This window comes from Streptomyces griseochromogenes, from assembly GCF_001542625.1.
GTDB lineage: Bacteria > Actinomycetota > Actinomycetes > Streptomycetales > Streptomycetaceae > Streptomyces > Streptomyces griseochromogenes.
Map to the genome: position 1 here is coordinate 7,770,343 of NZ_CP016279.1, position 55,528 is coordinate 7,825,870.

At 72.0% G+C, this 55,528-nt stretch carries 53 protein-coding genes and 1 riboswitch (2 of these 54 running past the window's edge); of the genes, 19 read left to right on the forward strand and 34 right to left on the reverse strand.

Going from position 1 to position 55,528, the window contains the following annotated elements; translation table 11 throughout:
- Both AVL59_RS33485 and AVL59_RS33490 read left to right on the forward strand, forming a co-directional pair.
- Window positions 1–425, forward strand: the 3' portion of a protein-coding gene (locus tag AVL59_RS33485) for a 5-oxoprolinase subunit B family protein (RefSeq protein ID WP_067312216.1). It extends 193 nt beyond the left edge of the window; the window shows 425 of its 618 coding nt (coding positions 194–618); its start codon lies off the left edge, out of view; it ends in the stop codon at window positions 423–425.
- A complete protein-coding gene (locus AVL59_RS33490) occupies window positions 422–1,291 on the forward strand; it encodes a 5-oxoprolinase subunit C family protein (protein WP_067312219.1) in 870 nt (289 codons plus the stop codon). Before AVL59_RS33485 ends, AVL59_RS33490 begins: the two co-directional genes overlap by 4 nt.
- On the opposite strand, the gene AVL59_RS33495 is transcribed toward AVL59_RS33490, so the two are convergent.
- From AVL59_RS33495 to AVL59_RS33515, 5 genes are all read right to left on the reverse strand, one after another.
- Complete coding sequence (locus tag AVL59_RS33495; RefSeq protein WP_079147140.1) at window positions 1,192–2,160, reverse strand: SGNH/GDSL hydrolase family protein; 969 nt, start codon at window positions 2,158–2,160, stop codon at window positions 1,192–1,194. The two genes, AVL59_RS33490 and AVL59_RS33495, sit on opposite strands and share 100 nt — an antisense overlap.
- Window positions 2,157–3,338: a glycosyltransferase gene (locus tag AVL59_RS33500; protein WP_067312222.1), complete on the reverse strand. Its 1,182-nt coding sequence runs from the start codon at window positions 3,336–3,338 to the stop codon at window positions 2,157–2,159. Before AVL59_RS33500 ends, AVL59_RS33495 begins: the two co-directional genes overlap by 4 nt.
- On the reverse strand, window positions 3,335–4,465 hold the full coding sequence (locus AVL59_RS33505; protein ID WP_067312224.1) for a glycosyltransferase family 4 protein: 1,131 nt from the start codon (window positions 4,463–4,465) through the stop codon (window positions 3,335–3,337). The genes AVL59_RS33500 and AVL59_RS33505 overlap by 4 nt, the downstream gene beginning before the upstream one ends.
- Before the next feature lie 193 nt (window positions 4,466–4,658).
- On the reverse strand, window positions 4,659–6,077 hold the full coding sequence (locus tag AVL59_RS33510; RefSeq protein ID WP_067312227.1) for a HEAT repeat domain-containing protein: 1,419 nt from the start codon (window positions 6,075–6,077) through the stop codon (window positions 4,659–4,661).
- 300 nt (window positions 6,078–6,377) lie between these two features.
- Window positions 6,378–6,770: an ankyrin repeat domain-containing protein gene (locus AVL59_RS33515; RefSeq protein ID WP_067312230.1), complete on the reverse strand. Its 393-nt coding sequence runs from the start codon at window positions 6,768–6,770 to the stop codon at window positions 6,378–6,380.
- Between the two features lie 265 nt (window positions 6,771–7,035).
- Between AVL59_RS33515 and AVL59_RS33520 the strand changes: the two genes are divergently transcribed.
- Both AVL59_RS33520 and AVL59_RS33525 read left to right on the forward strand, forming a co-directional pair.
- Window positions 7,036–7,230, forward strand: a complete 195-nt coding sequence (locus tag AVL59_RS33520) for a hypothetical protein (protein WP_020938770.1) — start codon at window positions 7,036–7,038, stop codon at window positions 7,228–7,230.
- Between the two features lie 40 nt (window positions 7,231–7,270).
- Window positions 7,271–8,848 carry an ATP-binding cassette domain-containing protein gene (locus tag AVL59_RS33525; RefSeq protein ID WP_067312232.1) on the forward strand — a complete coding sequence of 526 codons (1,578 nt, stop codon included), beginning with the start codon at window positions 7,271–7,273 and terminating at the stop codon, window positions 8,846–8,848.
- Window positions 8,849–9,071: 223 nt separating this feature from the next.
- Here the strand turns inward: AVL59_RS33525 and AVL59_RS33530 are convergent, their stop codons facing one another.
- Window positions 9,072–10,580: an SCO1417 family PLP biosynthesis transcription factor gene (locus AVL59_RS33530; RefSeq protein ID WP_067312234.1), complete on the reverse strand. Its 1,509-nt coding sequence runs from the start codon at window positions 10,578–10,580 to the stop codon at window positions 9,072–9,074.
- 102 nt (window positions 10,581–10,682) lie between these two features.
- Between AVL59_RS33530 and yczE the strand changes: the two genes are divergently transcribed.
- From yczE to AVL59_RS33550, 4 genes are all read left to right on the forward strand, one after another.
- On the forward strand, window positions 10,683–11,378 hold the full coding sequence (yczE, locus tag AVL59_RS33535) for a membrane protein YczE (RefSeq protein ID WP_067312236.1): 696 nt from the start codon (window positions 10,683–10,685) through the stop codon (window positions 11,376–11,378).
- Entirely contained in the window at window positions 11,375–12,142 is a 768-nt protein-coding gene (locus tag AVL59_RS33540; protein WP_067312239.1) for a glycerophosphodiester phosphodiesterase family protein, read from the forward strand. The genes yczE and AVL59_RS33540 overlap by 4 nt, the downstream gene beginning before the upstream one ends.
- Window positions 12,143–12,201: 59 nt before the next feature.
- Window positions 12,202–13,548 (forward strand): MFS transporter, encoded by a 1,347-nt coding sequence (locus tag AVL59_RS33545; protein WP_067312242.1) that lies wholly within the window; start codon window positions 12,202–12,204, stop codon window positions 13,546–13,548.
- A gap of 278 nt (window positions 13,549–13,826) precedes the next feature.
- Entirely contained in the window at window positions 13,827–14,201 is a 375-nt protein-coding gene (locus AVL59_RS33550) for an RNA polymerase-binding protein RbpA (protein WP_003977404.1), read from the forward strand.
- 197 nt (window positions 14,202–14,398) lie between these two features.
- Here AVL59_RS33550 and fxsA read toward each other — a convergent pair whose 3' ends face one another.
- The 4 genes from fxsA to AVL59_RS33570 form a co-directional block, all read right to left on the reverse strand.
- Window positions 14,399–14,956: an FxsA family membrane protein gene (gene fxsA, locus AVL59_RS33555; protein ID WP_067312245.1), complete on the reverse strand. Its 558-nt coding sequence runs from the start codon at window positions 14,954–14,956 to the stop codon at window positions 14,399–14,401.
- A gap of 70 nt (window positions 14,957–15,026) precedes the next feature.
- Complete coding sequence (locus AVL59_RS33560; protein WP_067312248.1) at window positions 15,027–15,821, reverse strand: polyprenol monophosphomannose synthase; 795 nt, start codon at window positions 15,819–15,821, stop codon at window positions 15,027–15,029.
- A gap of 534 nt (window positions 15,822–16,355) precedes the next feature.
- A complete protein-coding gene (locus AVL59_RS33565; RefSeq protein ID WP_067318066.1) occupies window positions 16,356–17,957 on the reverse strand; it encodes an amidohydrolase in 1,602 nt (533 codons plus the stop codon).
- Window positions 17,958–18,009: 52 nt separating this feature from the next.
- Window positions 18,010–18,450: an Lrp/AsnC family transcriptional regulator gene (locus tag AVL59_RS33570; RefSeq protein WP_067046457.1), complete on the reverse strand. Its 441-nt coding sequence runs from the start codon at window positions 18,448–18,450 to the stop codon at window positions 18,010–18,012.
- A 234-nt stretch (window positions 18,451–18,684) separates the two neighbouring features.
- On the opposite strand from AVL59_RS33570, the gene AVL59_RS33575 reads away from it, so the two are divergent.
- A complete protein-coding gene (locus tag AVL59_RS33575; RefSeq protein ID WP_067312251.1) occupies window positions 18,685–19,119 on the forward strand; it encodes a hypothetical protein in 435 nt (144 codons plus the stop codon).
- A gap of 22 nt (window positions 19,120–19,141) precedes the next feature.
- Here AVL59_RS33575 and AVL59_RS33580 read toward each other — a convergent pair whose 3' ends face one another.
- The 3 genes from AVL59_RS33580 to AVL59_RS33590 form a co-directional block, all read right to left on the reverse strand.
- A complete protein-coding gene (locus tag AVL59_RS33580) occupies window positions 19,142–20,236 on the reverse strand; it encodes a phosphotransferase family protein (RefSeq protein WP_067312254.1) in 1,095 nt (364 codons plus the stop codon).
- A gap of 10 nt (window positions 20,237–20,246) precedes the next feature.
- Window positions 20,247–21,344, reverse strand: coding sequence for an Rv3169 family protein (locus AVL59_RS33585; RefSeq protein ID WP_067312257.1), 1,098 nt, complete (start codon window positions 21,342–21,344; stop codon window positions 20,247–20,249).
- A gap of 343 nt (window positions 21,345–21,687) precedes the next feature.
- Complete coding sequence (locus tag AVL59_RS33590) at window positions 21,688–22,860, reverse strand: acyl-CoA dehydrogenase family protein (protein WP_067312259.1); 1,173 nt, start codon at window positions 22,858–22,860, stop codon at window positions 21,688–21,690.
- Window positions 22,861–23,194: 334 nt separating this feature from the next.
- Between AVL59_RS33590 and AVL59_RS33595 the strand changes: the two genes are divergently transcribed.
- Window positions 23,195–24,433 (forward strand): glycoside hydrolase family 18 protein, encoded by a 1,239-nt coding sequence (locus AVL59_RS33595; protein ID WP_067312262.1) that lies wholly within the window; start codon window positions 23,195–23,197, stop codon window positions 24,431–24,433.
- Window positions 24,434–24,486: 53 nt separating this feature from the next.
- Here the strand turns inward: AVL59_RS33595 and AVL59_RS33600 are convergent, their stop codons facing one another.
- The 5 genes from AVL59_RS33600 to AVL59_RS33615 form a co-directional block, all read right to left on the reverse strand.
- Entirely contained in the window at window positions 24,487–25,140 is a 654-nt protein-coding gene (locus AVL59_RS33600; protein ID WP_067312264.1) for a TetR/AcrR family transcriptional regulator, read from the reverse strand.
- Window positions 25,141–25,248: 108 nt separating this feature from the next.
- On the reverse strand, window positions 25,249–25,389 hold the full coding sequence (locus tag AVL59_RS51820; RefSeq protein WP_107407397.1) for an SCO1431 family membrane protein: 141 nt from the start codon (window positions 25,387–25,389) through the stop codon (window positions 25,249–25,251).
- Window positions 25,390–25,496: 107 nt separating this feature from the next.
- The gene (locus AVL59_RS33605) at window positions 25,497–26,867 is read right to left on the reverse strand and encodes a peptidase C39 family protein (protein ID WP_067312267.1); all 1,371 of its coding nucleotides are present in this window, start codon (window positions 26,865–26,867) and stop codon (window positions 25,497–25,499) included.
- A gap of 211 nt (window positions 26,868–27,078) precedes the next feature.
- The gene (locus AVL59_RS33610; RefSeq protein ID WP_079147142.1) at window positions 27,079–28,623 is read right to left on the reverse strand and encodes an amino acid permease; all 1,545 of its coding nucleotides are present in this window, start codon (window positions 28,621–28,623) and stop codon (window positions 27,079–27,081) included.
- Window positions 28,624–28,667: 44 nt separating this feature from the next.
- The gene (locus tag AVL59_RS33615; RefSeq protein ID WP_067312273.1) at window positions 28,668–29,624 is read right to left on the reverse strand and encodes a hypothetical protein; all 957 of its coding nucleotides are present in this window, start codon (window positions 29,622–29,624) and stop codon (window positions 28,668–28,670) included.
- A gap of 252 nt (window positions 29,625–29,876) precedes the next feature.
- On the opposite strand from AVL59_RS33615, the gene AVL59_RS33620 reads away from it, so the two are divergent.
- The gene (locus AVL59_RS33620; protein WP_079147143.1) at window positions 29,877–30,497 is read left to right on the forward strand and encodes a uridine kinase family protein; all 621 of its coding nucleotides are present in this window, start codon (window positions 29,877–29,879) and stop codon (window positions 30,495–30,497) included.
- Between the two features lie 431 nt (window positions 30,498–30,928).
- Window positions 30,929–32,800 (forward strand): AAA family ATPase, encoded by a 1,872-nt coding sequence (locus tag AVL59_RS33625; RefSeq protein ID WP_067312278.1) that lies wholly within the window; start codon window positions 30,929–30,931, stop codon window positions 32,798–32,800.
- 140 nt (window positions 32,801–32,940) lie between these two features.
- On the opposite strand, the gene AVL59_RS33630 is transcribed toward AVL59_RS33625, so the two are convergent.
- The 9 genes from AVL59_RS33630 to AVL59_RS33670 form a co-directional block, all read right to left on the reverse strand.
- On the reverse strand, window positions 32,941–34,020 hold the full coding sequence (locus tag AVL59_RS33630; RefSeq protein ID WP_067312281.1) for a hemolysin family protein: 1,080 nt from the start codon (window positions 34,018–34,020) through the stop codon (window positions 32,941–32,943).
- The gene (locus tag AVL59_RS33635; protein ID WP_067312283.1) at window positions 34,017–35,351 is read right to left on the reverse strand and encodes a hemolysin family protein; all 1,335 of its coding nucleotides are present in this window, start codon (window positions 35,349–35,351) and stop codon (window positions 34,017–34,019) included. Before AVL59_RS33635 ends, AVL59_RS33630 begins: the two co-directional genes overlap by 4 nt.
- Before the next feature lie 228 nt (window positions 35,352–35,579).
- A complete protein-coding gene (locus tag AVL59_RS33640) occupies window positions 35,580–36,044 on the reverse strand; it encodes a PH domain-containing protein (protein ID WP_067312286.1) in 465 nt (154 codons plus the stop codon).
- Between the two features lie 14 nt (window positions 36,045–36,058).
- The gene (gene hisG, locus AVL59_RS33645; RefSeq protein ID WP_067312288.1) at window positions 36,059–36,916 is read right to left on the reverse strand and encodes an ATP phosphoribosyltransferase; all 858 of its coding nucleotides are present in this window, start codon (window positions 36,914–36,916) and stop codon (window positions 36,059–36,061) included.
- A gap of 51 nt (window positions 36,917–36,967) precedes the next feature.
- On the reverse strand, window positions 36,968–37,240 hold the full coding sequence (locus AVL59_RS33650; protein WP_059248197.1) for a phosphoribosyl-ATP diphosphatase: 273 nt from the start codon (window positions 37,238–37,240) through the stop codon (window positions 36,968–36,970).
- Window positions 37,241–37,274: 34 nt separating this feature from the next.
- Window positions 37,275–37,760 carry a 6,7-dimethyl-8-ribityllumazine synthase gene (gene ribH, locus AVL59_RS33655; RefSeq protein WP_067312291.1) on the reverse strand — a complete coding sequence of 162 codons (486 nt, stop codon included), beginning with the start codon at window positions 37,758–37,760 and terminating at the stop codon, window positions 37,275–37,277.
- Between the two features lie 26 nt (window positions 37,761–37,786).
- Window positions 37,787–39,088, reverse strand: coding sequence for a bifunctional 3,4-dihydroxy-2-butanone-4-phosphate synthase/GTP cyclohydrolase II (locus tag AVL59_RS33660; protein WP_067312294.1), 1,302 nt, complete (start codon window positions 39,086–39,088; stop codon window positions 37,787–37,789).
- A complete protein-coding gene (locus AVL59_RS33665) occupies window positions 39,085–39,726 on the reverse strand; it encodes a nicotinamide mononucleotide transporter family protein (protein WP_067312296.1) in 642 nt (213 codons plus the stop codon). The genes AVL59_RS33660 and AVL59_RS33665 overlap by 4 nt, the downstream gene beginning before the upstream one ends.
- The gene (locus AVL59_RS33670; protein ID WP_067312299.1) at window positions 39,723–40,328 is read right to left on the reverse strand and encodes a riboflavin synthase; all 606 of its coding nucleotides are present in this window, start codon (window positions 40,326–40,328) and stop codon (window positions 39,723–39,725) included. Before AVL59_RS33670 ends, AVL59_RS33665 begins: the two co-directional genes overlap by 4 nt.
- A gap of 163 nt (window positions 40,329–40,491) precedes the next feature.
- Window positions 40,492–40,622: riboswitch (FMN riboswitch) on the reverse strand.
- A 269-nt stretch (window positions 40,623–40,891) separates the two neighbouring features.
- Here AVL59_RS33670 and AVL59_RS33675 point away from each other — a divergent pair.
- Together AVL59_RS33675 and AVL59_RS33680 are read left to right on the forward strand one after the other, a co-directional pair.
- Window positions 40,892–41,779 carry an RNA polymerase sigma-70 factor gene (locus AVL59_RS33675; protein ID WP_067312301.1) on the forward strand — a complete coding sequence of 296 codons (888 nt, stop codon included), beginning with the start codon at window positions 40,892–40,894 and terminating at the stop codon, window positions 41,777–41,779.
- 97 nt (window positions 41,780–41,876) lie between these two features.
- Window positions 41,877–42,623 carry an SDR family oxidoreductase gene (locus AVL59_RS33680; RefSeq protein ID WP_067312304.1) on the forward strand — a complete coding sequence of 249 codons (747 nt, stop codon included), beginning with the start codon at window positions 41,877–41,879 and terminating at the stop codon, window positions 42,621–42,623.
- 87 nt (window positions 42,624–42,710) lie between these two features.
- On the opposite strand, the gene AVL59_RS33685 is transcribed toward AVL59_RS33680, so the two are convergent.
- The gene (locus tag AVL59_RS33685; RefSeq protein ID WP_067312307.1) at window positions 42,711–43,955 is read right to left on the reverse strand and encodes an ROK family transcriptional regulator; all 1,245 of its coding nucleotides are present in this window, start codon (window positions 43,953–43,955) and stop codon (window positions 42,711–42,713) included.
- Between the two features lie 121 nt (window positions 43,956–44,076).
- On the opposite strand from AVL59_RS33685, the gene AVL59_RS33690 reads away from it, so the two are divergent.
- Window positions 44,077–45,291 carry an MFS transporter gene (locus AVL59_RS33690; RefSeq protein WP_067312310.1) on the forward strand — a complete coding sequence of 405 codons (1,215 nt, stop codon included), beginning with the start codon at window positions 44,077–44,079 and terminating at the stop codon, window positions 45,289–45,291.
- Here the strand turns inward: AVL59_RS33690 and AVL59_RS33695 are convergent.
- Both AVL59_RS33695 and AVL59_RS33700 read right to left on the reverse strand, forming a co-directional pair.
- Complete coding sequence (locus AVL59_RS33695; protein ID WP_067312313.1) at window positions 45,251–45,709, reverse strand: acyl-CoA thioesterase; 459 nt, start codon at window positions 45,707–45,709, stop codon at window positions 45,251–45,253. The two genes, AVL59_RS33690 and AVL59_RS33695, sit on opposite strands and share 41 nt — an antisense overlap.
- Before the next feature lie 105 nt (window positions 45,710–45,814).
- On the reverse strand, window positions 45,815–47,071 hold the full coding sequence (locus AVL59_RS33700) for an alginate lyase family protein (protein ID WP_067312316.1): 1,257 nt from the start codon (window positions 47,069–47,071) through the stop codon (window positions 45,815–45,817).
- A 132-nt stretch (window positions 47,072–47,203) separates the two neighbouring features.
- Between AVL59_RS33700 and AVL59_RS33705 the strand changes: the two genes are divergently transcribed.
- Window positions 47,204–48,598, forward strand: coding sequence for a uracil-xanthine permease family protein (locus tag AVL59_RS33705; RefSeq protein WP_067312319.1), 1,395 nt, complete (start codon window positions 47,204–47,206; stop codon window positions 48,596–48,598).
- Here the strand turns inward: AVL59_RS33705 and AVL59_RS33710 are convergent.
- Complete coding sequence (locus AVL59_RS33710; protein WP_067312322.1) at window positions 48,580–49,692, reverse strand: glycoside hydrolase family 6 protein; 1,113 nt, start codon at window positions 49,690–49,692, stop codon at window positions 48,580–48,582. The genes AVL59_RS33705 and AVL59_RS33710 overlap by 19 nt on opposite strands.
- A 342-nt stretch (window positions 49,693–50,034) precedes the next feature.
- On the opposite strand from AVL59_RS33710, the gene AVL59_RS33715 reads away from it, so the two are divergent.
- Window positions 50,035–50,721 (forward strand): DUF5995 family protein, encoded by a 687-nt coding sequence (locus tag AVL59_RS33715; RefSeq protein WP_067312325.1) that lies wholly within the window; start codon window positions 50,035–50,037, stop codon window positions 50,719–50,721.
- A gap of 98 nt (window positions 50,722–50,819) precedes the next feature.
- The gene (locus AVL59_RS33720; protein ID WP_067312328.1) at window positions 50,820–51,749 is read left to right on the forward strand and encodes an LLM class F420-dependent oxidoreductase; all 930 of its coding nucleotides are present in this window, start codon (window positions 50,820–50,822) and stop codon (window positions 51,747–51,749) included.
- A gap of 32 nt (window positions 51,750–51,781) precedes the next feature.
- Here the strand turns inward: AVL59_RS33720 and AVL59_RS33725 are convergent, their stop codons facing one another.
- Both AVL59_RS33725 and AVL59_RS33730 read right to left on the reverse strand, forming a co-directional pair.
- The gene (locus AVL59_RS33725) at window positions 51,782–53,479 is read right to left on the reverse strand and encodes a flavin monoamine oxidase family protein (protein ID WP_067312330.1); all 1,698 of its coding nucleotides are present in this window, start codon (window positions 53,477–53,479) and stop codon (window positions 51,782–51,784) included.
- Between the two features lie 49 nt (window positions 53,480–53,528).
- Entirely contained in the window at window positions 53,529–54,317 is a 789-nt protein-coding gene (locus tag AVL59_RS33730) for a carbon-nitrogen hydrolase family protein (protein ID WP_067312333.1), read from the reverse strand.
- 306 nt (window positions 54,318–54,623) lie between these two features.
- Between AVL59_RS33730 and AVL59_RS33735 the strand changes: the two genes are divergently transcribed.
- The gene (locus AVL59_RS33735) at window positions 54,624–55,175 is read left to right on the forward strand and encodes a Repetin (protein ID WP_067312336.1); all 552 of its coding nucleotides are present in this window, start codon (window positions 54,624–54,626) and stop codon (window positions 55,173–55,175) included.
- 55 nt (window positions 55,176–55,230) lie between these two features.
- Here the strand turns inward: AVL59_RS33735 and AVL59_RS33740 are convergent, their stop codons facing one another.
- Window positions 55,231–55,528 carry the 3' portion of a DUF742 domain-containing protein gene (locus AVL59_RS33740; protein WP_237281760.1) on the reverse strand. It continues 86 nt past the right edge of the window, so 298 of the gene's 384 nt are visible here — the last part of the coding sequence; the start codon falls outside the window, past its right edge; it ends in the stop codon at window positions 55,231–55,233.

Below are 55,528 nucleotides of genomic sequence, written 5' to 3' on the forward strand. Positions count from 1 at the left end.
CGACATCCGACGTACTTCCCTCTCCCCCGCGCGCGCGTGAGCTGATCGAGCTGCCCGTGCGCTACGACGGTCCGGACCTCGCCGAGGTCGCCGCCCGCTGGCAGGTGACCGAGCGCGAGGTGGCCCGGATCCACGCGGGCACCGAGTTCACGGTGGCCTTCTGCGGGTTCGCGCCCGGCTTCGGCTATCTCACCGGGCTGCCGTCGCACTACGACGTCCCGCGCCGGGCCACCCCGCGTACGGCGGTCCCGGCCGGCGCGGTGGCACTGGCGGGGCCGTACACGGGTGTGTACCCGCGCTCCTCGCCGGGCGGCTGGCAGCTGATCGGCACGACGGAGGCGGTGCTGTGGGACCACACGCGCGTACCGGCCGCACTGCTCTCACCGGGCACCCACGTGCGCTTCGTACCGGTGGAGGGCGCATGACCGATCGTGCGCTCGTGGTCGTGCGGGCCGGGGCGCTGACCACCGTGCAGGACCTCGGGCGGCCCGGGTACGCGCACCTCGGTGTGCCCCGTTCCGGGGCGCTCGACCCGCATGCGGCCGCCCTGGTCAACCGCCTGGCCGGCAACGCGCCGGACGCGGCCGTGCTGGAGACCACGGTCAACGGCTGTGCGCTGCGGCCCCGTTCGGCGGTGACCGTGGCGGTCGGGGGCGCGCCCTGCCCGGTGGCGGTGGGTGGCCGCCCGGCGGCGTGGGGCGCCCCGGTGGTCGTACCGGCCGGTGAACTGCTGGAGGTGGGGACGGCCGTGGCGGGTGTGCGCGCCTACGTGGCCGTCTCCGGCGGCATCGCCGTGGCGCCGGTCCTCGGCAGCCGGGCCACCGACCTGTTGTCCGGCCTCGGCCCGGCGCCGCTCGCGGACGGCACGGTGCTGCCGCTCGGTGCCCCGGCGGGCTCTCCCGCGCGCGTGGACAGCGCCCCGCAGCCGCGCCCGCCGGCCGAGCTGGTGCTCCGGGTGGCCCTGGGACCGCGCGACAACTGGTTCACGGCGCGCGCGGTCCGGGATCTCACCACGCGCGCGTACCAGGTGTCCTCGGCGAGCAACCGGATCGGCCTGCGCACCGAGGGACCCGCCCTCGAGCGGGCCCGGCCCGGTGAACTCCCCAGCGAGGGCATGGTGCTCGGCGCGGTCCAGGTGCCACCGGACGGCCGTCCGGTGGTGTTCCTGGCCGACCACCCGACCACCGGGGGCTACCCGGTGATCGCCGTGGTCCGCACCGCGGATCTGTCCGCGGCCGCGCAGGCGGTGCCGGGCACCCCGGTCAGGTTCGTGACCGTACGGCGCCGCTGAGCCTCGGCGTCGTCGGGGGCGCGCTGCGACTGCCCGGCCGTCGGCAGGGCGGCCAGCGCCGCGGACACCGCGGCCGTGGCGCGCAGGTCGAGGCGCGCGCTGGTGCCCCGCGCGCGGTGTCTCATCTCGTCGGCGGCCAGGTGGATCAGTTGCGGCAGCAGGTCCCTGCACCGCCTGACCACCCAGGCGGTACCCGCGGTGGCCAGCCACAGCAGGCTCGCCGACCGCGTCGGGGCGGGGAACTCGGGTTCGGCGGACGGCGGCATGCCCGTAGCCATGCCCGCCTGCGCGAGCAGGGCGTGGAAGCGGACGGCCAGCTGCCGGTGACCGCGCTCGCCCGGGTGCAGCCGGTCCGCACTCCACAGGGCGCGGTCGGTGAGCCATTCGCCGTCCGAGGCGTGCAGGTGGACGGCCCCGTAGCGGTCGGACAGCGCGTGGACCACCTCGTTGACGGCCCGCTGCCGGCGGGCCAGCGGGCGGGCCAGAGCGGCCGGGAGGCGCAGCATCGCACCCGGATCGGGCAGGCAGGCGGTGAGCACGGTCGCCCCCTGGCCGGTGAAGGCCGCGCACACCTGGTCGAGCCGGGCGGCGACGGCGTGGATGTCGAAGGTGGCGCGCAGGGTGTCGTTGACGCCGATGACCACGGCCACCAGGTCGGGACGCAGCGCGAGGCCCGCGGGAGTCTGGCGCTCCAGCACGTCCCGCGTCTGGGCCCCGCTGACCGCGAGGTTGGTGAACTCCACGCTCGCGACGTCTGCGGCGAGGCCGCCGGCCAGCAGCGCCGCCCAGCCCCGCCAGCCGTTCCCGACGGGGTCGCCCACGCCCTCGGTCAGCGAGTCACCGAGGGCCACGAAGCGAACGGCTCTCATGCCACGCCCTCCCGGGCGGCGGGGCGGGTCGAGGCGTCCTCACGCCTGAGCGCTTTCGCGTCGTGCGCCGCCAGGAACGCCTCCACCGACGCGCCCCAGCCGAAGCACTCCGCACGCGCGCGTGCGGCCTCGCGCCGCTCCGGCCCGGAGCGCGACAGGAGCAGCTCCACGGCGTCCGCGAACGCCTCACCGCGGTCGGCCGCCGTCGCACCGGCCGATCCGATCACCTCGGGCAGCGCCGAGGACGCGCTGGCCACCACGGGCGTGCCGCACGCCATGGCCTCGAGCGCGGCCAGGCCGAAGGTCTCGGCCGGTCCCGGCGCCAGGGCCACGTCGGCGGACGCCTGGAGCGCACCGAGGACGGCCCGGTCGGAGACATGCCCCAGGAACGTCACCGGCAGCCCGCGCTCGCGCGCACGCTGTTCGAGCCGCAGCCGCAGCGGCCCGTCCCCGGCCACGACCAGCACGGCCCGCCGCCCGCGGCGCAGCAACGCCTCCAGGGCGTCCAGCGCCGTGCCGGGCCGCTTCTCCACGGACAGCCGGGAGCACATCACGAGCAGCGCCTCGTCCACGCGCGCGTGCAGGGCACGCAGCCCCGGGTCGCGCAGCGCGGGGTGGCGCGCCATCAGGTCGACGCCGAGGGGGGCGCGTACGACGTTGCGCGCACCGATCCGTACGAACTCGCGCTCGGCGAACTCCGTCGTGCACACGATGCGCGAGTAGACGTGCGCGGTGCGGATGTTGAGGGCGTCGGCGGCCCGGCGGGACAGGCTCTCGGACAGGCCCCAGGTGCGCAGCACGCCGTCGGCGGTCTCGTGGGAGACCATCACGGCGGGCACTCTCGCCCGCCGGGCCCAGCGGCCGGTCCAGCGCAGGGTCGTCCGGTCGGAGACCTCCAGGCGGTCCGGTGCCAGTTCCTCCAGGAGGTCCGCCACACGCCGCTTGTCGGTCAGGACGCGGTAGCCGCCGGTGCCGGGCAGCAGCGGGCCGGGCAGGGTGATGACCCGGCCCTGCTCGGTGTCGCGGTCGGTGTACCGCTCGCCCGGAACTATCAGCACCGGCTCGTGCCCCGCCGCCAGAAAACCCCTGCCCAGTTCCCGCAGGGCCGTGCGCAGGCCGCCGGAGGACGGGGCGACGAAGTTGGCGAGCCGCACGATGCGCAAGGGCTTGCCGATCATGCCGCCACCACCGTCCTGCGTGCCGCGAGCACGTCTTCGTAGTGCGCGATCAACTGGTCGCCGATGGCGGCCCAGGTGCGGCCCTCGACCGTGGCCCGTGCGGCGGCTCCGTACGAGGCCCGCAGGCCGGGGTCGGCGGCCAGGGTGCGTACGGCCTCCCGTACGGCGTCCGCGTCGCGCGGCGGGACGAGCAGCCCGGTGCGGCCGTGGTCGACGAGGTCGAGCGGGCCGCCGGCGGCGGGAGCGACCACGGGAACCCCGCTGGCCATGGCCTCCTGGACGGTCTGGCAGAACGTCTCGAAGGGGCCGGTGTGCGCGAACACGTCCAGCGAGGCGAAGATCCGGGCGAGGTCGTCGCCGGTGCGACGGCCCAGGAAGACCGCGCCGGGCAGGGCCTCGGTGAGGTGGGCGTGGCTGGGTCCGTCGCCCACGACCACGACGCGTACGCCCTCCAGGCCGCAGACTCCGGCGAGGAGTTCGACGTGCTTCTCGGGGGCGAGCCGGCCGACGTAGCCGACGATCAGTTCGCCGTTCGGGGCGAGCTCGCGGCGCAGCGCCTCGTCTCGCCGATCCGGCCGGAAACGGACGGTGTCCACGCCCCGCTGCCACAGCCGTACCCGGGGCACGCCATGTGCCTCCAGGTCGTTCAGGGCGGCGCTGGACGGTGCCAGGGTGCGGTCGGCGGCGGAGTGGACGGAGCGGATCCGGCGCCAGGCGGCAGCCTCGCCGGCGCCCATGTACGTACGGGCGTAGCCGGCCAGGTCGGTCTGGTAGACGGCGACGGCGGGGATGCCGAGCCGGGCGGCGGCTGCCATGCCGCGGACGCCGAGGACGAAGGGACTTGCCAGGTGAACGACGTCGGCGCGGTGCTCGGTGAGCGCCGCGGCCAGGCGTCGGCTGGGGAGCGCGACGCGCACCTGGGGATAGCCGGGGAGGGGGAGGGAGGGGACACGGACGACGGGGCACGGAGCCTCGAGGGCGTCGGCCTTGGTGCCGGGCGCGGGGGCCGGCGCGACGACGAGCGGGAGGTGGCCGCGATCCACGAGGTGCCGGGCGGTCTGGAGCGCGCAGTGGGCAACGCCGTTCACATCGGGGGGAAAGGATTCGGTCACGATGACGACACGCATAGGGGTGTTGTCGCCGCGCCGGACGTGGCCGCGTCAACGTCGATCTTTCCGGACGGGGAACGTCCCATGAGCGTTGGTCTGCACACCCGAGCAGGTCAGCCGGCCGTCATGACCACCTGACCTCCGGGTCACCCCGTGTTCACCCGGCGGGCGGTCTCCCGCCCGTCCCATGCGTGCGACGGTGCCCGGTGGGTCACATGGCTTGCGCGTCCGGTCCGAAGCGGCTGCGGACCGCCGTCTGTACCTCGTCCTCCTCGGCCGGGTCGGTGGCGAGGCGACGCAGTCGCTCGACGACCCGGGCGTCACCGGTCTCGGCGTGCCGGGCGGCGATTTCGCGGGTGGTCTCCTCGCAGTCCCACAGGCATTCGACGGCGAAGCCGGCGGCGAAGGAGGAGTCGGTGGCGGCCAGGGCGCGGGCGGCGCGGCCGCGCAGGTGGGAGGAGGCCGTCTCCCGGTAGATATGGCGCAGCACGGGGGCGGCGCAGGCGATGCCGAGCCGTCCGGTGCCGTCGACCAGGGTCCACAGGGTGGGCGCGTCGGGGCCCTCGCCGCGCACGGCCTCGCGCAGGGCGCCGAGGACCAGGTCGCTGTCCTGGGCTCCGCCGCGGCAGGCGAGCATGCGTCCGGCGGCCGCGCCGATGACGTCGGGGCGCTGGGCCCAGCCGCGGGCGCGGTCGACGGCGGCGATGCTGCGCATCCGTTCGAAGGCGTCGACGGCGGCCTCCACGACGACGGTCGGCCCGTCGGCGACGGCGGCTTCGATCAGGTCGAGGGCCGCGGGGTCGTCGCTGTCGGCGAGATAGCGCAGTGCCGTGCAGCGGGCGCCGTCGATGCCGTTCCTGGCGGCCTGGAGGATCTCCGGACGGTCCTCGGGTCCGGCCACGGCGACCAGACAGCGGGCGGCCGGCACATGGAGGGCGGCACCGCGTTCGATGCCCTGCTGGGCCCACTCGAAGACGGCTCGCACGCTCCATCCGGGGCGGGGCCCGGTGGGCCGCATCTGGCGCTGCCAGCGGTCGAAACAGCCGGTTTCCTGGGCGGCACGCACGCGCGTGGCGATCGATTCGCGCGGATCCTCGGCCCACAGCCGCCAGGGCCTCGGCTCGAAGGCGTCGCGCACGGCGACGGCCAGCTCGGCCTCGCCCTCGGGATCGGTGGCGAAGCGGGCCAGGACGGGGGCGGCGAGCGCGCGCAGGCCCGCGTCGTCGTCCCTCAGGGCCAGCTCGTCCAGGGCCCAGGCCCAGTTGGAGCCGTGGGCGGCGTACCTGCGCAGCAGTTCGAGCGCGTCCCGCCTGCCGTAGGAGGCGAGGTGCCCGAGGACGGCCAGCGCGAGGCCGGTGCGGGACTCGTCGGTGTCGAGGACGTCCTCGGCGTCGAAGAGGTGCGCCTCGATGGCGTCCAGCTCGCCGTTCAGGTCGAGGTAGAGCCGGGCGTAGTAGAGGGAGCGGTTCTCCACCTGCCAGTCGTGGCGGGGGTCGCGCAGCACGCAGTGGTTCAGGGCCGCGAGCGCTTCCGCGCGCGGGGCGGTGAGCGCGTGCAGCGTGCCGTCGCCGCGGCCGCGCTGGAGCAGGCCGAGCAGCGTACCGCTGGGCGCTATGACCGGATCGAACATGGGAAACAGCCTCACATCAAGCGTCGACGCAACCGGGAAACACGCACTACCTGGCCGCGTGACACAACGTCGGAGCGCCCGCCGTCTCTTGCTTGCTGTAGACCATTTCTCTCTGCCTCTCGTCGGTGGCCCATGCGGACCGCATCACGGTCCGCGCGGTGCGGCAACACCTGCCCAGCCATCGCGTCCGTGAATCACGTCGTCATGATGACCCGCGGTGTGTGCTGCCGCGACCGTATTTCCGGCGGCCCTTTACCGCCTCCCCCGTTTTCTGTGTCGTGCCTGGTCGGGACCGGCGCGTCAGTGCGCGCCGAACAACTCCAGGAGTTCCGTCTTGCCGAACATGCGCGCCGTGTCGAGGGCCGAGGGGGTTCCCGCGGCCGGGTCGGCGCCGCCCTCCAGGAGGGCCTTGATCACTTCCGTCTCTCCCTTGAAGACGGCCCCCGCGAGCGGGGTCTGACCTCGGTCGTTGATACGGTCCGCCTCCGCGCCACGGGCGAGCAGAGCATGTACCGCGTCGGCGTGACCGTGGTAGGCGGCGAGCATCACCAGGGAGTCCCCGCGGTCGTTGGTGAGGCCGGCCGGAACGCCCGCGTCGACGTACGCCACCAGCTCCTCCGTCCGGCCCCGCCGCGCCAGATCGAAGATCTTGGTCGCCAGCTCCACGACCTCGGGGTCGGGGGCTTCGCTCATTGACCGAACCGCCTCTCATTACAACCGTTCAGGTGAATCGCAAGAGTACTGGCTCGCGCCTCACATGACCCGATGTGCCCGAGGTAAAGATCACTGCAGAGCCCGCGGGACGCAAGCGCCCTGCTCAACCGGACCATGGACGGCTCCACCGCGCGAGGGAAAAGCACCCCATTTCACCCGGTTGCACCTTTTATCGTATAGACACATCCTGTGATCCTGGAAGTACTCATGGTGACTGTCCCCTCCCGACACCAGGAGACCTCAAATGATCCTCTCCATCTCAGGCGTCATGCTGCTCGGCGTGGTCGTCTTCCTCTTCTTCCGCAAGGACGGCCTCAAGGGCTCGCACGCGTGCACCTCGGCCCTGTTCGGCTTCTACCTGGCCAGCACGGGCATCGCACCCAGTATCAAGGCGGGCGGCGAGAGCCTGGCGAGCTTGCTCGGCGGCATCAAGTTCTGAGGCAGCCCGTCCCGCCCGTACGCACCAACAGGAGACAGCAGTGGCCCGGCGCCCTCTCCCACGCATCCTGAGCAAAGACAGTGCGCAGATCGCCCGGATGCAGATCGCCCGGAGCCGGGAGCTGGCCCGGACGGCGGCGGACAGCGCCACCGATGTCCTCCAACCGCTGATCACCGTCTCGCGCGGGCTGCGCCTGCTGGCCTCGGCCGGGCTGCGCAAGTGGACCGGGACGCCCAAGGACAAGCGCGGACCGCTGCTGTTCCTGGCGGCCTCCGTGGTCCTGGTCGTGGCGCTGGTGCCGTACGGGCCGCTGCTCGCCGTCATCGCCCTGATGGCGGCGGCCGCCTGGCACGGCCGCGACCGCACCCCACCGGCACCCGAGGGGCCGGACGACGCACAGGCCGAGCGGCTCCGATCCCTCTACGAGGCCCTGGTTCCGTACTTCTCCGCCGCCGAGGATCCGGCGCCCCTGTACGCGCACGGCGGGGAGTGGGAAAAGGCCTTCGCCGAACACGAGTTCAACGACGCGGGACGCGTCGGCCATCTCGTGATCCGCTACCCCGCGTACTTCCCCGACGGCGAACCCGAGTCCCGCGCGCGGATCGAGCAGCTGCTGACCGCGAAGGCCGGGCGTGGCCGTGAGTACCACTTCACCTGGGACGAGGAGGACAACCGGCTGACGGTGAGCGTCCTGCCCCCGCTGCCCACCGACATCGCCGCCCAGCGCTTCGTCACCGCGCCGGGCGAGACGGTCCTCGGCTTCACCGATCCGAGCGAAGTGCAGCGCACGCTCCCCCTCGGCTACGGAGAGGAACAGCGCGACGTCCCGCCGGTCGTCTGGCGCACCGGCCTCCGCTCCACCGAGCCGCACCTGCTGGCCATGGGCCACCCCGGCAGCGGCACATCGACCCTGCTGCGCTCGATCGCCCTCCAGGTCCTCCAGTACGGCGACGTGCTGATCGTCGACGGCGGCGGTACCGGCGAGTACGCCTGCCTGCTCGGCCGGGACGGCGTCCTGGCCGTGGAGTGCGCACCGGCCGGTGCGCTGGCCAGCCTGGAGTGGGCCGCCCAGGAGACCGAGCGGCGGCTCATCGCCATCAACCGGGCGCGGCAGGCGGGCGAAGCTCCGCCCGAGGACACCCGGCGCCCGCTGTGGCTCCTCCTGGACCGTCCGACCGTCTTCACCCACCTCGCCGCCGCGGACGCCCGCAAGGATCCGCAGACGCTGCTCCAGATGCCGCTGCGGCACGGCCGTGCGGCGAACGTGACGGTGGCCGTGGCCGAGCAGTTCGACAGTGCGGAGGCCCTGAGCCGGCCGGTGCAGCAGCACACGCGGGCGCGGGTCGTGCTGGGGCCCGCGGCGCCCGAGCAGGTGGCGGCAGTGCTGGGGATGCCGCCGCACACGACGCCGCTGGCACAGGTGCCGCCGGGGCGGGGGTATGCGCGGCTGGGGTCCGGCACGGTACATCGGCTGCAGGTGCCGTCCACTCCGGATCCGTACGACGATGCGACCAGCGAGGCCCACCGGCAGGCCGTGCTGGACCTGCTGCCACCGCGGACGGCTCCCGTCGAGGCGGCACCGTTGGCTGCGGAGGCCATCGCCGCCGAGAGCCCGTAGGCGACCCGGCGCGGGCGTACGGGGTGCCGCCGCGCCCACCAGTGCCGTCTGGGGGTCCCCCGGGCCCTTGAGGCACTGGGGGAGGCACGACTGCCCGCAGCCAGAAGCGCTATGCGGCTGCGGCGACCGCCCCAGGGGCGCGGGGAACTGCGCGACCAACCCCCACCGGCCCGCATTCGCATCCGCACCCGCACCGGTGGACGGCCAATGTCCCGGCGCGGCACTACGCCACAAACGTGCGCGGTGCCTCCGCGCCCCCCGTCGCCCCCGTCTCCACCAACCGCGCCGCCGCCGCCAGCCGTACCGCCGCCTCCTCCGCGACCGCTCCGCCGACCGTGAACGGAAGGCGTACGTAGCCCTCGAAGGCGCCGTCCACCCCGAAGCGGGGGCCCGAGGGGACGCGGACGCCGACCCGCTCCCCCGCTTCGGCGAGTCGCGATCCCGACAGGCCGCCGGCGCGGACCCACAGGGTCAGGCCGCCCCGGGGGACTTCGAACTCCCAGTCGGGCAGTTCACGGCGCACCGCGGCCACCAGCGCGTCGCGGTTCTCCCGGGCCTGTCGGCGCCGCAGATCCACCGCCTGTTCCCAGCCTCCCGTGCTGAACAGCCAGTTCACGGCAAGCTGCTCCAGGACAGGGGTGCCGAGGTCGGCGTACGCGCGCGCGGCGACGAGGCTGCGGATCACATCCGGTGCCGCCCGCACCCAGCCGATCCGCATGCCGGCCCAGAAGGCCTTGCTCGCCGAGCCGACCGTGATGACGGTCGAGCCGGCCGGATCGAAGCCGCATACCGGACGCGGCATCCCGGCCTGCCCGAAGTCCTCGTCGAGCCACAGCTCGTTCATCGTCTCGTCCGCGACGAGGACCGTGCCGGCCGAGCGGGCCGCGTCCACCAGCCGGCGCCGCTGGTCCTCGTCGGCGAGCGCGCCCGTCGGGTTGTGGAAGTCGGCGACGACGTAGGCGAGCCGGGGCGCGGCCTCACGCAGGACCTGGCGCCAGCGGTCCATGTCCCAGCCGGTCAGCCCCTCGGCCATCGCGACGGGCACGAGCCGCGCACCCGCCTCCCGCATCAGCTGGAGGATGTTGGCGTAGGACGGCGACTCGACGGCGATGCGTTCGCCGCGGCCCGCGAAGAGGTGGCAGATCGCGTCGATGGCGCCCATCGCCCCGGTCGTCACCATGATCTGCTCGGGCATGGTGGGGATCCCGCGCGCGGAGTAGCGCTCGGCGATCATCGAGCGCAGGGCAGGCAGTCCTGCCGGGTAGTCACCGTGTGTGTGGGCGTAAGGAGGCAGTTCCTCCAGCGCGCCCTGGACCGCGCGGGTGAGCCACGGCTCGGGAGCCGGAAGCGAAGCGCAGCCCAGGTCGATCACCGAGCCGAGGGCCTCCGGGGGCAGGGGTTCCAGGCCCCGCGCGGGGAGCGGATTGCCGGCCGGGACGGCGGTCCAGCTGCCCGCGCCGCGCCGGGACTCCAGGAAGCCCTCGGTGCGCAGTGCCTCGTAGGAGGCGGCGACCGTGGTGCGGCTGACCGAGAGGGCGAGGGCGAGTTCACGCTCGGCGGGAAGGCGGGCCGCCACGGGGACGCGCCCTTCGAGCACCAGCAGCCGGATGCCGTCGGCGAGGGCGCGGTAGGCGGGCGGACGGCGTGTGCCGGGGCCGGCCGGGCGGTCCTGCTGGGACTTGAGGAGCCGGGCGAGCTGTGCGGCGCCCACCGCCGAGGTCCACTGCGCCATGAAGATCAGTCCACCTTCCCCGAATTGGCCATGGATGGAGTTTCTTCCCAAGCCACAGAGTGTCACGCATCAGGCCACTGTCACCACCCAGGGGGGTATGTCGTGTCCACTCCGGGCCGTCCCGCATCCACTACGAGCAGTCCCGCAGCCACTCCCAGGCGTCTCGGACGGCGCCTGCTCCAGCTGTACGCGGGCCTCGCGCTCTACGGCTTCAGTGAGGCCCTCCTGGTGCAGGCGGGCCTCGGGCTCGGGCCCTGGAACGTCCTGCACCAGGGCCTTGCCGGACTCACCGGGCTCAGCATGGGCCTGGTGCTGACGATCGTGGGCGCGGCCGTCCTGCTGCTGTGGATCCCGTTGCGCCAGCGCCCAGGGCTCGGCACCGTCTCCAACGTCCTGGTGATCGGTTTCACGATGGACGCCGCCCTGGCCGTACTCCCGGACGTGCGCTCCCTTGCGGTCCGGATACCGATCCTCCTCGCGGGTGTCGTGCTCAACGGCGTGGCCACCGGCCTCTACATCTCCGCCGCCTTCGGCCCGGGTCCGCGCGACGGCCTGATGACCGGACTGCACCGGCGCACGGGCCGATCGGTCCGCCTCATCCGCACGGCCGTGGAGGTCACCGTCGTGGTGACCGGCTTCGCCCTCGGCGGCACCGTCGGTGTCGGCACTCTCCTGTACGCGCTGTCCATCGGCCCGCTCGCCCAGTTCTTCCTGCGCGCGTTCGCCGCCCCTTCGGCACCGGAGCGCAGCGCGGTCGTTGCCACCGGGCAACCGGAACGCGCCATACTGCGTCCGTGACCACCGCGATACGCCACCCTTATCTCGACCATCCCGGCCCCATCGCCTTCGCCCATCGCGGCGGGGCGGCAGACGGGCTGGAGAACACCGTGGCGCAGTTCCGGCGCGCGGTCGACATGGGCTACCGGTACATCGAGACCGATGTGCACGCGACGGCGGACGGCACGCTCGTCGCCTTCCACGACTCGACGCTGGACCGGGTCACCGACGGGGCCGGCCGCATCGCCGACCTGCCGTGGGAGGACGTGCGGCAGGCGCGCGTGGGAGGGAAGGAACCCGTCCCCCTCTTCGAGGAGTTGCTGGAGACGTTCCCCGAGGTCCGCTGGAACGTGGACCTCAAGGCGGAACCGGCGCTGCGGCCCTTCCTGGAACTGATCGAGCGCACGGACGCCTGGGACCGGGTCTGCGTGGGCTCCTTCTCCGAGGCGCGGGTACTGCGGGCGCAGCGCCTGGCCGGCCCGCGGCTGGCCACCTCGTTCGGCACCCGCGGGGTGCTCAACCTGCGGCTGCGCTCCTGGGGGCTGCCCGCCGCGGTGCGCCGGTCCGCGGTCGCCGCGCAGGTGCCCGAGGCCCAGTCGGGCGTACCGGTGGTCGACCACCGCTTCGTGCGGGCCGCCCACGCGCGGGGGCTGCAGGTGCACGTGTGGACCATCAACGAACCGGAGCGGATGCACCGGCTCCTGGACCTCGGTGTCGATGGCATCATGACCGATCACATCGACATGCTGCGCAAGGTCATGGAGGACCGCGGAGTCTGGGCCTGACACCCAGCCGCCCGGACCGCGCCTTCGCACGGCACTTCAGCGGGGAAGCGAGGGCACGGGTGGGCACCGACACCGTGCGGGCACAGGCGGCCGACGAGGCCGCCGGACTGCGGCGCGAACAGCGCGGCTGGTACATCTACGACTGGGCGTGCTCGGTCTATTCGACGAGCGTCCTGACCGTGTTCCTCGGCCCCTATCTCACCGCGGTCGCCGAGAAGGCCGCGGACGCCGACGGCTATGTCCACCCGCTGGGCATCCCGGTGCGGGCGGGCTCCTTCTTCGCCTACACGGTTTCCCTGTCGGTGATCCTGGCGGTCGTGGTCATGCCCTTGGTGGGCAGCGCGGCCGACCGTACGGGCCGCAAGAAGCCGCTGCTCGGAGCCGCGGCGTACACCGGCGCGGCCGCGACGACGGGCATGTTCTTCCTGGATGGCGACCGGTATCTGCTCGGCGGGGCGCTCCTCGTCGTGGCCAACGCGGCACAGTCGGTCGGGATGATGCTCTACAACTCCTACCTGCCGCAGATCGCCCCGCCCGAGGAGCGCGACGCGATCTCCTCCCGGGGCTGGGCCTTCGGCTACGCGGCGGGCTCCCTGGTCCTGGTGGCCAACCTCGTCCTGTACTCGGCGCACGACTCCTTCGGCCTCTCCGAGACGGCCGCGGTCCGCGTCTGCCTGGCCTCGGCCGGCCTGTGGTGGGGCGCCTTCACGCTCGTACCGCTGCGGCGGCTGCGTGACCGCCACGCGCGCGTGGAGCGGGCCACCGCACCCGGGCTGCGACAGCTCGTGGAGACCGCCCGGGACATGCGCCGGTACCCCCTGACGCTCGCCTTCCTGCTGGCCTACCTGGTCTACAACGACGGCATCCAGACGGTGATCTCCCAGGCCTCGGTCTACGGCTCCCAGGAGCTGGGCCTCGGTCAGTCGACGCTCATCGCGGCGGTGCTGCTGGTGCAGGTGCTGGCCGTGGCCGGGGCGCTGACGATGGGGCGGCTGGCGCGGACCCACGGGGCGAAGCGGACGATCCTCGGTTCGCTGGTGGCCTGGACGGTGACGCTGGCGGCCGGGTACTTCCTGCCCGCCGGGGCGCCGGTGTGGTTCTTCGTGCTGGCCTCCGGGATCGGACTGGTCCTCGGCGGCAGCCAGGCACTGTCCCGGTCGCTGTTCTCTCATCTGGTGCCGCCGGGCAAAGAGGCCGAATACTTCTCGGCGTACGAGATGAGCGACCGCGGGATGAGCTGGCTCGGCCCGCTGCTGTTCGGGGTGACCTACCAGCTGACCGGAAGTTATCGATCCGCGATCATCTCGCTGGTGGCCTTCTTCGTCATCGGCTTCGCCCTGCTCGCCCGGGTGCCGGTGCGGCGGGCGATCGGCGAGGCGGGCAACCCGGTTCCGGAGAGGATCTAGCAACGATTTAGCGCTCAGCACGAAAGGGCGGTAGTGTACGCGTTTGGCCTGCCAGGCGTACCGTTACTGCGCGTCAAAGATGCTGAAACGCTGGGTGACATCTGCTAGCAGATGTGACAAACCGGGCGCCTGTGGGTAGAACAAGGGGCGGCTACGACGGCGACGCATGACCCGGAACGGGACTCGGAACGGGAATCTTTACCGCCGACCGGACGTTGACCGGATGACGACGACAGCGACACCTGTCCTGTGGGCGACAAGCCCGGGAGGCACGATTCATGAGTGAGCGAGCTCTTCGCGGTACGCGCCTCGTGGTGACCAGCTACGAGACGGACCGCGGCATCGACCTGGCTCCGCGCCAGGCCGTGGAGTACGCATGTGAGAAGGGGCATCGCTTTGAGATGCCCTTCTCGGTCGAGGCGGAGATCCCGCCGGAGTGGGAGTGCAAGGTCTGTGGGGCCCAGGCACTCCTGGTGGACGGCGACGGCCCTGAGGAGAAGAAGGCCAAGCCCGCGCGTACCCATTGGGACATGCTGATGGAGCGGCGCACCCGTGAGGAGCTCGAAGAGGTCCTCGAGGAGCGCCTGGCGGTTCTGCGCTCAGGGGCGATGAACATCGCGGTTCACCCCAGGGACAGCCGCAAGTCCGCGTAGTCCCTGCGGGGGCTGGGCCGGAGATACAGCGCACGTAACAACCGCGGGCGCCGTACGTGGATCTCACGTACGGCGCCCGCGGTTTTGTGTCCGGGTGCGGATGCGGGGTGAATGGCCGGACCTGGGGGCTGCGCCCTCTGACCCCTATTCGGTCCGAATGCCTCGTCCTCGAACGCCGGACGGGCGGATGCCGTCCCCTACCGGGTCAACGGCGGCCACTGCTCCCCGGGCTCCGGCCTGTTCTCCCTGATCACCTCGCCCTGGACCACCTTGCCGTCGGGGCGGTGGATACGGACCTGCTGGAAGGCGTCGCCGAGGGTGCCCGGGGCGGACGTGCGCAGGCTCTTGTCCAGGGCGCTCTCCGCGTAGCGGCTCGCCGCCTTCTGGATCGGAGGGAGCAGCAGGAGGAGGCCCGCCACGTCGGAGATCAGGCCCGGGATGATCAGCAGCAGGCCGCCGAGCATCATCCAGCCGTTGCCGTTGCCGCCGCCCCCGGCCGGGGACCCGCCTCGCTGCAGCGCCTCGTTCAGATTCCGGAAGGCGCGGCGGCCCGCCCGCTTGATGACCACGGAGCCCGCGACGAAGCCCGCCACCAGGAGCAGGAACACGGTCAGGCCGCCCGCCACGCCCGCGACCTGGGTCAGCAGCCAGATCTCCAGCACCAGCCACGCGGCGACGCCCAGCGGCAGATACCTGCGCAGCCGGGAGCGCCGGGGCCGGGCGGTGGGCGAAGAGGTGGGTGCGCCAGTCGTCATGCACCCAGTGTGCCTGGACGCGGCTCAGTGCGGGATAAGGGCTTGATCAGCCGCGGCTGTACGGCCGGGGCTAGGCCCGCCTGCCCTTGCCCTTGACCTTGGCGACGCGGTCCCCGACGCCCCAGGCGGTGACCCGCCACAGCGCCTCGACGAGGATGTCCTTGCTCATCTTGGAGTCGCCGAGTTCACGCTCGACGAAGGTGATGGGGACCTCGATCACGTGGTAGCCGGCCTTGACCGCGCGGCGGGCCAGGTCGACCTGGAAGCAGTAGCCCTGCGAGGCGACCGCTTCGAGGCCGAGGCCCTCCAGGGTCTCGCGGCGGAAGGCCCGGTATCCGCCGGTGATGTCGCGCAGCGGCAGGTCCAGGGCGAGGCGGGAGTACAGACTGCCGCCTCGGGAGATGAACTCGCGGGACTTCGGCCAGTTGACCACCCGGCCGCCGGGCACCCAGCGGGAGCCGAGCACCAGGTCGGCGCCCTTGAGGGCGGTCAGCAGACGGGGCAGCTCCTCGGGCTGGTGGGAGCCGTCGGCGTCCATCTCGACCAGCACGCCGTAGCCGCGCTCCAGGCCCCAGCGGAAGCCCGCGAGATAGGCGGCCCCCAGGCCCTCCTTGCCCTTGCGGTGCATCACCTGGACGTGATCGTCCTCGGCGGCCAGCTCGTCGGCGAGCTTGCCCGTGCCGTCCGGGCTGTTGTCGTCCGCCACCAGTACGTGCGCCTCGGGGACGGCACTGCGCACCCGGCCGACGATGGTCTTGATGTTCTCCGCCTCGTTGTAGGTCGGAATGATCACCAAGGCCATGCCCAGCGGGCCGAACTGCCTCCCCTGGGCCTTGGCCGCGAGGGTCCCGTCGCCGTCGTTCACTGCTACCCCTTCGTGTCGTACGCAGGCGTCCCACCTTAGTGGCCGCGGCCTGCGATGACGTGCCTACGCGTTCATACGGTGGTGTCTATTCCACAAGAGTGGGGTAAGAGTGTGCTTTTCGACGCCTTCCTCCGCGGCGGATGGGGGCCCGGCACCCTTCGGGCCGACCTGGGACCCGCTGGCTGCGGATCCCGAGAGCCGTTGTCTACTGAGCGCCCGGGCCCCACCCGGGTCACACCTAGCCGACCGGCCTGAACGTTCCCTCGCCGGCGCGGGCGCTGAGCCTGGCTCCCAGCGACGGTGCCCCGGTGCGGCACACCGTCCCTGACCCAGCGGCGCTGCGACGAGTTGCGTGAACAGTCCCCGGTCGGGCGTCCGGTGGTGGACTCGGCCGAACCTACCGGCCCCCGGCCGTCGACTGTCAACAGCTCCCTGACCTGCACGAACGCCCCACCGTGGGCGATGCGCCCAGAGGATGCGCAGGTCGGGTGGCGCGGCGGTCGAAGGCGATCACCGCCGCGCCACCCCGGGAGATCACTCGCCCGGGCGTACGAACACCGTCCGTCCGCCCACCACGGTGCGCAGGCAGACGGGCAGGTCGCGGCCGGGGGTCAGGTCGGGCAGGCCGGGGGTGCCGGAGCGCGGGTCGGTCGACCAGCGGGCGACGCGGTCGTCGGGGGCCTGGACGATCAGCTCGTCGGTTCGCCAGACGGCGTAGTCGGCGGGCGCGCCGGGCACCAGGACGCCCGCGTCGTCACGGCCGATGGCCCGCCAGCCGCCCCGCGTGTGCGCGGTGAACGCGGCCCGCACGGAGACCCGGTGCTCGGGGGTGCGGTGGAAGGCGGCGGCGCGGACCGTGCCCCAGGGGTCGAGCGGGGTGACCGGGCTGTCGGAGCCGAAGGCGAGGGGCACCCCGGCCCGCAGCAGGGCGGCGAAGGGGTTGAGGGTGCGGGCCCGTTCGGCGCCCAGACGCCGGGCGTACATGCCGTCCTCGCCGCCCCACAGGGCGTCGAAGGCGGGCTGGACCGAGGCGATCAGGCCCAGCTCGGCGAAGGCGGCGACGGTCTCGGGGGTGAGCATCTCGGCGTGCTCGACGCGGTGCCGGGCGGCCCGGACGCGGGCGAGGCCCACCTTGTCGGCGGCGGCCCGTACGCCCTCCACGACCGCGGCCACGGCGGCGTCGCCGATGGCGTGGAAGCCCGCCTGGAAGCCCGCCTCGGTGCAGGCGACGACGTGGCCGGCGACGGCGTCGGCGTCGAGGTAGGCGGTGCCGGTGTGGCCGGCGTCGGCGTACGGCTGGTGCAGGCAGGCGGTGTGCGAGCCCAGGGCGCCGTCCAGGAAGAGGTCGCCGGCCGCCCCGCGCGCGCCCAGTTCGCGGGCCTTGTCGACATTCTGCTCGGCCCAGTAGCCGATCACGCGCGGCCCCGGCGCCTCGGCGGCCAGCTTCAGCAGCTCCGTGAAGTCGTCCTCGGAGGAGATCTTCGGCCCGCCGCACTCATGCACGGAGCCGATGCCGAGTGAGGCGGCGTGGGCGAGCGCGGTGCGCTGGGCCTCGGCACGCTGGGCGGGGGTGACGGCGGCGAGGGCGGCCTCGCGCACGGCGTGGTGGTCGTCGGCGGTCAGCGGGCCGTCCACCGGGCCGAGACCGGGCAGCAGGTCCAGCAGGGCCGTGGTGACGACCGCCGAGTGGACGTCGATGCGGGAGAGGTACAGCGGGCGGCCGCCGGTGGCCGCGTCAAGCTCCGCGCGTGTCGGCGGACGGCCGCCGGGCCAGCGGGCGGCGTCCCAGCCGTGGCCGAGCAGGACACGGTCGTCCGGGCGAGCGGCGGCGAAGTCGCGCACGAGGGCGAGGGCCGCCTCCAGGGACGGGGCGTCGGACAGGTCGAGGCCGGTCAGCGCGAGGCCCGTGGCGGTGGTGTGCACATGGGCGTCGGTGAAGGCCGGGGTGACCAGGGCGCCGTCCAGGTCGACGATCTCGTCCACACCGTCGGCGAAGGCATCGGCGGCGCCCTCGGAACCGACCCAGGCGACCTGGCCGCGCTCCACCACCATCGCGGTCGCGAAGGGGTCGGCGGGGCTGTGGACCTCTCCGCGGCGCAGGAGGACGGTCTCGGGCTCGGCGGACTGCTCACTCATGCCCGACAGTCTCTCGCGTTCGCACGGAACGCCGGGCATCGGGGCGTCCGGTTCAGATCTTCGGGGGACGGGCCTCGTACGGGGTCGACAGCACGACGGTGGTCCGGGTGGAGACCCCGGCCAGGGAGCGCAGCCGGGCGAGCAGCTCCTCCAGTTCGTGCGGGGTGGCCACGCGCACCTTGAGGATGTAGTTCTCGTCTCCGGCGACACTGTGGCAGGCCTCGATCTCGGGGACGCCGGCCAGGCGGTCCGCGATGTCGTCGGGTGCGCTCGGGTCGAAGGGCTTCACCGAGATGAACGCGGTGAGCGGCAGCCCGACGGCCTCGGGGTCGACGACCGCGGCGTACCCGCGGATGACGCCACGCTGTTCGAGCCGGCGCACCCGCTGGTGCACGGCCGACGTGGACAGGCCCGTGGCCTTGCCCAGGTCTGTGTAGCTCATCCGCCCGTCCTTGACGAGCAGCTGCACGATTTGACGGTCCAGCTCCTCCATGGCGCCAAAACCTACAGTGCGCTTGATCTCCTCGGATAGCTCAGCAACCCAGGTCACACCCGCTTCCGCACAAAAACCACCGCACCGGGCACCTGCATACGGCATGTGACGAACGCCACAGCGCCCGGACGGGCTCCGTGATGTTCTCGTGATTACCGCCGAGAGCGGACGGGAAGTGCTTGCTGTGGTCGAGGCCGCAGTGCCGTCACGGCCCAGCCTTAGGGGGAGAATCCCATGCAGAGTCTCAAGCGCCCTGGTCGTTCCGCGTCCAAGCGCCAGCAGCAGGTCGTCGAGCCCGAGCCGGAGGGCGTCGAACCCGACGCCTACGAGGTCGAGGAACTCGACGCCTACGACACCTTCGAGATGTACCGGGTGATCTGCCCGGACTGCGCTCAGCCGATCGCCCTGCTGGCGGACGAGGAGATCCTGCCGGAGCACGCGCTGTGCGCCTCGCCGTGGAACCCGTTCGGGCTCACGGTCTGCGCGGGCACGGGCCGCATCGCGGCCGAGGCCCGCCCCGCGGACGAGTCCTTCACCCCGCAGGAGCAGGACACCGCCCTGCTGCTGACGCTCCCCCAGGGTCTGGACTGGCGGACGCAGCCCTTCTCGCACGTCGGCGGCCCGGGCTCGCGCCCGATGCGCGTACCGGCGAGCCGCCAGGCCGCCTGAGGTCCCCGCGGACCGGCCGGCCTCATTCCCAGTAGCTGCCCTGCACCATGGCGCGCAGACTGTCGTGGTGCAGGATCAGTGCGTCCGGGTCCGCCGGAAGGGCGACCTCACCGAAGTACGCCTGGCGGTAGGCGATGCGGAGCATGACGATCGCGTGCCGCAGGGCGGCGTAGAGGGTGTAGAAGTCCATGTCCCGCGGGGTGTGCCCGGTCAGGCGTGCGTAGCGGGCCTCGACGCGGTCCCGGCGCAGGAAGTCCGGCAGTCCGCGCTGTCCGGAGGCGACCGTGAGGTCGTGGAAGAAGCGGTGCAGGTAGACGGTCCAGCCGAGGTCCACCTCGCGCGGGGCCGGGGCGGCCATCTCCCAGTCGAGGACGGCGACGGGGTCGAAGCCGTCGTAGACGACGTTCCCGATGCGCGCGTCGCCCCAGTTCAGGACGGGTGCGCCGGGCTCGTGCGGCCACAACTGCTCCAGGCGGTCGAAGGCGGCCTCGATCAGCGGTGAGCGGGCGAGTCCGTCGACCACCCAGGAGTAGTAGGCCCGTTGGGCCGTCACATGCCGGCGCAGCGCGTCGCCCTTTCCGGGCAGGGTCAGGAACTCGGCCTCCTTCAGAGGGACTTGGTCGTGCAGCCGGGCGAGCAGACCGACCGTGGCGGCTTCCAGGTGCGCGCGTTCCGCGTCGCTCGCCATCTGCAGCCAGCTGCCCTCGTAGGTGTACGGCATGACGTCGGGAGGCACACGTCCGGCGACCCTCTCCATGACGAAGAACGGTGCCCCGAGCGGTTCCGGGTCCTCCTCCAGCCACAGCACCCGGGGCACCGGGAGGTCGGTGCGGTCGGCCACGAGCCGGAGGGTGCGGTACTGGCGGGCCATGTCGTACTCGGGGAAGACGGTGTACGCCGCCGGGTCCGCCGCGAGCCGCAACGCACAGGAAAGCACCGGCGGTTCGGGATGCTCGATGTCGAACAGCAGGGTCTCGCTGGACATGCCGTTGGAGGCCGGGACGGTGACGCCGACGGCCTCGGCGCCGGGCAGCCGGGTGCCGAGCCAGGCGGTGACACGGCGGGCGAGTTCCCGGGGGTCGCGCGTGCTGGTTCGGGGACGCGGTGCCGTGGCCATCTCGTCCTCCTCAGGGGGCGACCGAGTCGAAGCCGGTGAAGCCGCTCGGGTCGTGCCGGCCGAACGAGCCGTGCTCGAAGATGCCGTAGCCGGTCCGCCCGTCGAACCGGAAGCGGGCGGCGTGGTCGGTGACTCCGTAGGCGGCGCGGGGGTCCGGCGCGGTCAGGTCGTAGGTGCGGCGGTCCACCCAGCCCCGGCCCTGCCATGTTCCGTGCTGCCAGTCGTCGGCCGGCGGATAGCCGGCGCCGACGGCGAGCGGCGAGGAGGTCAGGATCTCCGCCTCCAGTTCCATGGGCTTGCGTACGTCACCCAGGTGGATGACGGCGCGCTCCGGACGACGGGTGCCGGAGCGGTACGTGATCTCGGCCTGCGGCCAGCCCAGTTGGCGGTCGCGGCGGCCGGGGCGGACCAGCGTGGCGTCGTTCAGGGAGCGGTGGCCGTCGGCGTCCTCCTGAGTGATGATCATCAGGAAGCGGTCCTCGAAGCGGACCGGGCACCAGATCCAGTGGAAGCCCTCGGTCGGATGTTCCGCCGCGAGCCGGCCGCCGTCCTCGCCCGGCACCGGCCGCACACCCCAGCTGCGGTCCCGGGTGCCGGTCCAGTCCTGCGAGGAGACGTCGAAGCACGCGCCGCCCGCCCGGATCACCCCCCGCACCGTGCCCGCCTGGACGAACCGGCGCCCCTCCAGGGTGAGCCGCTCGCCCCGGTGCTGAAGGTGGTGGGGCTCCCAGAGCGCCGGGAAGGCGGCGGTCCAGGTGAGGTCGTACGACAGCTCGTCCTCGCAGATCAGACGCAGCCGCCGCAGCGGCTCTTCGACCTCGATGCGCAGCGGGCCGACCTCAAGACGCATCCGGTCCTCGCCCAGGGCGTCACAGGCGCGGACGGCGTGCAGGGTGTCCCCGGTGCGCAGGGTCGCGTAGGCGTCGATCACGCCCAGGTTGGGGTAGACCCCGAGGCCGAGGATGAGCAGGGCGTGGCCGGCGTGGTCGAAGACGTGGAAGATGCAGCGGTCGTAGGCGTTCCGGTCCCCGGTCGCCACGTGCTTCATGGACAGCGGCACCTGGTGGACGGGGTACTCGTCGAGCGGTACGGGACGGTCATCGGCCACGGGCACCCCCCTGGAAGACGGTGCGCTGACGGTACGTCAGATGACCACAGGAGGCCAGGGCGGTAACCGGACGTCCGTGAACTCACGCTCGATTCCGAGGAGCGGTGACCCGCCCGGGACCTTCCGCGTTGTCCGGGTATGACCCCCACGTACTGGGCCACCGGGCGTCAGCACCGTATTTTCGTGCCCCGCCCCGCAGTATCGGTTCCGCCCTCCCCTGCGCAGGACCCGCCCATCTACCGCGACTTGATGCGCGCCTGGGCGGACCGGGGCCGCACGCTGCCGGGCCGCCACGACCCGGAGTGGATCAGGCTGGCGGCCCCGACAGTCCTCAGGGGGCAGTTCAGCGAGCCTCCGGTCCTGCCACGTGACGGGCGATGACCATCCGCTGGATCTGGTTGGTGCCCTCGACGATCTGCAGGACCTTGGCCTCGCGCATATAGCGCTCGGCCGGGAAGTCGGCGGTGTAGCCGTAGCCGCCGAGTATCTGCACGGCGTCCGTGGTGACCTTCATGGCCGCGTCGGTGCAGTGCAGCTTGGCCATGGCGGCCTGCTTGGCGAACGGCTTGCCCGCATCCCGCAGCCGCGCCGCGGCGAGGTAGAGCGCGCGGCCCGCCTCGATCTGGGTCGCCATGTCGGCGATCATGAAGCGCAGGCCCTGGAAGTCACCGATGGGCCGGCCGAACTGCCGGCGCTGGGTGGCATAGCCGACCGCCTCGTCCAGCGCCGCCTGAGCCAGGCCGACGGCGCAGGCCGCGATGCCGAGCCGCCCGGAGTCGAGGGACGACAGCGCGATGGAGAAGCCCTGCCCCTCCTCGCCGATGCGGCGGCTGTCGGGGACGCGCACGCCGTCGAAGTGGACCTGGGCGGTCGGGCTGCCCTTCATGCCCATCTTCTTCTCGGGCGCCGCACCGCTGAGCCCCTCGGCGTCGCCCGGCACCAGGAAGGCCGTGATCCCGCGCGGGCCGTCCTCGCCGGTGCGGGCCATCACGGTGTAGAAGTCGGCGATCCCGCCGTGCGTGATCCAGGCCTTGGTGCCGGTGATCACCCAGCCGTCGCCGTCCCGGACGGCCTTGGTGCGCAGGGAGGCAGCGTCCGAGCCGGAGGACGGTTCGGACAGACAGTAGGCGCCGAGCAGGCCGCCGCCGAGCATGACGGGCAGGTGCTCGACCTGCTGCTGCTTGGTGCCGTGGGCGGCCAGGGCGTACGAGGCGAGCGTGTGCACGCTGACGCCGAGACCGACGGTGAGTCGGGCCGCGGCCAGCTCCTCCAGCACCTGGAGGTAGACCTCGTAGGGCTGGTCGCCGCCGCCGTACTCGGAGTCGTACGGCAGACCGAGCAGCCCCGATTCGGACAGCAGGGTGAAGGTCTCCCGTGGGAAGCGTCCGGCGTCCTCCTCCTCGGCCGCCCTCGGCGCGATCTCGCGCTGTGCGATGTCACGGACGAGCGCGAGCAGATCTCTCGCTTCTTCCGTGGGCAGCTGACGCTCCACCGGCTGCGGGTCGCGGTCGGACATGGCGTCGGTCTCCTCCCTGTTTCGGGCACCGGCGGTCTGGCCCGTTGGGTGGGGGCGGCTCCGCCTCGTCGTTCACGTTCGCCGAAGGCGCCTGCTCCCGGGTCTCGGAAGCTGCTGACCAGCGGCTCTGCGCTGTGAGTATGCCCGATCAGCGACCTCCAGTCACCAGTTAACGACCGCTTACTTCAAGAATCCAGCCGGAACTTCCCATGACCCCGAAATTGGTCCGAACCATTGACGGAGTGGTCTAGTCCTCCTACTGTGCATGGCCAACGCTTTACCGCGTTCATGCCAATCGGCGCGCGTTCCCCTCTCCCCCACGAGGAGACACCCGATGCACACTCCCCACCGCCCCCGCGCCCGGTTCCGGGCGCTCGCCGCCGCCGCGTGTTCCACCGTCCTCGGTGCCGGACTGCTGGCCGGCGCGGGCACCGCCACCGCGGCCTCCCCCGCGGCTCCGCAGATGAGGGCCGGTTCCAAGGTCGTCGGCTACTTCACCGAATGGGGCACCTACGACCGCAAGTACTACGTCAAGAACATCGAGACCTCGGGCTCCGCGGCCAGGCTGACCCACATCAACTACGCCTTCGGCAACGTCACCGGCGGCAAGTGCGCCATGGGCGACTCCTACGCGGCCACCGACCGCGCCTACACCGCCGCCGAGTCCGTCGACGGCGCGGCCGACACCTGGGACCAGCCGCTGCGCGGCAACTTCAACCAGTTGCTGAAGCTGAAGAAGAAGCACCCGGGCCTGAAGATCCTGTGGTCCTTCGGTGGCTGGACCTGGTCCAGCGGCTTCGGCGAGGCCGCGAAGAACCCGGCCGCCTTCGCCCAGTCCTGCTACGACCTGGTGAAGAACTCCAAGTGGGCGGGCGTCTTCGACGGCATCGACATCGACTGGGAGTACCCGAACGCCTGCGGCAACACCTGTGACACCAGCGGCCGGGACGCCTTCAAGAACGTCATGGCGGCGCTGCGGTCGAAGTTCGGCTCCGGAAACCTGGTCACCGCGGCGATCACCGCCGACGCGAGCGGCGGCGGCAAGATCGACGCGGCGAACTACGCGAGCGCGGCCCAGTACGTCGACTGGTTCAACCCGATGACGTACGACTACTTCGGCGCCTGGGACGCGTCCGGTCCGACCGCTCCGCACTCCCCGCTGAACTCCTATTCGGGCATCCCGAAGGCGGACTTCAACACCTCCGCGACCGTCGCCAAGCTCAAAGGCCTCGGCATCCCGGCCGCCAAGCTGCTGCTCGGCATCGGCTTCTACGGGCGCGGCTGGACCGGCGTCACACAGGCGGCACCGGGCGGCACCGCGACCGGCCCGGCGGCGGGGACCTACGAGCAGGGCATCGACGACTACAAGGTGCTCAGGACCAAGTGCCCGGCGACCGGCACGGTGGGCGGCACCGCGTACGCCAAGTGCGGTAACGACTGGTGGAGTTACGACACCCCGGCGACCGTCGCCACGAAGATGACGTACAAGAACCAGCAGGGCCTCGGCGGCACCTTCTTCTGGGAGCTGAGCGGCGACACGGCGAACGGCGAGCTGATCAGGGCGATCGACTGACCCTGTGGCGAGGGACCCGGGAGCGGAGGACCACGAGCCTCCGCTCCCGGCCGTCAGGAGTCGCGGCGGGCCGGCGGCGGCGCCGGATAGGACGGTTCCAGCTCCTCGACGGCGCGCAGGGCTCCGCCGAGGGTCTTCACGAGCAGGTCGCGCATGGTGTCGTGGGAGAGTCCGGGGCGGTCGATCCAGTCGAGGGTGGCACCCTCGACGCTGCACACCCAGGAGAGCAGGCCCATGCGGGCCAGCGGAGCTATGTCGCTGCGGCCGTAGGCCCCTTCGGCGATGGTGTCGATGATCGCCTCGCGCACCCCGTCCCGGATGGCGTGCACCTCGGCGTCGAAGCCGACTCCGCCGCTGACGATGGTGCGGTAGGCGGCCTGGTGGTGCTCGGCGAAACGCAGATAGCTGTCGATGGTGCGGTGGACGCGGTCCACGGCGGGCAGTTCGAGGCCGCTCGCGGCGAAGGTGACCAGGTCGGCGACGGAGTCCTGGATGATCGCCAGATAGTAGCCGCGCTTGGACTGGAAGTAGTAGTAGATCAGCCCCTTGGCGACATGCGCCTGACGGGCGATGTCGTCCATGGACAGCGCGTCGTAGGAGGTGTCGGCGAACAGCTTCCGCCCGATGGCGATGAGTTCGGCGCGACGCGCCACAGAGCGCTCGGTGCCGCGCACCTGGGGACGGACGGCGGCACGCTGTTGACGCATATTCAATTTCGACCCTGGTCTAGGAGGTCGGCGGGACCTCCGCAGTATGTCAGAACAACTGGGACCGGTCGGGTGAAGCGGCGGCGCACAGCCGCGCGGGCGTTCGGGTCAGAGCAGACCCAGCTGGGTCACGAGCATCGCGATCACCGCGACGAGGACCCAGCCGAGGACGTGCTCCAGGATCTTCGGGCCGTCTTCCTGGGGGCCGCCGGTGCGGACGCGGGTGGCGGTGGCCGGGTGTGCGGTCATGATTTCTCGCAGAGGTCGGACGTACGGAGTGGAATCCCCCCACCCATTTGTCCACCTTGCCACCCGCGACGGCGTTTGCGGCGGAGACGTTGCTCACACAGATCGGATCAGCGCACTCCCACCGCCGCGAGCGCCTTGCGCTGGCGCGGGTTCGGGTGGGCCGGGAAGTAGAGGTAGCAGACCCCTCCGGTGCCGGAGGCGACCTTCCCGGAGGCGTTGTACCGCTTGGTGCGCAGCCAGATGTTCTCGAACTCCCGGCGCAGATACACGCGCCGCACCGCCGCGTCGTCCGCCGAGGCCGGGTCGTTGGCGATCACATCGCCGTCCGCCGTGAAGCCGATCACGGTCATCAGGTGCCCCGAGGTGCCGTACCCGGCGCCGGTCAGCTCGGTCTTGAGGAAGGACTGGGACGTTATGGCCGGGATGCCGGCCGCGATCAGCGTCTCCAGGTCGGTGAGCGAGGCCAGCCTCGTGACCACGCCCTGCAGGCCCTTGAAGGTGGCCGCGTAGGCGGCGTTGAACGGCCAGTTGCCGCAGCCCTCGTACTGGGAGTCGTAGGTGAAGCGGGCGGCGTTGTCGACCTGCGGGTCGGCGTAGGACGGGTCGACCCAGGACAGCTGCCCGGGGGTGAGCCGGCCACCCCAGTACTCGATGATCATCTGCGAGGAGGTGGGGCTGCACCAGGCCTCGCCGCCGTTGTCGTACTCCGGGTACTGGCCCTTGTGGATCTCCTGCGAGTAGCGCGGGACGCTCAGCTCCTGGGCGAGGCCGGGGGTGGAGGCGGGGACGGTGAAGCGGTCGGGGATGTCGGAGCCCATGGCGCCGAGCCGCCACACGGTAGGGGTGAGGCTGGTGCCGGGCCTGCGGTAGAGGGTGAGGCGCAGCCGGTACGAGGAAAGCCGCAGGCCGGTGCTCGCGTCGTCGATGGCGAAGGTGTCGGTCCAGACGGTGCTCCTGCCGTCCTTCTGGCCGTCCACCGAGGTCCGCTTGATGTCCTGGTCCCCGGCCGCCCAGCGGCCCATGACGTACCAGGGGGTGGCGGTGCCGTCGGAGTAGGTTCCCTGCAGCTCGACCTGGAGCCAGGTGCCGGCCGGGGTGTCGGCGTTCCAGGAGGCGACGACCTCGGTCGCGGGCACGCCGAGCCGGTGGACCGGGCCGGTCCAGATGGCGTATTCCCAGGTGGCGGTGGTGCCGGTGTGCGGGTCGGTGTAGTCGGTGCGGCCCGCGGCGGCGCCGATCACGACGCCGGGGCGGTGGCCGGGGACCGCGCGGGCACCTTGGGCGGTGCCGCCGCGCCAGTCGCGGTACGTCGTCCAGGCGTGGTAGTCGACGGGGCGGGCGGCGGCCCGGCCGGGGTCGTCGGCGTCGGCGGCGGGCGCCGGTGTGGCGGCGGCCGCGGGTACGGCTCCTGAGGCGACCGCCGCCACCACGGCGGCGGTGAGGACCGTTCTGCGGGACGGCTGCTGGGCTCTGCTCATGGGCGCGGTTACCCCCAGGTGTCCGGTTCGGTGCGGATCCGGTGCTCGGTTGTGCGCCAACTATGGAACAGGCGGCATGGCCCTGCCAGCACTTCGGCGCATGCCGCGACACGAATATTGGTCCGAACCTCTGAAAGCGGCGCGGGCGGATACGCGAAGGCCCCGGTGCGGGGCACTGAGTCCCGCGCCGGGGCCGTGGCGGCGGGCGCGGTCAGATGAGGTCCATCGCGGCGACCTCGTCGGGACCGCCGTAGCTGACCGGGCCCTGGAAGCGGCGGCGGGCCGTGGCGAACCACCAGACCGTGGCCACGAGCAGGACGACGGCCAGCGCGATCGGCGCGTAGTTGAAGGAGTCGACGGTGATCGGCGAGGCCTGCGGCAGCATGAACAGGACGCTGCTGAGCAGGATCCAGATCACCGCGACCCAGCCGATCGGCCTGCCCCAGCGGCCCAGGTGCCAGGGCCCGGCCTGGAACTCGCCGCCGAGCCGCAGGCGCAGGAAGATCGGCACGGCGTAGGCGAGGAAGAGCCCGACCACGTTGACGCTGACGATGGCGGTGAACGCCGTCTTCGACCACCAGCCCGGCAGCACCAGGGCGAGCGAGCAGGCCACCGCCAGCCAGACCGCCTTGACCGGGGTGCGGGTGCGCAGCGAGACCGAGTGCCACCAGCGGGAGCCGGGCATGGCGCCGTCCCGGGAGAAGGCGAAGATCTGCCGGGTGTTGCTGGTGAGGTTGGCGAGACCGCAGAAGAGCATCGCGCCGATGACGATGAGCAGCATCACCTTGGCGGTGCCGAGGCCGAGGCCGTCGATGAGAATCTGGACGGGCGGCCCGAAGGGGGAGCCGACCACCTTGTGGTAGTCGCTAATGCTGTAGACCAATGCAAGCATCAGGATCAGGCCGGTGATCGCCGAATAGCCGACGGCACGCGTGATCCCCCGCGGGGCGTTGACCGTCGCGCGGACCGTTTCCTCGGACATGTGGAAGCTGCCGTCGAACCCGGTGAAGGTCCAGCTGGTGACCAGCAGGCCCAGCATGCCGCCGTAAAGCCCGCTCGTGAAGCCGGTGTTGTTCTCGAAATGCGTCACGAAGGACGCCGACTGATGATGATCGGGCATCACGATGAGTGTGCTCACGATCACCACGAGTCCGATCAGCAGCCACCACACGGAAATTCGGTTCAGTACGGCGACCAGTTGGACGGTGTAGGTGTTGGCAAGGCCCTGCAACACGATGATCAGAGCCGTGATCAGGACCGTCTGGTGCGGGGTGGGCCGGTACGAGGCCCACTGCAGTTGGATGAACGCCTGGATGAAGGTCGCGGCCGCGTAGCCGGTGGCCGCGGTGCCGCCGATCTGTCCCACGAAGTTCAGCCAGCCGGTGAACCACGACCAGGCACCCTTGTGCCGCTTGGCGAGTTTTCCTGCGGAGAAATACAGCGCACCGCTCGTCGGATAGGCGGAGGCGACTTCCGCCATGGCCGCGGCGATGAACAGCACCATGATGGAAACACCGATCCAGCCGAACACGAGAATGCGGGGTCCGCCCGCGTTCATGCCGAATCCGAAGGACGAGAAAATACCCGAAAGGATATTGATGATGGTGAAGGAGATCGCGAAATTGTCGAACGCCTGGAAGCGCCGGGTGAGTTTCCGCGGATAACCCATCGCATGCAGGGTCGCGTCATCGTCGAGCGCGGCCGGGTCTTCTCCCCCGCGGGCCTTCGCCCGTGGAGCCGATATCCGTTCCGACACAGATCGACCTTTCTCTTGGTGGGGGGCAGAGCAGGTTCGGGGGGTCAGGCGGCTCCCGGCACGGGCAGGCCGCAGGCCCGACGGGCGCGGGAGAGCTGCTCGGCGGGGTCGCCGAAGGCGCTCCAGGGCATGCGCGAGGCGTAGGGGCCCATCGCCGCGAAGACCGCCCGGGCCTCGAACTCGCGCTGGCCCATGACCAGCGCGTGCGCGAGGTAGGCCAGGTCGAGCACCGGAGTGAAGCGGTAACCGGCCACCGCGGGCAGCCAGTTCTGGTAGATCGCCAGGGCGGTGGAGCGCCACTGGGGCTGTTCCCAGACGCGGTCGGCGAGCAGCTGGGTGGGGTTGTAGCTCTCCACCAGGGCCACCAGCGGCAGCAGCCTGAGGGTGGAGTCGGCGGGCGCCCGCTGGCTGAGGAAGGCGGCCACGTCCCAGGCGGCGTTGACCGAGCCGCCGTGGCGCGTGAAGAAACACGACAGGAAGCGGTGGTGCCCTTCGCGGTGCCAGGGGTCCAGGGACAGGACGTGCGCGAACAGCCGCCAGGGGCCGGGGGGTGCGGTGAGGAGCCCCTGCGGGGCAGGGTCGCGCAGCCGGTGCAGCCGGGCCATGGAGAGCTTCGCGACCCAGGGGGTGGGGTCGTCGGGGGCCATGGCGGCGGCCCGGTCGCAGGCGGCCAGCGCGATCCGCTCCAGCGCCTCGGCGCGTTCGTCGCGCGCGTCGGCGGCGCGGACCGCCCGCTGCACCGCCACCCGGGCCCACATCAGCGCGGCCTCCGGCGTCGGCTCCTCGGCCAGCCATCGCTCGACGAGGTCCGTGCCGGCCGCCTCGGAGGCCAGCACCAGCGAGCGGTGGGCACGCAGGGCGAAGTCGGAACGGGTCTCGGCGAGGGCTTCGTACGCGCTCAGATAACGCCCGGCACGCACATCGACGCATACGCTCGCCAGGACACGGTCGTCGGCCGCCGGATGCCATACATAGTGCCCTTCGAATAACTCCGCGGCCATGTTCCCCTGTCCGTCCCCGTTACGACGCATCGCAGTTGCGCAGGAGGCACCTTACTCACCGGTCGGCGCACCGGGAACGCCGAGTTTCACATATCGGTCAACCGATTCGGTCGGTTAATCCGTTTGATTGACCGGCGGTCAGCCAGTGGTTCAAGGAGTGACGTTTCGCGGCCCGCCGGGTCCGTCACTATGGGCCACTACTAGACTGTTTCCGGAAAACACCCCACACCGCACCACACCTCAGGAATCGCCATTCACGATCTCGCCGCCCGGCTGCGCGGGCTCCCCCCCTCCCTGGGGCCGGTCCGGCTCATCGGCGTCGACGGGCACGCCGGCTCCGGGAAGTCCACCTTCGCGCAGCGCCTGGCCGCGGCGCTGGACGGGGCGCCGGTGCTGCACCTCGACGACATCGCCAGCCACGACCGGCTCTTCGACTGGACGCAGCGCCTGCTGACCCAGGTGATCGGACCGCTCTCCCGCGGCGAGACCGCGCACTACACCCCCTACGACTGGCACGCCCGCGCGTTCGGCGCACCGCGCCCGCTGCCGCCCGCTCCCGTGGTCGTGATCGAGGGGGTCGGCGCCGGACGCCGGGCGCTGCGCCCCTATCTGGCGCGGCTGCTGTGGATGGAGTTGCCCCACGAGGAGTCCTGGGCGCGCGGACAACGCCGGGACGGCGCGGAGCTGCGGGAGTTCTGGGCCGGATGGGTCGCGGCGGAGCGCGCGCACTTCACCGCCGACCCTTCGCGCCCCCATGCCGATCTCCTGGTACTCCAGACACCGGAGGGGTACGAGGTGCTCCCGGGACCCGCGAGGAGCATTGGACCGGACCATGAGGTGACCCACCGTGACGGATCGTCCGCCGTGTGGTGAACCTGTGAAGACCCTTGCGGGGGAACTTCTTTGAGTGCCCCGGCGACGCTTGACCCGGGGGCCGTACAGGACTTACGTTCTCAATGTGCGGCCATGGAGAGCCGCCCCGCAAACGCGAAGCCCCCGGTTGTTCCCCCGTGATCGGGGGCTTCGTTCTGCCCGCGGCCGGCTTCCCGGGCGCCCCGCGCACCGATCCGCTCACCCTCAGTCACCGGCCCGAGTGCGCCCCGTCTGCTCCCACCTCGTCAAACGGCCCGTGCGGCACCCTTCGGCGGGCGGTCGTCCCGCGGGTACGATGCCCTCGGTGCGACCTTCGAGCGGCTGCCTCGCGCACCTGCAACTCCGTTCCGCAGCACGGCGGTTCGAACGCGGCGGCTGTCGGGCGACTGCCCGGTGGTGAACCAACGGGGGCACGGTCTGTGGGGGACGTGATGGACTTCGGCACGCAGGGCCCCGAGGCCCCGGCCGACCTCGCCTGGCTGCGAGGTGTGGACGCCTACACGATGGGTGCCTATCCGCAGGCGGAGGAGGAGTTCCGCACCGCGGTACGGATGGATCCGGGGATGGCGGACGCCTGGCTCGGACTGCACGCGCTACGGGTCGACACGACGACCGCGCTGCTGAGGATGTTCCGGCACCGGGACCGCTTCGGGGAGCAGCGCGCCCGGCACCGCCGGACCCTCAACTCCTGGTACTGGCTGGGCTGGTGGGTACAGCCGGTCCTGGAGAGCCCGCGCGATCTGTTGCTCGCCCACGCCTCGCACTGGCTGGACGGCCGGCACGTCCCCGAGCTGGACCGGGCACTGGCCGGACTGCCCCCGGTGGACACCGATCCGCAGGTGCGCTTCCTGCACGCCTGCCGCGCCTATCTGGTCAAGGACTGGGACCAGCTGGTACGGCACACCGATCCGCTGCTGGACGATCCCCTGCTCGGCATCGAGGCAGGCCTGTTCGGCGGCATGGCCCGGGTCCGGCTGGAGACGTACGGCCAGGCCGAGCCGCTTCTCTCGGCGGCCCTGATGCGCTGCCGCAGCGAGCAGCCGCAGCGCAAGGAGCTGCGCTACTGGCTCGCGCGGGCGCACGAGGGCACGGGGCGCAGCGCCGCGGCGCTCCCGCTGTACCGGGCCGTGCACCGGGTGGATCCGGCCTTCATGGACACCTCGGCCCGGCTCGCCGCGATCGCCGAGGGCGACGGGTACGACGACTCGGCCGACCTCGCGTCGATCACCCTGACCGGTGCCGGGCAGGACACGGTGGACGGGCCGGACACGCTCGATCCGCTCTTCGGCACGGAGGGCCGGGATCTGCGGCTGTCGGAGCCCGACCTGCCGACGGGGCCCCTCCCGTCGGTCTCCGATCCGGCCGTACGGGCGAAGAGCGGTGTGCCGTCGTCGCCGTCCTCACCCCTGCCGGCGGGCCCGACCGATCCCGCGTTGCTGGAGGAGGCGCTCGCCGAGCTGGAGCGGATGGTGGGTCTCGAACCGGTCAAGCGCCAGGTCAAGGCGTTGTCCGCGCAGCTGAACATGGCGAGGCTGCGGGCCGGGCAGGGCCTTCCGGTGCAGCCGCCCAAACGGCACTTCGTCTTCTCCGGCCCCTCGGGCACCGGGAAGACCACGGTCGCGCGGATCCTGGGCCGGGTCTTCTACGCGCTGGGGCTGCTCGGCGGCGACCACCTCGTGGAAGCCCAGCGGGCGGATCTCGTCGGCGAGTATCTGGGCCAGACGGCCGTGAAGGCCAACGAGCTGATCGACTCCGCGATCGGCGGGGTGCTGTTCGTGGACGAGGCGTACTCGCTGTCCAACTCCGGGTACGGCAAGGGGGACGCGTACGGCGACGAGGCTCTGCAGGTGCTGCTGAAGCGGGCCGAGGACAACCGGGACCACCTGGTGGTGATCCTGGCCGGCTATCCGGAGGGCATGGACCGGCTGCTCGCCGCGAACCCCGGGCTCTCCTCCCGGTTCACCACGCGGGTGGACTTCCCCTCCTACCGGCCGCTGGAACTCACCGAGATCGGCAAGGTGCTGGCGGCGGAGAACGGGGACCTGTGGGACGGGGAGGCCCTGGAGGAGCTGCGGTCGATCGCCGGGCATGTGGTGGATCAGGGGTGGATCGACGAGCTGGGGAACGGGCGCTTTCTGCGGACGCTGTACGAGAAGAGCTGCGCGTACCGGGATCTGCGGTTGTCGGGGTATCCCGGGGCACTGTCCCGGCAGGACCTGGCGACGTTGAGGCTGCCCGATCTGATGCAGGCGTACGGGGAAGTGCTGTCCGGGCGGGGGCCGCAGGATCCGTCGGCCACGTAGTCCCGTGGGCTGCGGCTGGGCGGGGGTGGGGCCGCTTTCCCGCGTCGGCGCGGCCGCCGCGGCTACGAGCGCCCTGAGGGGGCGCGGGGAACTGCGCGAGCAACCCCCACGCGCCCGCGGGTGGGCGACGGGCGCCCCGCCTACGCCATCGCGCCCTCCGGCTCTCCGGTCGACCTGGGCTGCAGGACCTGCGGCGGTGTCTGCCTGTGCGCCGGATCGCGTACCTCGCCGACCAGGAGTTCCAGTACGTCCTCCAGGGCGACCAGACCCAGTACCTTGCCGCTCGCATCCGCGACCTGGGCCAGATGGGTGGCGGCTCGGCGCATGACCGTCAGCGCGTCGTCCAGCGGGAGCTCCGCGCGAAGGGTCGTCATCGGCCGCCACACGTGCTGGGGAACGGCGCGCTGGGAGTCCTCCAGGTCCAGGACGTCCTTGACGTGGACATATCCCATGAAGGCGCCCGTGGCGGCCGCCACCGGGAAGCGGGAGTACCCCGTACGCGCGGTCAGCCGGACGATCTCCCCCGGAGTGACCGACGGAGCCACCGTCACCAGGGACTCGCGTCGCAGCAGGACGTCCGTCACCGGGCGGGAGCCCAGTTCCAGCGCGTCCTCCAGCCGCTCCCGCTCCTCGGGGTCGAGCAGGCCCGCCTGGCCGGAGTCCTCCAGCAGCCGGTTCAGCTGCTCGCTGGTGACGACCGCCTCGACCTCGTCCTTGGGCTCGACGCGGAAGAGCCGCAGGATGGCCTGGGCGCAGGCGCCCAGGGCCACGGTGATCGGCTTGCACAGCCGGGCGAAGTAGACAAGGCCGGGGCTGAGCCACAGCGCGGCCTTCTCCGGGGCCGCCATCGCGAGGTTCTTCGGGACCATCTCGCCGATCACCAGATGGAAGAAGACCACGCCGGCGAGCGCGATCACATAGCCCAGCGGGTGGATCACGCCGTCCGGGAGGCGGACCGCCTCGAACACCGGCTCCAGCAGGTGGGCGACGGTCGGCTCGGCCACCGCGCCGAGCGTCAGCGAGCAGACGGTGATGCCGAACTGCGCGGCGGCCATCATCTGCGGCAGCCGCTCCAGGCCGTAGAGCACCTGGCGGGCCCGGGCGGTGCCGAGCGGTTCGATCTGGCTGCGGCGGACGGAGACGAGCGCGAACTCGGCGCCGACGAAGAAGCCGTTGGCGAGCACCAGCAGCGCCGCGAAGACCAGTTGGAGGACGCTCATCGGACGGCCTCCATGACGCCGGCCGCCGGGGCCGTCCTGACCAGGCGGACCCGTTCGGCGCGGTAGTGGCCGACCTGGCGGACGGACAGCCGCCAGCCGGGCAGTTCCGCACGGTCGCCGGGGGCCGGGATACGGCCGAGCAGATCGGCGACCAGGCCGGCGACGGTCTCGTACGGCCCCTCGGGCACGTCGAGGCCTATGCGCTGCAGGATGTCGACACGGCAGCTGCCGTCCACGTCCCAGGCGGGCCTGCCGTCCTCGGGCGGGGCGGAGGCCAGTTCGGGCACGTCCTGCCCGTCGTGCTCGTCACGGACCTCGCCGACGAGTTCCTCGACGATGTCCTCCAGCGTGACCACGCCTGCCGTGCCGCCGTACTCGTCGACGACGACCGCGATGGGCTGCTCGCTGCGCAGCCGGGCGAGCAGAGGCTGGACCGGCAGGGTCTCGGGGACCAGCAGCGCCTTGCGGGCGATGTGGCCGACCGGGGTGCGCAGCCGGTCGTACGAGGGGACCGCGAGCGCGTCCTTGAGGTGGGCCATGCCGACGATTTCGTCGATCTTCTCCCGGTAGACGGGGAAGCGGGACAGGCCGGTGGCCCGGGTGAGGTTGACCACGTCCTCGGCGGTCGCCGAGTCCTGGAGGGCGCTGACCTTCACGCGCGGGGTCATGACGTGCTGCGCGGTCAGGTCGCCCAGGGACAGGGTGCGCACGAACAGGTCGGCCGTGTCCTGTTCCAGGGCGCCGGCCCGGGCCGAGTGACGGGCGAGGGACACCAGTTCGCCCGGGGTGCGGGCGGAGGCCAGCTCCTCGGCAGGCTCGACGCCGAGCGCGCGCACCAGCCGGTTGGCGACCGTGTTGAGCACGGAGATCACCGGGCGGAACAGGCGGGAGAAGTGGTGCTGCGGGCCGGCCACGAACCGGGCGACCTGCAGGGGCTTGGAGACCGCCCAGTTCTTGGGCACGAGTTCGCCGATCACCATCTGGATCGCGGAGGCGAGCAGCATGCCGACGACCACGGCGACACCGGAGGCAGCGCCGTCCGGGATGCCGAGCGCGCCGAACGGACCGCGCAGCAGCTCGGCCAGCGCCGGCTCGGCGAGCATGCCGACGACGAGGGAGGTGATGGTGATGCCGAGCTGGGTGCCGGAGAGCTGGAAGGAGAGTTCCTTCAGTGATTCGACGACCGAACCGGCACGTCGGTCACCCTCGGCGGCGGCCTTCTCGGCGTCCGGGCGCTCGACCGTCACCAGGCCGAACTCCGCCGCCACGAAGAAACCGTTGGCGAGAATCAGCAGGAACGCGGCTCCGAGGAGCAACAGGGGGAGGTTCATGGTGCCACCGCCTCCGCAAGGACGCGGACCGGGTCCGCGCTATGTCGGGAGGGGGCGGCGCAGGTACTACAGGACGATCCGTCCATCGCCGGAGGGGGTCACTCCTCGGGTAGCAGGAACCCCTGTGCACCGGGCGTGGTACGACAGGGGCGGAGGCGCAAACGAAAACGCCTCCGCCACCAGATTAATCAAGACTGGGGCGTGTGCGGCAGGGTGGACGCCCCCGAGTCAGCCCTGATCTTGCGCCTCGGGGGCCGCCGAGTGGGCCTCGGCGAGCGCCCGGAGGGCCTGTGCGTCGGCTATGGCGCGCTGCTTGGCGATGCCCGGCTGGATGCCGAGCGCGGGCAGGCTGGTGCCGTCGCTGAGGTTGAGAAACACCCAGGGGTCGCCCGGACGGAGGTTCACCTGGAGGATCTCCTCCCACGCCAGGCGCCGCCTGGTGACGATGTTCACGACGGTGACGCCGGACTCGTCGGCGACGACCTTCACCCGGGCGAGCTGGGCGAGCACCCAGAAGATGAGCGCCCCGGTGATGACGAAGGTGAGCCGATCCCCCGGGCCGAGCTGCTCCAGCAGCATCGCGATGCCGGATATCACCAGGAATATGGCGACACCGGCGGTGAGCAGGACGGCTCGGGTGTGTCCCGGCCGGAAGGTGACGGGCAGGGTCGGCGGAGCGTACTTGTCGGACACGGTCGTACGGCCCCTCACAGACGGCAGGCGTGGATGGCCGTGGTGAGGATGGCCCTGGCCCCGATCTCGTAGAGGTCGTCCATGATCCGCTGGGCCTCCTTGGCCGGGACCATGGCGCGGACGGCGACCCAGCCCTCGTTGTGCAGCGGTGAGACGGTCGGCGACTCCAGACCCGGGGTCAGGGCGACGGCCTTCTCCAGCTGCTCGACCCGGCAGTCGTAGTCCATCATCACGTACGTCCGCGCGACCAGGACGCCCTGCAGGCGGCGCAGGAACTGCTGGACCTTGGGCTCCGCAGCCTCGTCGGCGTCCGCGCCCACACGGCGGATGACAACGGCCTCGGACTTCATGATCGGCTCGCCGAAGACCTCCAGGCCCGCGTTGCGCAGCGAGGTGCCGGTCTCGACCACGTCGGCGATGACCTCGGCGACGCCCAGCTCGATCGCGGTCTCGACGGCGCCGTCGAGGTGGACGACGGAGGCGTCGATGCCGCTCTCGGTGAGGTGCCCGGCGACGATGCCCTCGTAGGAGGTGGCGACCGTCTTGCCCTTGAGGTCCTCGACGCCGTGTGCGGTGCCCGGCTTGGCGGCGAAGTGGAAGGTGGAGCGGGCGAAGCCGAGCGGCAGGATCTCCTCGGCGTCGGCTCCGGAGTCGACAAGGAGGTCACGGCCGGTGATGCCGATGTCGAGTCGGCCGGAGGAGACGTAGATGGCGATGTCGCGCGGGCGGAGGTAGAAGAACTCGACCTCGTTCACCGGGTCGACGATCCGCAGTTCCTTGGACTCGCGGCGCTGCCGGTAGCCGGCCTCATGCAGCATCTCCGCCGCAGGGCCGGACAGGGAACCCTTGTTGGGGACGGCGATGCGCAGCATGAGGTCGGCTTCCTTCGCGTTCGGTGGATGTGGTGGTGGAGCAGGTGGGGTTCACAGGTGGGCGTAGACGTCGTCCAGGGAGATCCCTCGGGCGACCATCATCACCTGGACGTGGTACAGCAGCTGCGAGATCTCCTCGGCGGCCGCCTCCTTGCCCTCGTACTCGGCGGCCATCCAGACCTCCGCGGCCTCCTCGACGACCTTCTTGCCGATGGCATGGACACCCTTGCCGACCAGCTCTGCGGTGCGGGAGGTGGCGGGATCGCCGTGGGCGGCCTTGTGCTGCAGCTCGGTGAAGAGCTGCTCGAACGTCTTCTTGGACATGGTGGGCCCCACCCTACGCGCTCCGGGTGATACCTCAGTGCCAGGGTTCAGATACTGAGCGGAGCGTGGCCGCCGTCGCCACCGCCGCCGTCACCGCCTCGTGCCCCTTGTCCTCGTTGGAGCCTTCCAGCCCGGCCCGGTCCAGGGCCTGCTCCTCGGTGTCGCAGGTGAGCACGCCGAAGCCGACGGGCACACCGGTCTCCACGGAGACCTGGGTGAGGCCCAGGGTGACGCCCTGGCACACGTAGTCGAAGTGGGGGGTACCGCCGCGGATGACGACACCGAGGGCGACCACCGCGTCGTAGCCGCGTCCGGCCAGGGCCTTGGCGGCGACCGGCAGCTCGAAGCTGCCGGGGACCCGGATCAGGGTCGGCTCGTCGATCCCCAGTTCGTGCAGGGCGCGCAGGGCGCCGTTCACCAGACCGTCCATCACCTTCTCGTGCCACTGCGCCGCGATGACGGCGACCCTGAGATCGCTCACGTTGCGTACGGACAGTTCCGGTGCACCCTTGCCGCTCACGTCTCTCCTACCTAAGTGCTCTTCGCTTACTGGTTGCCGCAGGCGGCCGCGGAGGCCGCGCCGGCAGGCGTGTCCAGCCAGGGCAGGTCGTGCCCCATCCGGTCACGCTTGGTGCGCAGGTAGCGCAGGTTGTGCTCGCCGGCCTGGATCGGCATCGGCTCGCGGCCGGTGACCTTCAGGCCGTGGCGCAACAGCGCGTCGGTCTTGTCGGGGTTGTTGGTCATCAGGCGGACGCTGCGGACACCGAGGTCGGCGAGGATCCGGGCGCCCGCGCCGTAGTCGCGGGCGTCGGCGGGCAGGCCGAGTTCGAGGTTGGCGTCCAGGGTGTCGCGGCCCTGTTCCTGAAGCTCGTAGGCGCGCAGCTTGGACAGCAGTCCGATGCCGCGTCCCTCATGTCCGCGCAGGTAGACGACGATTCCCCGGCCCTCCTCCTGGATGCGCCCGAGAGCGGTGTCCAGCTGGGGACCGCAGTCGCAGCGCAGGGAGGCGAAGACGTCGCCGGTGAGGCACTCGGAGTGGACGCGGACCAGGACGTCCTCGCCGTCGCCGATCTCGCCGTGGACGAGGGCGACGTGCTCGACGCCGTCGACGGTGGACCGGTAGCCGTAGGCGGTGAAGACGCCGTGCGCCGTGGGCAGGCGGGTCTCGGCCTCGCGGCGGACGGTGGGCTCGCTGCTGCGGCGGTAGGCGATCAGGTCCTCGATGGAGATGATCGTGAGGCCGTGCTTGCGGGCGAACGGGATCAGTTCGGGCAGGCGCAGCATGCGGCCGTCCTCGCCGGCGATCTCCACGATGGCGCCGGCCGGGCGCAGGCCCGCGAGCCGGGCGAGGTCGACGGCGGCCTCGGTGTGGCCGTTGCGCACCAGGACACCGCCGGGCCTGGCGCGCAGCGGGAAGATGTGGCCGGGGCGGACGAAGTCGCCGGCCTCGGCCGTGCCGCCCGCCAGCAGCCGGAGCGTGGTGGAGCGGTCGGAGGCCGAGATACCGGTGCTCACGCCGTGCGCGGCGGAGGCGTCCACGGAGACGGTGAACGCCGTCTTCATCGACTCGGTGTTGTCCTCGACCATCTGCGGCAGCCGCAGCCGGTCCAGCTCGTCACCCTCCATGGGGGCGCAGATCAGGCCCCGGCACTCGCTCATCATGAAGGCGACGATCTCGGGGGTCGCCTTCTCGGCGGCGACGACGAGGTCGCCCTCGTTCTCCCGGTCCTCGTCGTCGACGACCACGACCGGGCGGCCGGCCGCGATGTCGGCGATGGCCTGTTCGACGGGGTCGAGCCTGAAGTCCTCGAAGCTGTCGGTGCGATGGAGCAGGGATGCCGAGGTCATGCCGGCGCTCCTTCCAGAACGGGCTGCGGGCTCTTGCGGGAGCGCAGCCACCAGTCGCGCATGCCCCACAGGACGAGTGCGCCGTAGATGACGTAGACGAAACCGGAGAAGGCGTAGCCGTTGGCGAAGTTGAGGGGTACGCCGACGAAGTCGACGAGCAGCCAGGCGAACCAGAACTCGACCATGCCCTTGGCCTGGGCGTACATGGCGACGATGGTGCCGACGAAGATGTACGCGTCCGGCCAGGGGTCCCAGGACAGGGACGGGTAGGCCTTGAAGAGCAGTGCCACGGCGACCGTGCCGACGGCGGCCGCGGCGACCATGGCGCCGCGCTCGGTCCAGGTGGCGAACCGGGGGGCGATGTGGCCGTCCGTGGCCTTGCCCCTGCCGCGGTTCCACTGCCAGAAGCCGTAGGCGGCGACGGCCATGACGACGACCTGCTTGCCCGCGCTGCCGGTCAGGTGGTCGACGAAGGCGGCGAAGAGGATCAGGCCGGAGACGAACTGCACCGGCCAGGTCCACAGGGAGCGCTGCCAGCCGAGGGCGAGGGCGGCGAGGCCGAAGATGTTGCCGATCATGTCCGACCACAGGATGTGCTGGCCGAAGAGCGTGAACGCCTCGGAGTTCAGCCAGTTCACTTGCCGGCCCCCTGACCGGCCGCGAGCAGCCGCTCCACGTACTTGGCGATGACGTCGACCTCGAGGTTGACCGGGTCGCCGGGCTGCTTGTGGCCGAGCGTGGTCAGGTCGAGGGTGGTCGGGATGAGGCTGACCGTGAAGAAGTCCGGGCCGGCCTCGACGACGGTGAGGCTGATGCCGTCGACGGTGACGGAGCCCTTCTCGACGACGTAGCGGGCGAGGTCCGCGGGCAGCGAGATCTTGACGATCTCCCAGTTCTCGGAGGGCGTGCGCGCCAGGACCTGCCCGGTGCCGTCGACGTGTCCCTGCACGATGTGCCCGCCGAGGCGCGCGCCCACGGCGGTGGGGCGCTCCAGGTTGACGCGGGAGCCGACGGTGAGCACGCCGAGGCTGGAACGCTTCAGCGTCTCGGCCATGACGTCCGCGGTGAACTCGTCGCCCTCGTGGTCCACGACGGTGAGACAGACTCCGTTGACGGCGATGGAGTCGCCGTGCTGGGCGCCCTCGGTCACGACGGGGCCGCGGAGCCGGAAACGGGACGCGTCGCCGAGGTTCTCGACGGCGGTGACCTCACCCAGCTCTTCGACGATTCCGGTGAACACTTCCCGGGTCCTCCTGCCTCATTCGGGCACGGACTCCGGGGCCTGTCGATGACGACAGAATGGACGGATGAGCAACACCGTGAGTTTCGCCGACGCCGAAAAGGACCCGTCCGCGTGCGGACGAGCCCAGAGACGGCGACGCGCATGGGTGCATGCTCGTCCGCCGCGCACTGCCTCCCATCCGGACTTTAACCGTCGGTCCAGGAATTTCACCTGGTCAACCGGCCGCTGGAAGCGACCGGGTCGCGGACTATAACCGCCGGTTCGGACTTTCACCGACCCCGGAGTGCGCTGCTTCTGGTACAGGGCCAGTGTGCCACGCCGGGTGGTCGTCCAGACAGGCGAAGCATGTGGGCTCCCTCACAGTGCGTGTCGCTGGACTTGCGCGCAGGAATCGCGCCGGTCAACTACCGTCCGGGCACCACGGGTTGACCTTGGTCCGGACCCATTGACCACACTGGTCTAGTCCTTTTAGGGTTCGGGCGGGCCCGGTGGCGGTGACGACGGCCCTTGCCCGCCGCCGGGCCGTCAGAGCGTCGGCAGGGCTCTGGCAGGGTGAGCCCATGACGACGCCTGAGCCCGCCCACGAGTTCGAGTCCCACCGCCCCCGGCTGTTCGGCCTGGCCTACCGTCTGCTCGGCTCCGCGCAGGAGGCCGAGGACACGGTGCAGGACGCGTATCTGCGGTTCAGCGGCGCCGACCGCGCGGGCATCGAGCACCTGGGGGCTTGGCTCGCCCGGACCGTCACCAACCTGTGCCTGAACCGGCTGACCTCGGCCCGGGCGCGCCGTGAGGAGTACGTCGGGGAGTGGCTGCCGGAGCCGGTGGTCACCTCCGACGGGACGCTCGGACCGCTCGAGTCGGCACAGGCGCGCGAGCAGGTCTCGATGGCGATGCTGGTGCTGCTGGAGCGGCTGACGCCCACCGAGCGCGCGGTGTACGTGCTGCGCGAGGCGTTCGGGTACGGCCACCGGGAGATCTCGGGCGTCCTGGACCTGAGCGAGGCCAACTGCCGACAGCTGTACCGGCGGGCGGTGGGCCGGGTGGCCGTGGCGAAGACCCGGTTCGAGCCCGCCCCCGAGCGACGCGAGGAGCTGGTCGCGTCGTTCATCACGGCGGCCCGGGAAGGCGATCTCGCCGGCCTGGAGAAGCTGCTCGCGGCGGACGTGACCTGGTGGAGCGACGGCGGCGGCAAGGTCACGGCGGCCCTGCGGCCGATCGAGGGCCGGGAGAAGGTCGCCCGCTTCGCGGCGGGCGCCGCGCAGCGCTTCGCCGTGGGCCTGGAGTACACGGTGGTGGAGGTCAACGGCGCGAGCGGGGTGGCCTCGTGGGCGGGCGACACGCTGGTCGGGGTCGTCGGGTTCGAGCTGGTGGACGGGCTGGTCGCGTGCGTGTGGGCCGTGATGAACCCGGACAAGCTGGACCATGCGCGGCGGCGGCTGAGCCGCTGATGGCCGGGGCCTGTCACATCTCACGGGGCTGCGCGGTCTCAGCTGACGAAGGGCGCTCCGACCGGGGCGTCCCGGAGTCCGGAGGGACGGAGACAGCATGACCACGATCCTGGTGACCGGCGGGACCGGAACGCTCGGACGGCTCGTCACCGAGCGGCTGCGGGCGGACGGGCACGAGGTGCGGGTGCTCAGCCGGCACGCGCAGCCGTACGCCGTCGACCTGCGCGAGGGCGGACCCGCCCTGGACACGGCCCTCGCGGGTGTCGAGACCGTCGTGCACTGTGCGAGCAGTACGCGGGGCGGGGACGAGGCGGCGGCGGACCATCTGATCGCGGCGGCGCGGCGGGCCGGGGTGCGCCATCTGGTGTACATCTCCATCGTCGGCGTCGACCGGGTGCCGTTCGGTTACTACAGATCGAAGCTCGCGGTGGAGCGCCGGATCGAGGAGTCGGGGCTCGGCTGGACCGTGCTGCGGGCGACGCAGTTCCACGACCTGCTGGTGACGCTGTTCCAAGGGCTCGCCAAGCCGCCCGTCGTGCTGGTCCCGGCCGGGGTGCCGGACCAGCCGGTGGAGGTGGCCGAAGTCGCGGACCGCCTGGCCGAGTTGGCCGTGGGGGCACCGGCCGGACGGGTGCCGGACATGGCCGGTCCGGAGGTGCGCTCGTTCGACTCGCTGGCCCGTGCCTACCTCCGGGCGACCGGGCGCCGCCGGGCCGTGGCGAACGTACCGCTTTTCGGGAAGACGTACCGCGCCTTCCGCGCGGGCGGGCATCTGGCCCCGGACGAGGCGGTGGGCAAGGGGACCTTCGAGGACCACCTGGCGCGGCGGTTCGGGCAGGGCTGAGCACGGTGCGGGGCGTGCGGTGCGGCCGGTCGCCGGCGACGGCGCCGGCCCGCCGTCCCGCACGCGGCTTTCCGCGGGGCGAGCCGCTTACGTCCGCGAGGATGCGCCCTGGCGCTCGGGCGGCGCGAACAGCTCGTCCTGTGCCCGCTCCCGGGCCGTCAGCAGGGCTCCGCGCAGCACGGCGGTCCCGCCGAGGGAGCTCGGCCGCACCTCGGTGGGCAGGGGCGACACCCGGCACAGCCGCTCCTCGACCAGTCCCGCGAGCACCGCTCCCCCGGCCTGGCCGACCTCCCCGCCGAGCACCACGCATCCGGGGTCCAGGACGGCGACGACGGAAGCGGCCCCGACGGCGACCCGGTCGGCCAGTTCCTGGAGGAAGCGGTGGGCGGGGGGAGTCGCTGCCGGCACGGTGGCCGCAGCCGGCTCCCGCGACATCTCCGCCACGGCGTCCCGCACCACCTCGGCCGCCCCCGGCCCGTCCGTCGCATCCGGCACGGGCAGGCCGCACTCCGCCGCGAGGGAGACGATCGCCGCCGCCCCCGTCAGCGAGTGGAAGCCGCCGTCGCAGTCCGTCGCCGAGGGCAGGGACGTCGTTCCCGGCACCGGCAGGAAGCCGATCTCGCCCGTGCCGCCGGAGGCGCCGCGGCGCAGGGTGCCGTCCAGGACGACGGCTGCGCCGACGCCGTGGCCCAGCCAGAGCAGGACGAAGGTGTCCCGGTCGCGGGCCGCGCCCTCGCGCTGCTCGGCCACCGCGGCCAGGTTGGTCTCGTTCTCCACGGTGACCCGGGCCTCGGGCAGCCGTTCCTGCAGGGCCGCGGCGAGGCGGCGGTGCCAGGCGGGCAGGCCGCCGGAGTCGCGGAGGTCGCCGGTGGCCGGGTCGATCAGGCCCGGCGCTCCGATGCCGACCGTGTGCAGCCGGTCCGCACCGGCCTCCTTCGCGGTCCGCTCCACCGCCGTCACCGCCTGCTCCACGGCGGGCCCGGTCCCGGTGTCGCCGCCGATCGGCACGGACGCCTCGGCGAGCACCCGCCCGACCAGGTCCGAGACCAGCACGAAGACTCCCCCGGTGCGGACGTCGAGCGCGGCCAGGTGGGCACGGCCGGCGACGATGCCGTACAGCCGGGCGTTCGGCCCCCGGCGCTGTTCGCCGGACTCCCCGACCACCGTGATCAGTCCGGAGGCGGTGAGCCGTTCGACGAGGTCCGCGACGGTCGGCCGGGACAGTCCGGTCAGCTGCTTCAACTGCCCTGCCGTCAGCGGGCCCTCCTGCTGCAGCAGCCGCAGGGCGAGCCGGTCGTTGATGGCCCGGGCGGTGCTCGGTGATGCGGGCATGTCGCGAATCCTCCCAGATGCCGGCGGCCGTAATACTCCCTATCTATCAGGCAGGGTCCCTGATAGTTTACGGCGGTGCCACGAGGCGGCGGCGGGGAACTTTTCGGGGAGGGGCTGGAACATGAGTGACGTGGGTTGCGCGCGCGACGACGTCAGGCGCGCCCGGTACGCCGTGGCGGCCGTGTTCGCCGTGCACGGCGCCGTGACGGGCTCCTTCGCGACCCGCGTGCCGTGGATCCAGGACCACGCCTCGCTCGGCGCGGGGCAGCTCGGGTTCACCCTGGCGTTCACGGCGTTCGGCGCCTCGTGCGCGATGCCGCTGGCGGGCCGGATCACTCATCGCTTCGGCAGCCGTACGGCCCTGCGCGGGCTGCTCGCGCTGTGGACGCTCTCGCTGGTCCTGCCGTCCCTCGCGCCGAACCTGTACACGCTGTGCCTGGCGATGTTCGCCTACGGCGCGACCTCCGGCATGTCCGATGTGGCGATGAACGCGCTGGGTGTCGAGGTCGAGCGGCGGCTCGGGAAGTCGATCATGTCGGGTCTGCACGGCATGTGGAGCGCGGGCGCGCTCACCGGCTCGGCGGCGGGCACACTCGCCGCCCACCTCGGCTCGGACGCGCGCGTGCACCACGCGCTCGCGGCGGCGACCCTCACCCTGCTCGGCCTACTGGCCTGCGGCTGGGTGCTCGACATGCAGCCCGCCGAGGACGAGGAGCCCCCGCCGCGGTTCGCGCTGCCGCCCCGCTCGGCCCTGCTGATCGGTGCGGTCGGCTTCTGCGCGGTGTTCGCGGAGGGGGCGAGCCTCGACTGGTCCGCGGTGTTCCTGCGGGACCGGCTGGACAGCTCGGCCGGCCTGGCGGCCGCGTGCACGACCGGGTTCATGCTGACCATGGCGGTGGCCCGGATCGCCGGGGACGCGGCGGTCGATCGCCATGGCGCGGTCCGCACCGTCCGGGCCGGTGGGGTGCTCGCCGCGCTGGGCGGCCTGCTGGTGGTCGTCGCGGGGCATCCGGCGGTGGCGATGGCCGGGTTCGCGCTGATGGGGCTCGGGATCGCGGTCGTCGTACCGCTGTGCTTCGCGGCGGCCGGACACGCCGGGCCCCACCCCAGTCAGGCCATAGCGGGCGTGGCGACGATCACCTACACCTCGGGACTGATCGCGCCGAGCCTGATCGGCGGGGTCGCCCAGGCGACCAGCCTGACGGTCTCGTTCTGCGTGGTGACCACGCTGGCGGCCGGGCTCGTCGTGTGCGCGGGGGTGCTGCGCACCGCCGGGCGCGGCGGCCGGACGGAGGTCAGCCGGCAGGCCGCAGCAGTTCCCGGCCCGCGGCCCTGAAGGCATCGCTCCACGGTGCGGGGCGCATGGTCGTCGCGTCCAGCCGGACCAGGACCCGGCTGCCCCGCGCGTAGGTCCGCGTCCCGTCGGCCGAGCAGAAGCGGAAGCCGTAGGTGAGACCGGTGGTGCCGAGCCGCTCCAGCCAGAGGTGGACGGCGTAGGTGCCCGGGCTGGTCACCGGCGCCTCGTAGCCGATGCGCAGTTCGCGGACCGCGTTGCAGGCGTCACCGGCGGCCGCCCAGTCGCCGTCGAAGCGGACGCCGTGCTCGCTCCACAGCTCGGTCCAGGCGCGCTCCACCATCAACGGGTAGCGGGCGTTGTGGAGCAGTCCGAGCGCGTCCAGGTCGTCGAAGTGGACGGTGACGGGGATCAGCCGGCCATGGGCGACGGCGGGGGCGATCGGGGCTTCGGCGGTCACGGGAGGTGCTCCTGGGCGACGAGGTACGGGGCCGATGGGGACACCTACATACTAAGCGACCGCTCAGGATCCCCGGCCGGGAAGCCCCCCCATGGTCAGGCCCGGTCAGCCAGCTATGGAGTCCAGCTGCTCGGCGGCGGGCCTGAGTGCCCACAGGTCACCGCCGGGAGGCGCCTGGAGCTCGGGCACGGCCGACTCGGCCGCCGCGTCACCGGCGTCCGCCGCCGCGTGCACGACGTCAGCCGCCGCGTACCGGTGGAACTCCAGCTCGGGGTGCGGCCAGGCGGCGGCACCGGTCGCGGCCGGGAGCAGGTAGTCCACCGCCTTGAACAGGCTCTGCCCGTCCGGCCCGCGATAGGACCAGAGGTTCACGCCCACGTGCCGTCCGATGGCGGCGAGCCGGGTGTAGGCGACGAGGTCGAAGGTCGAGTAGTGCCAGCTGCGGGTGCGGGCGAGCTCCTGCGGCTGGCCGCCGTCGGCGGCGATCTGCGGGTCGATCCGCCTGGCGCGCGCGGCGAGCACGGTCCGCCGGGCCAGGTCCGTGTCCCCGGTGGCGTAGGCGAGGGCGGCGAGCTGCATGTCGTAGAAGGTGCCGTGGTTGTTGGCGGCCGCCCCCTCCTGCTTGCCGAAGTCGCTGCTCTTCAGCCAGCCGAGGAAGTCGGCGTTCCACCTGCCCATCGCGGTGCGGTCCTCGGCGCTCCAGCCGGGGGCCCCGGTGGCGAGGATCGCCTGCGCGTCGAGCACGCTCGTGTAGGACTGCGAGAAGTCGATGATGCCGATGGCCCGGCCGTCGTACCTGCACGGGATGAACTGGGCGTGGTTCAGATCGGGGTTCATCCGGGTGGCCGGGGCGAGGAACCAGGTGCGCAGGATCTGCCCGGCCTTCTCGGCATAGCTCCGCCTGCCGGTGTAGTACCAGGCGAGCGAGAGGTCGTACGCCGAGTCGAACACCTTCTCCGCGTCCTGCCGGTCCGTGCCGCTGTCGACCTCGGGATTGCGCTGCCCGTCACGCTGGACGTAGGGGCAGCCCCAGGGGTTGTCGGCGGTCGGGGCCGTGGTGGGCCACCAGTACGGGGCCTGGCTGAGGTACTCGTGGACGTCACCGCCGGGGGCGGGCTTCGGTTTGTCGACGACCGTCCAGGAGCCCTGGCCGAGCCAGGCGTCGGCGCGGGCGGTCAAGTCCGCGAGGGCGCGCCGGAGTCGGGGGTCACGGTCCAGGCGGGCCCGGGTCCGTTCGAGGCGGGCGCCGTCGAGGACGGCGGTCCGCGGGGTCTTGGGTGCCGCGTGCGCGGAGGGGACGAGCACGGCCGAGAGGCTCACCGCAGCGGCCAGCAGCACGGCCGCACGGGATCTTCCACTCATCAGGCGCTCCGATCGTCGAAAGTCAGGTATGTGAATACAGTTCATGAGTGGGACCGTGCGAGCGTAGAGCGGCGAGGTAGCCGTGACAATGGTTCGGACCGTCTTCACGTACAGAGAAAGCGAAACCCCACCATGGACCTCGGCGTGCGCTGGAAGCTGCACGGTGACGGGCGTACGCCCGCGCCCGGAGCGGTGGTACGCCCCGACGAACGACTCTCCTGGCCGCGCACGGTGGGCCTCGGCGCCCAGCACGTGGTCGCCATGTTCGGAGCATCCTTCGTCGCCCCGGTGTTGATGGGTCTGAACCCCAATCTCGCGATCATGATGTCCGGTGTCGCGACCGTGATCTTCCTGCTCGCCACCCGCGGCCGCGTGCCCAGTTACCTGGGCTGCTCACTGTCCTTCGTCGGGGTGGCCGCCGTCATCCGCGCACAGGGCGGTACGAGCGCCACGGTGACCGGAGCGGTCTTCGTGGTCGGCGTCGCGCTGTTCCTGGTGGGCCTCGCCGTCCAGCGGTTCGGCGCCCGGATCATCCATGCCACCATGCCGCCGATCGTCACCGGCGCGGTGGTCATGCTGATCGGCTTCAACCTGGCCCCGGTGACCGCCTCCACCTACTGGCCGCAGGACCAGTGGACGGCCCTGCTGGTCATGCTCTTCACCGGTCTGGCGGTCGTCTGTCTGCGTGGTTTCTGGTCCCGCATCGCGATCTTCCTCGGCCTGGTCTTCGGGTACGGCATCTCCTGGGCCTTCGACCGGATCTTCGGGAAGATCCACTCCATGAGCCCGGGCGGCCAGGTCACCGACCACTGGCGCCTGGACCTCTCCGGCGTCTCCAAGGCCGAGTGGATCGGGCTGCCCTCCTTCCACGGGCCGTCCTTCCAGTGGTCGGCGATCCTGGTCGCGCTGCCCGTCGTCATCGCCCTGGTCGCGGAGAACGCGGGCCACGTCAAGGCGGTGGGCGAGATGACCGGCCACCGGCTGGACGACAAGCTGGGCACCGCCATCTCCGCGGACGGCATCGGCTCGATGCTGTCGACCGCGGTGGGCGGCCCGCCCAACACCACCTACTCCGAGAACATCGGCGTCATGGCCGCGACCCGCGTCTACTCCACCGCCGCCTACTGGGCCGCGGCCGGCTTCGCGCTGCTCTTCGGCGTCTGCCCCAAGTTCGGCGCCGTGGTGGCCGCGATCCCGGGCGGTGTGCTCGGCGGCATCACCGTGATCCTCTACGGCATGATCGGCCTGCTCGGCGCGCAGATCTGGCTGCACGCCGAGGTGGATCTGCGCAATCCGCTGAACCTGGTCCCGGCCGCCGCCGGCATCATCATCGGCGTCGGCAACGTGAGCATGAAGTTCACCGACACCTTCTCCCTCAGCGGCATCGCCCTCGGCACCCTGGTCGTCATCACCGGCTACCACGCCCTGCGCGCCCTCGCGCCCGCCCATCTCAAGGCACAGGAGCCGCTGCTGGACGAGGGCACGTCCGCCTACGACGACGAGGACGGTCAGCGCGCCAAGTCGTAGGCGTAGGACGGGGTGAACGTGCCGGCCGCGCCCTTGCAGCCGTCCGACTCCCCCGGCAGCTTCACCCACAGGTAGGCGTCGATCCGGTCCTCCCCGGTGTCCAGGGTCGGCGCCCTGCCGATCCTCCGCCCCGCCGGATCGCACCACTGGCCGTCGGGCGGGGCGCCGTTGCCGTTGCGGCTGGTGTCGATCACCGCACCGAGGGACCGCGGCCCGCCGAGGGCGTCGAGCACCTGCCGGTCGTAGGCGATCTCTTCGGCCGTGGGGCGGAAGTTGGAGACGTTGCTGAAGACGCCGTCGAAGGACGCGGCCCCCGCCTCCTTGAGCAGGGCGGCCTGCTTCGCGGCCGGGTTCCAGCCGGAGTGGCCCCCGTCGTAATAGACCCTCGCGCGGGGGTTCGCCGCCTTCAGGGTCCTGCCCGCGCGGGCGAGCGAGGCGAAGCGGGCCGCGCGGTCGGCGTCCGAGAGGCAGTCCGACTGGGCGATCGAGTCCGGCTCCAGGATCACGATCACCTCGCCGGAGCCCAGCCCCCTGGCGAAGGCCTCGATCCAGGCGTCGTAGGCCGCGAGGTCCGGCGCCCCGCCCTGGGACGCGCCGCCGCAGTCGCGGTCCGCGATCACGTACGGCACGAGCACCGGCACCCGCCCCTCGGCCGCCGCGCCCGCGGTGACCGTGCGGACCCGGGCGGCGATGGTGTCCGGGCTGAAGTCCGCGAACCACACCGCGGCCGGCCGGTCGGCGATCCGGGACTCGATGAGGGCGGTGCGCGGGTCGCCGGGGTGGGCGCGGACCCAGTCGATCACCTGGGAGTCGGGGTGGCGGTACAGAAGGGGTGTCACGACGGTGGTCCGTTGCCTCTTCCTCCCGGCGGTACGGGTCGGGACGGCGGTGGGGAGCCGGTGCCTCGGGACGGCCGTGGGAGTCCGCGTGGTCCCCGGCGGGGACGGCGGCGGCGAGGGGACGGCGGGCACGGGCGTCGGCGAGCCGGTCACCTCGGGCCGCCGGGCCTGGTCGGAGCCCCGGCCGTGGTCCAGCGCGGAGATCGTCCCGGTCACGGCGCCGATCACGGTGACCACGGAAGCCGCCGCGACCATCGCCGCGCGCCGCCGGGCCCGCCTGCGCTCGGCCCGGCGCGCGGCAAGGCGCCGGACACGTAAGCCTGACACGGTGTCGCTCCCCCCTGCTTCCCGCACTGCGTCCCCCGCCGCCCCTCGCCCTGCGTCGCCCCCGCCACTCTTCGCCCTGTTCCGCTCCCACCCGCCCGCGCTGTGCCGCTCCCACCCGCCCGCGCTGTGCCACTCCCACCCGCCCGCGCCGTGCCACTCCCACCCGCCCGCCCTGTGCCACTCCCACCCGCCCGCCCTGCGTTCCCCCGTTCCGGCGAAGCCCCGGGCCCGTCGGCACGCCGGTCAGCCTAGGGCTGGGACCCTTCCCCCATGGCGCAGTTGGAACACTTCACCACGCCCGTCGATGCCGTCCTCGCCCGGATGCGCGCCCTCGACGCGGAGTTGCCCGAGCGGGACGGGGTCGCCGTGTTCAACCGTGTCTACCTCACCGTCACCGAGGAGGTGGAACGGAGCCTGGACGCCGGGGAGTTCCCGGATCCGTCGGCGGCGACCGCGCTGGACGTGCGGTTCGCCGAGCGGTATCTGGCGGCGGTCGACGCGGGGGCCGAGGACCGCCGTCCGCCCGCCTGCTGGCGGCCCCTGTTCCAGTTCCGCGGTCATCCCGGGGTACGGCCGCTGCAGTTCGCGCTCGCGGGCATCAACGCGCACATCGGGCACGATCTGGCGCTCGCCGTGGTGGACACCTGTCGTACCCTCGGCTGCGAACCGGCGGACCTGGAGGACGAGTTCGACCGCGTGGGCGATCTCCTCGTCTCGCTGGAGGAGCGCATCCGCGAGGATCTGATGCCGGGTCCCGACCTGCTCCAGATCGCCGACCCGATCACCCATCTGCTCGGCTCCTGGAGCCTGGAGCGGGCGCGGGAGGCGACCTGGGCCGCCGCCAGGGCCCTGTGGGTGCTGCGCCGCTGCGAGGACGTCGCCGAGGACTTCACCGAACGCCTGGACGCGGCGGTGGGCTTCGCGGGCCGCATGCTGCTCACACCGCTGGCCGACTGAACCGCCCCGATCCGGCCAACCCCGCCCCGCCGAGCCGGAACTCCGCCGTGATCGCTGTACGTTGAAGCGGCAACCGATCGCGAAGGAGCACTCGGCACATGGCGACCAGGCTCGGACTCGGCCTTCCGCAGAATCGGCAGTACGACCTCGGCAAGGACGTGCCCGACGTGGCACGCACCGCCGAGCGGATCGGATACGACAGCCTGTGGGTCTATGAGCGGGCCCTGTTCCCGGAGCCCGCGACCCAGGGTCTGTACGGCGTCGAGGGCCTGCCCTGGCCCGACTCGTACCGCGACGTGGCGGAACCACTGGTCACGCTCGCCCTGGCCGCCGCGGCCACGGAGCGGGTCCGGCTGGGCTCCAGCGTGCTGGTCGCGCCCCTGCACCAGCCCTTCCAGCTGGCCAAGTCCCTGGCCACGCTGGACGCGGCGAGCGGCGGCCGGGTGATCGCCGGCTTCGGCACCGGCTGGTCGCTGGACGAGTACGCGGCCGCGGGCATCCGGCCGATCGCGGAGCGCGGCGAGGTGCTGGACGAGATCATCGACGTGTGCCGCGCGGTGTGGGGCCCCGACCCCGTGCGCCACGACGGCCGTATCACCAAGATCGAGTCCGCCGTGGTGGGCCCGAAGCCGGCCCGGCCGATCCCCATCATGCTGGCGGCGGGCAGCAAGAAGGCGCTGATCCGGCTCGTCGACCACGCCGACGGCTGGCTGCCGGTGGGCATGGGCGTGGAACAGATCGCCGCACAGTGGCAGCGGCTGCGGGACCTCGCGGCCGAGCGCGGTCGCAAGGAGCCCATCCAGACGGTCCTGCGGGTGAACGCGGAGTACGCGGCGAAGGCGTTCGACGGGAAGGGCCGTCAGCCCTTCCAGGGCAATGCCGACCAGATCGTGGAGGATCTGGTCGCACACGCTTCGATCGGCCTGGAGGAGATCCTGGTCGATCTGCAGGGCACTCCGCGCGACGCCGACGAGCTGAAGGACGTCGCCGCCGAGGTGTTCGAAAAGGCGCGGGCGGCCGGAGTCTGAGTCCGGCCGCCCGCGCCTTGGCTCGGTCCCGGTCAGTCCTCGGGCAGTTCCACCGGGGCGATCTCGTCGTAGACGTCACCCGGGCCGGGGTTGGCCGGGTCGGTCTCGCCGCCGAAGTGGTGCATGACGCCCCAGACCGCGTTCAGCGCGGTCTGGATCGCGCCCTCGGCCCAGCCGGCCGTCCAGGAGATGTCGTCGCCCGCGAGGAAGATGCCCCGCTTGTCCTCGGGCAGCCGGTCCTGCATGAAGTGCGTGAACAGGCGCCGCTGGTAGCGGTAGTGGCCGGGCAGGTTGGCCTTGAACGCGCCCATGAAGTAGGGCTCGTTCTCCCAGGAGACGGTCACCGGGTTGCCGATGATGTGCTTCCGGATGTCGACCTTCGGGTAGATCTCGCCGAGCGACTTCAGCATGACCTCCATCCGCTCGTTCGCGGACAGCGGCAGCCACTTCAGGCTGTCGTCGCACCAGGTGTAGGACAGGCAGATCACGGCGGGCTTGTCCGGGCCGTCGTCCAGCAGGTAGGTGCCGCGGGTCATGCGGTCGGTCAGCGTCATCGACATGACATCCCGGCCCGTCTCCTCGTCCTTGTCCAGCCAGAACGGCCGGTCGACGGGAACGAACAGCTTCGAGGACTCCATGTAGTGGGTGCGCTCGATCGCGGTCCAGTGATCGATCGGGAAGAGCGAGTCGTCGCAGGCGATCTTGGACAGCAGCATCCAGGACTGGGCGGTGAAGACGGCCGCCGTGAAGGTGCGGATGTCGCCGTTCGCGTCCGTCACGGTGATCTGGTTGCCCGCGGTGCGGTGCAGCCGGGTCACGGCCGGGCGCGGCTCGCCGTCCATGTGCAGGGACTTCAGCGAGGTGCCGTACGGCCAGTGGACGATCTTCTCCGGCTCGCGCTCCCACAGGCGCAGCGGCAGCTGCTGGGAGCCGCCGACGATACCGCGGTGGTGGTCGTCGGCCTCGGTGTAGACGACGCGCAGGATCTCCAGGATGGAGTTCGGGAAGTCGGTGTCCCAGCCACCGGTGCCGAAGCCGACCTGGCCGAAGATCTCGCGGTGCCGGAAGGACTTGAAGGCCTCGGAGTCGCAGAGGAAGCCGTAGAAGGTCTGGTTGTCGAGCTTCTCGACCAGCTTCGCCCAGATCTCGCGGATGCGCGGGACGTCGCGCTCGCGCATGGCGCGGTTCATGTCGGAGAAGTCGGCGCCCTCGTCGAGGCACTTGTTCCAGGCATCGGCGACGTCCCGGTACACCTGGGGCAGGTCGCCGACGGTCTCGGCGTAGTGCGACTCGCCCTTGAGGTCCACGACGGTGGACGGGGTGGCCTCGGCCAGCGGGTTCGGGAAGGGCTTGGTCTCCAGGCCCACCATGTCGATGTAGTGCTGGAGCGCGGTGGAGGACGGCGGGAAGCGCATCGCGCCCAGCTCGCAGTTGAGCGACTCGTCGCAGCCCTCGAACCCGACCGTGCGCAGCCGGCCGCCGATCTGGTCCGCCTCGTAGACGACGGGCTTGAGGCCCATCTTCATCAGCTCGTAGGCGGCCACGATGCCGGACAGACCGCCGCCGATGATCGCGACCTCGGTGCCGTGCTCGGTCGCGGGGATCTGGCCGAGGCCCGCCGGGTGGGCGAGGAAGTCGTCGTAGGCGTAGGGGAAGTCCGGGCCGAACATGGTGATCGGCGGCTGCTGCTCGTCGGCGTGCTCGACGGCGTTGGGCACCGTGGACGTCATGGGGTACGGACTCCTTGCGCGGGGGTGGTACGGGTGAGGGCTCGGGGGGTCAGACGAGGGACCCGTACAGACCGGGGCGGCGGTCCTTCAGGTACGGGTTGGCCTCACGGGAGGCGGCCAGGAAGACGGGGTCCGCGTCGGCGAGGACCAGCTCCTCGCCGCGGCCGGCGCGGGTGCGGGCGATGCCGTCGGGACCGGCGAGGACGGACAGTCCGACGAACTCGAACTCGCCCTCGGGGCCGACCCGGTTGACGTAGGCGACGTACATCTGGTTCTCCCAGGCCCGCACCGGCACGAGGGACTCGGCGACGAACTGGAAGGGATGCATCTGGGCGGTCGGTACGACGAGGAGGTCGGTGCCGGCCAGGGCGTGGGCGCGGACGTTCTCCGGGAACTCGACGTCGTAGCAGATCATCAGGCCGACGGTCAGGCCGTTCAGCTCGGCCTGGACGACCGGCTGCTCGCCCGGAGTGAACTGGTCGCGCTCGAAGCAGCCGAAGAGGTGGGTCTTGCGGTAGTTCGCGAGCCGGGTGCCCTCGCCGGAGATCAGCTGGACGGAGTTGTAGACGGTCTCGCCGTCGCGCTCCGGGTAGCCGTAGGCGATGGCCAGGCCGTGCCGGGTGGCGATCTCGGCGATCGCGTCGGCCGAGTCGCCGTCGGCGGGCTCGGCGAGGCGGGCGACGGCGTCGCCGATCGCGTACCCGGTCAGGAACATCTCCGGCGTGGCCAGCAGCGCGGCGCCCGCGGCGGCGGCCCGGCCCGCGGCCTCGTCGAGGACCTTGAGGTTCTCGACGACGGAGCCGGGGCGGCCGGAGCTCTGGAGCAGGGCGGTGCGCATGCGGGTTCCTCACCGGAAAACGGGGTTTGGGGGGCCATAAAGAAGGTACGGTCGGCGCGCTCGGCCGGACAAGAAGGAGCCGTTGCGCGCCGGTGAGCGGTTCGTTGCGTGAGCCGGGGGTCGGACGGCGATTCGTTGCGCGCCCCCGGGAACGGTTCCCGTCCTCCCTGAGACGCAGGTCATGGCGGGGCCTCCCCGCCGGACGGGGGAGGCGGGGTGCCGTCTGCGGGCCGATGTGCGCGGGGCGCGGCGCCGGGAGAGTGGTGAGCGTTCAGTTCACGCGCTTGACCTGCGGAAAGGACCGTCATGCAGCGTCGTACGAAGATCGCCGCCGTCACCTTTGCCACCGCCCTGCTGATCACCGCCGGGACGGCGGGGGCGGCGATGGCCTCAGGAGGCGGGACGCACCATCCCCAGCGCGAGGCCGCCTCGCTCACCGGCACGGCCAAGCTGTTCCGGTCGGCCGGGGACGACATCACCTTCTCCTTCGACGCGCATCTGGCGCCGAAGGACAACATGAACCCGCGGAAGGCCACCGGCACCTTCGCGTTCAGTCACTACCTGCACGGCGACGGCGCCTGGGCCAAGGCGAAGGTGGACTGCCTGGTCACGGGCGGGAAGGTCGCCGTCGTCTCGGGTGTGATCACGGCCTCGGACCTGCCCGGGGCGAAGGGCAGGCGGGTCGGCGTCACGGTCCACGACCTCGGCCGGCACGACCGGCTGGGCTACAGCTGGGCGGGGGTCGGCAGCCCCACGGACACCAAGGACCTGCCGCCGTGCGTGTCGTCGGCTCCCTTCGAGAAGGTGAAGCAGGGCACGGGTGACTTCAAGGTCGTCCCGTGGAACCCGGCACTGTGAGCCCCACCCGGCGTACCCGGGCTTCGCCGCGTCGCCGCGGCCGCCGGCGCCGCGGCTACAACTCCCTCAGCCGCTCCACGATCTCCCGCAGCAGCCCCGGATCGGCGGCCGGACCGGTGACCGGCAGGCTCCGGGGCGGGTCGATGCGGACCAGCCCCGCCTCGGCCAGGTCGCCGAGCAGGACCCGGACGACGGTCAGGGGCAGGTCGGCGTCCGCCGCCAGCTCGGCCACGGGGCGCGCGCCCCGGCGGATCAGGTCGAGCAGCGAGGCGCGGGCATGGTCGAGGTCCGGGTGTGCCGCGCCGTCCGGCTCCAGCGCGGTGACCCGGGACATCAGGTCGAGGGCGTGCCGT

Excerpts from the sequence above, each read along its gene's own strand:
- AVL59_RS33490 (WP_067312219.1), top strand. The coding sequence starts at position 422 with ATGACCGATCGTGCGCTCGTGGTCGTGCGGGCCGGGGCGCTGACCACC.
- AVL59_RS33495 (WP_079147140.1), bottom strand. The coding sequence starts at position 2,160 with ATGAGAGCCGTTCGCTTCGTGGCCCTCGGTGACTCGCTGACCGAGGGC.
- AVL59_RS33500 (WP_067312222.1), bottom strand. The coding sequence starts at position 3,338 with ATGATCGGCAAGCCCTTGCGCATCGTGCGGCTCGCCAACTTCGTCGCC.
- AVL59_RS33505 (WP_067312224.1), bottom strand. The coding sequence starts at position 4,465 with ATGCGTGTCGTCATCGTGACCGAATCCTTTCCCCCCGATGTGAACGGC.
- AVL59_RS33510 (WP_067312227.1), bottom strand. The coding sequence starts at position 6,077 with ATGTTCGATCCGGTCATAGCGCCCAGCGGTACGCTGCTCGGCCTGCTC.
- AVL59_RS33515 (WP_067312230.1), bottom strand. The coding sequence starts at position 6,770 with ATGAGCGAAGCCCCCGACCCCGAGGTCGTGGAGCTGGCGACCAAGATC.
- AVL59_RS33520 (WP_020938770.1), top strand. The coding sequence starts at position 7,036 with ATGATCCTCTCCATCTCAGGCGTCATGCTGCTCGGCGTGGTCGTCTTC.
- AVL59_RS33530 (WP_067312234.1), bottom strand. The coding sequence starts at position 10,580 with ATGGCGCAGTGGACCTCGGCGGTGGGCGCCGCACAGCTCGCCCGGCTC.
- AVL59_RS33550 (WP_003977404.1), top strand. The coding sequence starts at position 13,827 with ATGAGTGAGCGAGCTCTTCGCGGTACGCGCCTCGTGGTGACCAGCTAC.
- fxsA (WP_067312245.1), bottom strand. The coding sequence starts at position 14,956 with ATGACGACTGGCGCACCCACCTCTTCGCCCACCGCCCGGCCCCGGCGC.
- AVL59_RS33565 (WP_067318066.1), bottom strand. The coding sequence starts at position 17,957 with ATGAGTGAGCAGTCCGCCGAGCCCGAGACCGTCCTCCTGCGCCGCGGA.
- AVL59_RS33570 (WP_067046457.1), bottom strand. The coding sequence starts at position 18,450 with ATGGAGGAGCTGGACCGTCAAATCGTGCAGCTGCTCGTCAAGGACGGG.
- AVL59_RS33575 (WP_067312251.1), top strand. The coding sequence starts at position 18,685 with ATGCAGAGTCTCAAGCGCCCTGGTCGTTCCGCGTCCAAGCGCCAGCAG.
- AVL59_RS33580 (WP_067312254.1), bottom strand. The coding sequence starts at position 20,236 with ATGGCCACGGCACCGCGTCCCCGAACCAGCACGCGCGACCCCCGGGAA.
- AVL59_RS33590 (WP_067312259.1), bottom strand. The coding sequence starts at position 22,860 with ATGTCCGACCGCGACCCGCAGCCGGTGGAGCGTCAGCTGCCCACGGAA.
- AVL59_RS33595 (WP_067312262.1), top strand. The coding sequence starts at position 23,195 with ATGCACACTCCCCACCGCCCCCGCGCCCGGTTCCGGGCGCTCGCCGCC.
- AVL59_RS33600 (WP_067312264.1), bottom strand. The coding sequence starts at position 25,140 with ATGCGTCAACAGCGTGCCGCCGTCCGTCCCCAGGTGCGCGGCACCGAG.
- AVL59_RS51820 (WP_107407397.1), bottom strand. The coding sequence starts at position 25,389 with ATGACCGCACACCCGGCCACCGCCACCCGCGTCCGCACCGGCGGCCCC.
- AVL59_RS33605 (WP_067312267.1), bottom strand. The coding sequence starts at position 26,867 with ATGAGCAGAGCCCAGCAGCCGTCCCGCAGAACGGTCCTCACCGCCGCC.
- AVL59_RS33615 (WP_067312273.1), bottom strand. The coding sequence starts at position 29,624 with ATGGCCGCGGAGTTATTCGAAGGGCACTATGTATGGCATCCGGCGGCC.
- AVL59_RS33625 (WP_067312278.1), top strand. The coding sequence starts at position 30,929 with ATGGACTTCGGCACGCAGGGCCCCGAGGCCCCGGCCGACCTCGCCTGG.
- AVL59_RS33630 (WP_067312281.1), bottom strand. The coding sequence starts at position 34,020 with ATGAGCGTCCTCCAACTGGTCTTCGCGGCGCTGCTGGTGCTCGCCAAC.
- AVL59_RS33635 (WP_067312283.1), bottom strand. The coding sequence starts at position 35,351 with ATGAACCTCCCCCTGTTGCTCCTCGGAGCCGCGTTCCTGCTGATTCTC.
- hisG (WP_067312288.1), bottom strand. The coding sequence starts at position 36,916 with ATGCTGCGCATCGCCGTCCCCAACAAGGGTTCCCTGTCCGGCCCTGCG.
- AVL59_RS33650 (WP_059248197.1), bottom strand. The coding sequence starts at position 37,240 with ATGTCCAAGAAGACGTTCGAGCAGCTCTTCACCGAGCTGCAGCACAAG.
- AVL59_RS33660 (WP_067312294.1), bottom strand. The coding sequence starts at position 39,088 with ATGACCTCGGCATCCCTGCTCCATCGCACCGACAGCTTCGAGGACTTC.
- AVL59_RS33675 (WP_067312301.1), top strand. The coding sequence starts at position 40,892 with ATGACGACGCCTGAGCCCGCCCACGAGTTCGAGTCCCACCGCCCCCGG.
- AVL59_RS33680 (WP_067312304.1), top strand. The coding sequence starts at position 41,877 with ATGACCACGATCCTGGTGACCGGCGGGACCGGAACGCTCGGACGGCTC.
- AVL59_RS33685 (WP_067312307.1), bottom strand. The coding sequence starts at position 43,955 with ATGCCCGCATCACCGAGCACCGCCCGGGCCATCAACGACCGGCTCGCC.
- AVL59_RS33690 (WP_067312310.1), top strand. The coding sequence starts at position 44,077 with ATGAGTGACGTGGGTTGCGCGCGCGACGACGTCAGGCGCGCCCGGTAC.
- AVL59_RS33700 (WP_067312316.1), bottom strand. The coding sequence starts at position 47,071 with ATGAGTGGAAGATCCCGTGCGGCCGTGCTGCTGGCCGCTGCGGTGAGC.
- AVL59_RS33705 (WP_067312319.1), top strand. The coding sequence starts at position 47,204 with ATGGACCTCGGCGTGCGCTGGAAGCTGCACGGTGACGGGCGTACGCCC.
- AVL59_RS33710 (WP_067312322.1), bottom strand. The coding sequence starts at position 49,692 with ATGGTCGCGGCGGCTTCCGTGGTCACCGTGATCGGCGCCGTGACCGGG.
- AVL59_RS33715 (WP_067312325.1), top strand. The coding sequence starts at position 50,035 with ATGGCGCAGTTGGAACACTTCACCACGCCCGTCGATGCCGTCCTCGCC.
- AVL59_RS33720 (WP_067312328.1), top strand. The coding sequence starts at position 50,820 with ATGGCGACCAGGCTCGGACTCGGCCTTCCGCAGAATCGGCAGTACGAC.
- AVL59_RS33725 (WP_067312330.1), bottom strand. The coding sequence starts at position 53,479 with ATGACGTCCACGGTGCCCAACGCCGTCGAGCACGCCGACGAGCAGCAG.
- AVL59_RS33730 (WP_067312333.1), bottom strand. The coding sequence starts at position 54,317 with ATGCGCACCGCCCTGCTCCAGAGCTCCGGCCGCCCCGGCTCCGTCGTC.
- AVL59_RS33735 (WP_067312336.1), top strand. The coding sequence starts at position 54,624 with ATGCAGCGTCGTACGAAGATCGCCGCCGTCACCTTTGCCACCGCCCTG.